56 protein-coding genes, 2 tRNA genes and 1 pseudogene (1 of these 59 cut by a window edge) are annotated in these 54,634 nt (G+C 64.5%); 32 read left to right on the forward strand and 27 right to left on the reverse strand.

Features of this window, described 5'->3' with window-relative positions:
- Nucleotides 1-480, forward strand: partial view of an ABC-F family ATP-binding cassette domain-containing protein gene (locus LB572_RS19815; RefSeq protein WP_224668886.1) — the 3' portion only. The gene continues 1,398 nt to the left of window position 1, outside the view; the window shows 480 of its 1,878 coding nt (coding positions 1,399-1,878); the start codon falls outside the window, past its left edge; its stop codon occupies nucleotides 478-480.
- Nucleotides 481-519: 39 nt separating this feature from the next.
- Here LB572_RS19815 and LB572_RS19820 read toward each other — a convergent pair whose 3' ends face one another.
- A complete protein-coding gene (locus LB572_RS19820) occupies nucleotides 520-1,230 on the reverse strand; it encodes a hypothetical protein (protein ID WP_224668887.1) in 711 nt (236 codons plus the stop codon).
- 206 nt (nucleotides 1,231-1,436) lie between these two features.
- Between LB572_RS19820 and LB572_RS19825 the strand changes: the two genes are divergently transcribed.
- On the forward strand, nucleotides 1,437-3,542 hold the full coding sequence (locus LB572_RS19825; protein ID WP_224668888.1) for a molybdopterin oxidoreductase family protein: 2,106 nt from the start codon (nucleotides 1,437-1,439) through the stop codon (nucleotides 3,540-3,542).
- A 21-nt stretch (nucleotides 3,543-3,563) separates the two neighbouring features.
- Here the strand turns inward: LB572_RS19825 and LB572_RS19830 are convergent, their stop codons facing one another.
- Nucleotides 3,564-3,782 (reverse strand): hypothetical protein, encoded by a 219-nt coding sequence (locus LB572_RS19830; RefSeq protein WP_140805235.1) that lies wholly within the window; start codon nucleotides 3,780-3,782, stop codon nucleotides 3,564-3,566.
- 138 nt (nucleotides 3,783-3,920) lie between these two features.
- Between LB572_RS19830 and LB572_RS19835 the strand changes: the two genes are divergently transcribed.
- Complete coding sequence (locus tag LB572_RS19835) at nucleotides 3,921-5,444, forward strand: winged helix-turn-helix domain-containing tetratricopeptide repeat protein (RefSeq protein ID WP_224668889.1); 1,524 nt, start codon at nucleotides 3,921-3,923, stop codon at nucleotides 5,442-5,444.
- Nucleotides 5,445-5,467: 23 nt separating this feature from the next.
- On the opposite strand, the gene LB572_RS19840 is transcribed toward LB572_RS19835, so the two are convergent.
- Nucleotides 5,468-8,248, reverse strand: a complete 2,781-nt coding sequence (locus tag LB572_RS19840) for a tetratricopeptide repeat protein (protein ID WP_224668890.1) — start codon at nucleotides 8,246-8,248, stop codon at nucleotides 5,468-5,470.
- Between the two features lie 205 nt (nucleotides 8,249-8,453).
- On the opposite strand from LB572_RS19840, the gene speB reads away from it, so the two are divergent.
- The 7 genes from speB to LB572_RS19875 all read left to right on the forward strand — a co-directional run bounded on the left by speB (nucleotide 8,454) and on the right by LB572_RS19875 (nucleotide 13,979).
- Complete coding sequence (gene speB / locus LB572_RS19845; protein WP_140805241.1) at nucleotides 8,454-9,257, forward strand: agmatinase; 804 nt, start codon at nucleotides 8,454-8,456, stop codon at nucleotides 9,255-9,257.
- 75 nt (nucleotides 9,258-9,332) lie between these two features.
- On the forward strand, nucleotides 9,333-10,109 hold the full coding sequence (gene dapB / locus LB572_RS19850; protein ID WP_224668891.1) for a 4-hydroxy-tetrahydrodipicolinate reductase: 777 nt from the start codon (nucleotides 9,333-9,335) through the stop codon (nucleotides 10,107-10,109).
- A 201-nt stretch (nucleotides 10,110-10,310) separates the two neighbouring features.
- Entirely contained in the window at nucleotides 10,311-11,288 is a 978-nt protein-coding gene (locus tag LB572_RS19855; protein WP_224668927.1) for an ABC transporter substrate-binding protein, read from the forward strand.
- A gap of 262 nt (nucleotides 11,289-11,550) precedes the next feature.
- On the forward strand, nucleotides 11,551-12,405 hold the full coding sequence (locus LB572_RS19860) for an ABC transporter ATP-binding protein (RefSeq protein WP_140805247.1): 855 nt from the start codon (nucleotides 11,551-11,553) through the stop codon (nucleotides 12,403-12,405).
- Nucleotides 12,406-12,418: 13 nt separating this feature from the next.
- Nucleotides 12,419-13,294 carry an ABC transporter permease gene (locus tag LB572_RS19865; RefSeq protein WP_140805249.1) on the forward strand — a complete coding sequence of 292 codons (876 nt, stop codon included), beginning with the start codon at nucleotides 12,419-12,421 and terminating at the stop codon, nucleotides 13,292-13,294.
- Nucleotides 13,295-13,390: 96 nt separating this feature from the next.
- A complete protein-coding gene (locus LB572_RS19870; protein ID WP_140805251.1) occupies nucleotides 13,391-13,681 on the forward strand; it encodes a type II toxin-antitoxin system ParD family antitoxin in 291 nt (96 codons plus the stop codon).
- Nucleotides 13,674-13,979, forward strand: a complete 306-nt coding sequence (locus tag LB572_RS19875; RefSeq protein ID WP_224668892.1) for a type II toxin-antitoxin system RelE/ParE family toxin — start codon at nucleotides 13,674-13,676, stop codon at nucleotides 13,977-13,979. Before LB572_RS19870 ends, LB572_RS19875 begins: the two co-directional genes overlap by 8 nt.
- A 20-nt stretch (nucleotides 13,980-13,999) precedes the next feature.
- Here LB572_RS19875 and LB572_RS19880 read toward each other — a convergent pair whose 3' ends face one another.
- Both LB572_RS19880 and LB572_RS19885 read right to left on the reverse strand, forming a co-directional pair.
- Nucleotides 14,000-15,352 (reverse strand): sensor histidine kinase, encoded by a 1,353-nt coding sequence (locus tag LB572_RS19880; RefSeq protein ID WP_224668928.1) that lies wholly within the window; start codon nucleotides 15,350-15,352, stop codon nucleotides 14,000-14,002.
- Nucleotides 15,352-16,029 carry a response regulator gene (locus LB572_RS19885; RefSeq protein ID WP_140805253.1) on the reverse strand — a complete coding sequence of 226 codons (678 nt, stop codon included), beginning with the start codon at nucleotides 16,027-16,029 and terminating at the stop codon, nucleotides 15,352-15,354. The genes LB572_RS19880 and LB572_RS19885 overlap by 1 nt, the downstream gene beginning before the upstream one ends.
- A 483-nt stretch (nucleotides 16,030-16,512) precedes the next feature.
- Between LB572_RS19885 and LB572_RS19890 the strand changes: the two genes are divergently transcribed.
- The 4 genes from LB572_RS19890 (at nucleotide 16,513) to LB572_RS19905 (ending at nucleotide 18,069) form a co-directional block, all read left to right on the forward strand.
- On the forward strand, nucleotides 16,513-16,746 hold the full coding sequence (locus tag LB572_RS19890; protein ID WP_224668893.1) for a DUF680 domain-containing protein: 234 nt from the start codon (nucleotides 16,513-16,515) through the stop codon (nucleotides 16,744-16,746).
- Nucleotides 16,747-16,820: 74 nt separating this feature from the next.
- On the forward strand, nucleotides 16,821-17,027 hold the full coding sequence (locus LB572_RS19895; RefSeq protein ID WP_140805257.1) for a DUF680 domain-containing protein: 207 nt from the start codon (nucleotides 16,821-16,823) through the stop codon (nucleotides 17,025-17,027).
- Nucleotides 17,028-17,339: 312 nt separating this feature from the next.
- Entirely contained in the window at nucleotides 17,340-17,546 is a 207-nt protein-coding gene (locus LB572_RS19900) for a DUF680 domain-containing protein (protein ID WP_224668894.1), read from the forward strand.
- Nucleotides 17,547-17,826: 280 nt separating this feature from the next.
- Nucleotides 17,827-18,069, forward strand: a complete 243-nt coding sequence (locus LB572_RS19905) for a DUF680 domain-containing protein (protein ID WP_224668895.1) — start codon at nucleotides 17,827-17,829, stop codon at nucleotides 18,067-18,069.
- Nucleotides 18,070-18,175: 106 nt separating this feature from the next.
- Here LB572_RS19905 and LB572_RS19910 read toward each other — a convergent pair whose 3' ends face one another.
- The 3 genes from LB572_RS19910 to purM form a co-directional block, all read right to left on the reverse strand.
- Nucleotides 18,176-18,691, reverse strand: a complete 516-nt coding sequence (locus LB572_RS19910; RefSeq protein WP_224668896.1) for a SixA phosphatase family protein — start codon at nucleotides 18,689-18,691, stop codon at nucleotides 18,176-18,178.
- A 542-nt stretch (nucleotides 18,692-19,233) separates the two neighbouring features.
- Entirely contained in the window at nucleotides 19,234-19,941 is a 708-nt protein-coding gene (gene purN, locus LB572_RS19915) for a phosphoribosylglycinamide formyltransferase (protein ID WP_224668897.1), read from the reverse strand.
- A complete protein-coding gene (gene purM / locus LB572_RS19920; protein WP_224668898.1) occupies nucleotides 19,938-21,017 on the reverse strand; it encodes a phosphoribosylformylglycinamidine cyclo-ligase in 1,080 nt (359 codons plus the stop codon). The genes purN and purM overlap by 4 nt, the downstream gene beginning before the upstream one ends.
- 362 nt (nucleotides 21,018-21,379) lie before the next feature.
- Between purM and LB572_RS19925 the strand changes: the two genes are divergently transcribed.
- From LB572_RS19925 to hdaA, 3 genes are read left to right on the forward strand one after another with little or no spacing between them, the layout of a single operon-like run.
- Nucleotides 21,380-21,997 (forward strand): CDP-alcohol phosphatidyltransferase family protein, encoded by a 618-nt coding sequence (locus tag LB572_RS19925; RefSeq protein WP_140803488.1) that lies wholly within the window; start codon nucleotides 21,380-21,382, stop codon nucleotides 21,995-21,997.
- On the forward strand, nucleotides 21,909-23,156 hold the full coding sequence (locus LB572_RS19930) for an AI-2E family transporter (protein WP_263498164.1): 1,248 nt from the start codon (nucleotides 21,909-21,911) through the stop codon (nucleotides 23,154-23,156). The genes LB572_RS19925 and LB572_RS19930 overlap by 89 nt, the downstream gene beginning before the upstream one ends.
- Before the next feature lies 1 nt (nucleotide 23,157).
- Nucleotides 23,158-23,862, forward strand: a complete 705-nt coding sequence (gene hdaA / locus LB572_RS19935; protein WP_224668899.1) for a DnaA regulatory inactivator HdaA — start codon at nucleotides 23,158-23,160, stop codon at nucleotides 23,860-23,862.
- Between the two features lie 31 nt (nucleotides 23,863-23,893).
- Here the strand turns inward: hdaA and LB572_RS19940 are convergent, their stop codons facing one another.
- The gene (locus LB572_RS19940; protein WP_224668900.1) at nucleotides 23,894-24,157 is read right to left on the reverse strand and encodes a hypothetical protein; all 264 of its coding nucleotides are present in this window, start codon (nucleotides 24,155-24,157) and stop codon (nucleotides 23,894-23,896) included.
- Between the two features lie 184 nt (nucleotides 24,158-24,341).
- Here LB572_RS19940 and LB572_RS19945 point away from each other — a divergent pair, with 184 nt between their 5' ends.
- The gene (locus LB572_RS19945; RefSeq protein WP_224668901.1) at nucleotides 24,342-24,596 is read left to right on the forward strand and encodes a FitA-like ribbon-helix-helix domain-containing protein; all 255 of its coding nucleotides are present in this window, start codon (nucleotides 24,342-24,344) and stop codon (nucleotides 24,594-24,596) included.
- Complete coding sequence (locus LB572_RS19950; protein WP_224668902.1) at nucleotides 24,593-25,015, forward strand: type II toxin-antitoxin system VapC family toxin; 423 nt, start codon at nucleotides 24,593-24,595, stop codon at nucleotides 25,013-25,015. The genes LB572_RS19945 and LB572_RS19950 overlap by 4 nt, the downstream gene beginning before the upstream one ends.
- Nucleotides 25,016-25,506: 491 nt before the next feature.
- Here LB572_RS19950 and LB572_RS19960 read toward each other — a convergent pair.
- The 4 genes and pseudogenes from LB572_RS19960 to LB572_RS34740 all read right to left on the reverse strand — a co-directional run.
- Nucleotides 25,507-25,583, reverse strand: a tRNA-Pro gene (locus LB572_RS19960).
- A gap of 223 nt (nucleotides 25,584-25,806) precedes the next feature.
- Entirely contained in the window at nucleotides 25,807-26,982 is a 1,176-nt protein-coding gene (locus LB572_RS19965; RefSeq protein WP_224668929.1) for a flavin-containing monooxygenase, read from the reverse strand.
- 136 nt (nucleotides 26,983-27,118) lie between these two features.
- Nucleotides 27,119-27,553 (reverse strand): YybH family protein, encoded by a 435-nt coding sequence (locus tag LB572_RS34735; protein ID WP_412033576.1) that lies wholly within the window; start codon nucleotides 27,551-27,553, stop codon nucleotides 27,119-27,121.
- A pseudogene (locus tag LB572_RS34740) lies at nucleotides 27,527-28,087 on the reverse strand (NADPH-dependent FMN reductase); the annotation flags it as partial. The pseudogene LB572_RS34740 and the gene LB572_RS34735, both read right to left, overlap by 27 nt.
- A 245-nt stretch (nucleotides 28,088-28,332) precedes the next feature.
- Between LB572_RS34740 and LB572_RS19980 the strand changes: the two are divergent.
- Together LB572_RS19980 and LB572_RS19985 are read left to right on the forward strand one after the other, a co-directional pair.
- A complete protein-coding gene (locus LB572_RS19980) occupies nucleotides 28,333-28,638 on the forward strand; it encodes an ETC complex I subunit (protein WP_140803495.1) in 306 nt (101 codons plus the stop codon).
- Nucleotides 28,639-28,692: 54 nt separating this feature from the next.
- Nucleotides 28,693-28,769, forward strand: a tRNA-Arg gene (locus LB572_RS19985).
- Nucleotides 28,770-28,808: 39 nt separating this feature from the next.
- Here LB572_RS19985 and LB572_RS19990 read toward each other — a convergent pair.
- Nucleotides 28,809-29,714, reverse strand: a complete 906-nt coding sequence (locus tag LB572_RS19990) for a LysR family transcriptional regulator (protein WP_224668903.1) — start codon at nucleotides 29,712-29,714, stop codon at nucleotides 28,809-28,811.
- Nucleotides 29,715-29,868: 154 nt separating this feature from the next.
- Between LB572_RS19990 and LB572_RS19995 the strand changes: the two genes are divergently transcribed.
- Nucleotides 29,869-30,738 (forward strand): NmrA family NAD(P)-binding protein, encoded by an 870-nt coding sequence (locus LB572_RS19995; protein WP_140803496.1) that lies wholly within the window; start codon nucleotides 29,869-29,871, stop codon nucleotides 30,736-30,738.
- 36 nt (nucleotides 30,739-30,774) lie between these two features.
- Here the strand turns inward: LB572_RS19995 and LB572_RS20000 are convergent, their stop codons facing one another.
- Nucleotides 30,775-31,656 (reverse strand): hypothetical protein, encoded by an 882-nt coding sequence (locus LB572_RS20000; RefSeq protein WP_224668904.1) that lies wholly within the window; start codon nucleotides 31,654-31,656, stop codon nucleotides 30,775-30,777.
- A gap of 238 nt (nucleotides 31,657-31,894) precedes the next feature.
- On the opposite strand from LB572_RS20000, the gene LB572_RS34600 reads away from it, so the two are divergent.
- Both LB572_RS34600 and LB572_RS20010 read left to right on the forward strand, forming a co-directional pair.
- On the forward strand, nucleotides 31,895-32,476 hold the full coding sequence (locus tag LB572_RS34600) for a CatB-related O-acetyltransferase (RefSeq protein WP_140803498.1): 582 nt from the start codon (nucleotides 31,895-31,897) through the stop codon (nucleotides 32,474-32,476).
- Nucleotides 32,477-32,497: 21 nt separating this feature from the next.
- Nucleotides 32,498-33,457, forward strand: coding sequence for a glycosyltransferase family 8 protein (locus LB572_RS20010; protein WP_224668905.1), 960 nt, complete (start codon nucleotides 32,498-32,500; stop codon nucleotides 33,455-33,457).
- Nucleotides 33,458-33,741: 284 nt separating this feature from the next.
- Here LB572_RS20010 and LB572_RS20015 read toward each other — a convergent pair whose 3' ends face one another.
- The 3 genes from LB572_RS20015 to LB572_RS20025 all read right to left on the reverse strand — a co-directional run bounded on the left by LB572_RS20015 (nucleotide 33,742) and on the right by LB572_RS20025 (nucleotide 35,110).
- Nucleotides 33,742-33,984: a DUF982 domain-containing protein gene (locus LB572_RS20015; protein WP_140803500.1), complete on the reverse strand. Its 243-nt coding sequence runs from the start codon at nucleotides 33,982-33,984 to the stop codon at nucleotides 33,742-33,744.
- Between the two features lie 578 nt (nucleotides 33,985-34,562).
- Nucleotides 34,563-34,808, reverse strand: a complete 246-nt coding sequence (locus LB572_RS20020) for a DUF982 domain-containing protein (RefSeq protein WP_140803501.1) — start codon at nucleotides 34,806-34,808, stop codon at nucleotides 34,563-34,565.
- A gap of 107 nt (nucleotides 34,809-34,915) precedes the next feature.
- Entirely contained in the window at nucleotides 34,916-35,110 is a 195-nt protein-coding gene (locus LB572_RS20025; protein ID WP_140803502.1) for a hypothetical protein, read from the reverse strand.
- A gap of 410 nt (nucleotides 35,111-35,520) precedes the next feature.
- Here LB572_RS20025 and LB572_RS20030 point away from each other — a divergent pair, with 410 nt between their 5' ends.
- Nucleotides 35,521-35,880: an ArsR/SmtB family transcription factor gene (locus tag LB572_RS20030; RefSeq protein WP_040988334.1), complete on the forward strand. Its 360-nt coding sequence runs from the start codon at nucleotides 35,521-35,523 to the stop codon at nucleotides 35,878-35,880.
- A gap of 553 nt (nucleotides 35,881-36,433) precedes the next feature.
- The gene (locus tag LB572_RS20035; RefSeq protein ID WP_140803503.1) at nucleotides 36,434-37,222 is read left to right on the forward strand and encodes a 2-keto-4-pentenoate hydratase; all 789 of its coding nucleotides are present in this window, start codon (nucleotides 36,434-36,436) and stop codon (nucleotides 37,220-37,222) included.
- Between the two features lie 110 nt (nucleotides 37,223-37,332).
- Here the strand turns inward: LB572_RS20035 and LB572_RS20040 are convergent, their stop codons facing one another.
- The 5 genes from LB572_RS20040 to LB572_RS20060 all read right to left on the reverse strand — a co-directional run bounded on the left by LB572_RS20040 (nucleotide 37,333) and on the right by LB572_RS20060 (nucleotide 42,347).
- Entirely contained in the window at nucleotides 37,333-38,139 is an 807-nt protein-coding gene (locus LB572_RS20040) for an ABC transporter permease (protein WP_224668906.1), read from the reverse strand.
- Between the two features lie 5 nt (nucleotides 38,140-38,144).
- Nucleotides 38,145-38,978: an ABC transporter permease gene (locus LB572_RS20045; protein WP_140803505.1), complete on the reverse strand. Its 834-nt coding sequence runs from the start codon at nucleotides 38,976-38,978 to the stop codon at nucleotides 38,145-38,147.
- Between the two features lie 22 nt (nucleotides 38,979-39,000).
- Nucleotides 39,001-40,113, reverse strand: coding sequence for an ABC transporter substrate-binding protein (locus LB572_RS20050; RefSeq protein ID WP_224668907.1), 1,113 nt, complete (start codon nucleotides 40,111-40,113; stop codon nucleotides 39,001-39,003).
- Between the two features lie 72 nt (nucleotides 40,114-40,185).
- Entirely contained in the window at nucleotides 40,186-41,280 is a 1,095-nt protein-coding gene (locus tag LB572_RS20055; protein ID WP_140803507.1) for an ABC transporter ATP-binding protein, read from the reverse strand.
- Nucleotides 41,281-41,450: 170 nt separating this feature from the next.
- Nucleotides 41,451-42,347 carry a LysR substrate-binding domain-containing protein gene (locus LB572_RS20060; RefSeq protein ID WP_224668908.1) on the reverse strand — a complete coding sequence of 299 codons (897 nt, stop codon included), beginning with the start codon at nucleotides 42,345-42,347 and terminating at the stop codon, nucleotides 41,451-41,453.
- Nucleotides 42,348-42,429: 82 nt separating this feature from the next.
- On the opposite strand from LB572_RS20060, the gene LB572_RS20065 reads away from it, so the two are divergent.
- The 3 genes from LB572_RS20065 (at nucleotide 42,430) to LB572_RS20075 (ending at nucleotide 45,886) form a co-directional block, all read left to right on the forward strand.
- Nucleotides 42,430-44,025: an amidohydrolase gene (locus LB572_RS20065; RefSeq protein WP_224668909.1), complete on the forward strand. Its 1,596-nt coding sequence runs from the start codon at nucleotides 42,430-42,432 to the stop codon at nucleotides 44,023-44,025.
- A 30-nt stretch (nucleotides 44,026-44,055) separates the two neighbouring features.
- Nucleotides 44,056-44,988, forward strand: a complete 933-nt coding sequence (locus tag LB572_RS20070; RefSeq protein ID WP_140803510.1) for a dimethylarginine dimethylaminohydrolase family protein — start codon at nucleotides 44,056-44,058, stop codon at nucleotides 44,986-44,988.
- 172 nt (nucleotides 44,989-45,160) lie between these two features.
- Nucleotides 45,161-45,886, forward strand: coding sequence for a 3-keto-5-aminohexanoate cleavage protein (locus tag LB572_RS20075; protein WP_224668910.1), 726 nt, complete (start codon nucleotides 45,161-45,163; stop codon nucleotides 45,884-45,886).
- Between the two features lie 178 nt (nucleotides 45,887-46,064).
- Here the strand turns inward: LB572_RS20075 and LB572_RS20080 are convergent, their stop codons facing one another.
- Nucleotides 46,065-47,123, reverse strand: a complete 1,059-nt coding sequence (locus LB572_RS20080) for a Gfo/Idh/MocA family protein (RefSeq protein WP_224668911.1) — start codon at nucleotides 47,121-47,123, stop codon at nucleotides 46,065-46,067.
- Nucleotides 47,124-47,226: 103 nt separating this feature from the next.
- Complete coding sequence (locus LB572_RS20085) at nucleotides 47,227-48,012, reverse strand: ThuA domain-containing protein (RefSeq protein ID WP_224668912.1); 786 nt, start codon at nucleotides 48,010-48,012, stop codon at nucleotides 47,227-47,229.
- A 213-nt stretch (nucleotides 48,013-48,225) separates the two neighbouring features.
- On the opposite strand from LB572_RS20085, the gene LB572_RS20090 reads away from it, so the two are divergent.
- Entirely contained in the window at nucleotides 48,226-48,984 is a 759-nt protein-coding gene (locus tag LB572_RS20090; RefSeq protein ID WP_224668913.1) for a DUF4239 domain-containing protein, read from the forward strand.
- 2 nt (nucleotides 48,985-48,986) lie between these two features.
- Here the strand turns inward: LB572_RS20090 and LB572_RS20095 are convergent, their stop codons facing one another.
- A complete protein-coding gene (locus LB572_RS20095; protein WP_224668914.1) occupies nucleotides 48,987-50,312 on the reverse strand; it encodes a glycosyltransferase in 1,326 nt (441 codons plus the stop codon).
- A gap of 162 nt (nucleotides 50,313-50,474) precedes the next feature.
- Nucleotides 50,475-52,004, reverse strand: a complete 1,530-nt coding sequence (locus LB572_RS20100; protein WP_224668915.1) for a tlde1 domain-containing protein — start codon at nucleotides 52,002-52,004, stop codon at nucleotides 50,475-50,477.
- 644 nt (nucleotides 52,005-52,648) lie between these two features.
- On the opposite strand from LB572_RS20100, the gene LB572_RS20105 reads away from it, so the two are divergent.
- Entirely contained in the window at nucleotides 52,649-54,100 is a 1,452-nt protein-coding gene (locus tag LB572_RS20105; protein ID WP_224668916.1) for a multicopper oxidase family protein, read from the forward strand.
- 91 nt (nucleotides 54,101-54,191) lie between these two features.
- Entirely contained in the window at nucleotides 54,192-54,605 is a 414-nt protein-coding gene (locus LB572_RS20110) for a cytochrome c (protein ID WP_224668917.1), read from the forward strand.
- The last annotated feature ends 29 nt before the right edge of the window (nucleotides 54,606-54,634 follow it).

Consider the following 54,634-nt stretch of genomic DNA (forward strand, 5'->3'; position numbering starts at 1 on the left):
TCGCTGATCCATGCGCTCAACGATTTTCCCGGCGCGGTGATCCTGATCTCGCACGACCGGCACCTGCTCGAAGCCACCGCCGACCGGCTCTGGCTGGTCAAGGACGGCGCGGTCAATCCCTATGACGGCGACCTGGAGGATTACAAGACGCTGGTCACCGGCGTGTCCTCCAATCGCCGCGAGCAAAAGGAGGCGGACAAGGCGTCCAAGGCCGACCGCCGCCGCGAAGCCGCCCAGCGCCGCGCCGCGCTCGAGCCTTTGGGCAAGGAGATCCGCGCCACCGAGGCGCTGATGGACCGCATCCGTAAGCGTATCGACCTGATCGAGGACGAGCTCGCCAATCCGGCCGTCTACGAAAAGGACCCCTCGACCGCGACGCGACTGGCCAAGGAACGTTCGCAGCTGGCGCAGACGCTGGCGCAGAATGAGGACAAGTGGCTGACGATGTCGGCGGAATATGAGGAAGGGATCGCGGAGTAAGCATCATGCTCTTCCCGGCGGGGGAGGCACGCGGCCGCTTCAGTCGTTCAGCAGGTTTTCGCGCAGTGTCGTGCCCGGATACTCCGTTCGATGGCGTCCACGCCTTTGCAGTTCGGGAACGACGAGGTCGACGAATTCCTCGAAGCAGCCAGGCGTGTAGGTGGCGATCAGCATGAAGCCGTCGGCGCCGCCATCGTCCATGAACTCCTCCAGCCTGTCGGCAATGTCGACAGGCGTGCCGACCAGCACGGGCATTCCCATGCCCTGCGCGTAGATGATGGCGGCGTCGCGGATCGTTACCGGGGCGCCGTCGCGTGCGTAGAGGATCGATTCGATATTGAAGATCGTCGACATGACCACCGAAGCGCCCTTCAGGTTGATCAGGATCTCCAGGACGATGCCGAAGACCATCGTCAGCGTCACGATGGATGTCGCGACCCCTGACTGCTTGAAGCGGTTCTTGGTGAACTCGGAGATCGTGTAGCCGTTCGGCATCTGCCGGCGCAGGACGCGCGTGAACGGGATCAGCATCATCACCGCCATCGACCAGGTCCAGACGGAGATTACCGAGCCGACGCCGAAGCCAAACCCGATCTTGCGGTCGGAGATGATGAAGTCGTGGGTGTTGCGCACCAGCAGCCGGCGAATGACGATCGCCGCCACGAGGGTGGCCAACCCGAGCCCCACGAGAAGCGAATAGCCCAGAGCCGGGGTAAGTCCCGGTGTCAATTGGAGAGTTGTCTCGTCCATGTCAAAATGTCCCGCTCGTTAGCTGGCTGCAAAACGTTCGTCCCCACTGGGCCAGCGCCGGGCGGAACTTAAACACCGGGTGTGCGGCCGCCGAGAAAGAATTTTATAAGTTGATAGATTTAGTAGATAAAGAGGCTCGCGCAGGGGAGCCTTGACCGTCTATCTGGCCCTACACCTCTCCCGCAAAACCCGCTAAAACACCCTGCATGAACCAGCACGCCAAGCTCAGGATCGGCCATTCCGCTTGTCCGCATGACTGTCCGTCCACCTGCGCGCTCGAGGTCGAGCTGCTCGACGACAACCGCATCGGCCGCGTCCATGGCGCCAAGTCGAACAGCTACACGTCCGGTGTCGTCTGCGCCAAGGTCGCGCGCTACGCCGACCGCGTCCACCATCCCGACCGGCTGCTGAAGCCTCTGGTGCGCGCCGGCGCCAAGGGCGAGGGGAGCTGGAAGGAAGCGAGCTGGGAAGCGGCGCTCGACCTCGTGGCGGAAAAGTTCATCGCCGCCGAGGAAAAATACGGCTCGGAGACAGTCTGGCCCTATTTCTACGCCGGCACGATGGGGCTGGTGCAGCGCGACGGCATCGAGCGGCTGCGGCACGCCAAGAAATACTCCGGCTTCTTCGGCTCGATCTGCACCAATCTCGCCTGGACCGGCTGGATGATGGGGGCAGGCGCGCTGCGTGGCCCCGATCCGCGCGAGATGGCCAAGGCCGACTGCGTGGTGATCTGGGGCACCAATGCCGTGGTGACGCAGGTCAACGTCATGACCCATGCGACGAGGGCACGCAAGGAACGTGGCGCGAAGATCGTCGTCATCGACATCTACGACAACGCCACGATGAAACAGGCCGACCTTGGCCTTGTGCTGAAACCCGGCACCGACGGGGCGCTGGCCTGCGCGGTCATGCATGTGCTGTTCCGCGATGGGCTTGCCGACCGAGCCTATCTCGAGAAATACACCGACGACCCGCGCGGGTTGGAGGAGCATCTGCGCACCCGCACGCCCGAATGGGCGGCAGCCATCACGGGCTTGAGCATCGCCGAGATCGAGGCATTCGCGCAACTCATCGGCACCACGAAGAAGACCTACTTCCGTCTTGGCTACGGCTTCGCGCGCCAGCGCAACGGTTCGGTCAATATGCATGCCGCCTCCTGCATCGCCGCCGTCACTGGCGCCTGGCAGTATGAGGGCGGCGGCGCCTTCCATTCCAATTCCGGCATCTTCAAGCTGAACCAGGACGTGCTCGAAGGCACCGCGATGCGCGACCCGAAGGTGCGCTATCTCGACCATTCGCGCATCGGCCCGGTGCTGACCGGTGCCGAGGATGCGCTCTATGGCGGCCCGCCGGTGACGGCGATGCTGATCCAGAACACCAATCCGGCCAATGTCGCGCCGGAGCAGCGGCTGGTGAGAAAGGGTTTTCTGCGCGAGGACCTGTTCACCTGCGTGCACGAGCAGTTCATGACCGATACGGCCAAGCTCGCCGATGTCGTGCTGCCGGCGACGATGTTTTTGGAGCACGACGACATGTACAAGGGCGGCGGCAACCAGCACATCACGCTCGGCCCCAAGCTGATCGAGCCACCGGAAGGGCCGCGCACCAATCACTTCGTCAATGAGGAGCTCGGCAAGCGGCTCGGCGTCGGCGACCGGCCGGGCTTCGGCCTGACCGAGCGCGAGCATATCGACATCATCCTCGGCAAGCGCGGCCTTGGCAGCTTCGACAGTTTGAAGGAACAGAAGTGGGTCGACCTGCAGCCCGACTTCGACGACGCGCATTTCATCAACGGCTTCGGCCATGCCGACAAGAAATTCCACTTCCGGCCAAACTGGACAGGGCAGTCGGCGCCCAACCGGCCGCCGAAAAGCATGGGCCTGTTCGGCCCGGTCGAACGGCTGCCGGAATTCCCCGACCATGTCGAACTGATCGAGGTCGCGGATGAGGAGCATCCGTTCCGGCTGGCGACCTCGCCGGCGCGCAATTTCCTCAATTCCAGCTTTGCCGAGACGCCGGTGTCGAAGGCCAAGGAAGGCAGGCCGGAGCTGCTCATCCACCGCGAAGATGCAGCAGTGCTCGGCATCGAGGATGGCGGCCGCGTCGAGGTCGGCAACCGGCGCGGCGACGTGGTGCTGCATGCCAGGTTCTTCGACGGCGTGAAGCGCGGCGTGGTGATCGCCGAAGGCATCTGGCCGAACAGCGCGCATGAACGCGGCGAGGGCATCAACGTGCTGACCGGCGCGGACGCCCCGGCGCCCTATGGCGGCGCCGCCGTCCACGACAACAAGGTGTGGCTCAAGGCGCTTTGACCCACTTCGCGTTTTGGTGGCTCACCAAGTGGGATCTCGGCCTTCGAGATCATCGTCGGGGGCGACCTGCGATTGGCGACCAAGACTTGCGTAGGGGGCCACGTAAGCCATCTTGAGCGCGTCGCCCACCAAACCGGATATGGCGCTGAGCGATGCGCCGATTGCAAGCCTCGGAAAGCGTCGCTGCGGCAGTTTAAGGCGTCGGACGATAATCGGGGCTGTGGTGAGGATGTCGGCCATGATGTCCTCCTGTACCGGCGACAATGACACCGCTTCCCACCCAGCTCCTTGGCTTGAACCTGAAGAGTCCTGAACGGCTCTGAAATTGCTTGAAGCGAAGACTCCCGAACGGTCCTGAAGTTCGCCTTCAAGGTCATCTTGGATTATCCTGCCCGCGAGGGTGGTTCTTGGCCAATGGACTTGGAGTTTGGGAACTATCGTTTGAGGCGAGCCGAACGGCAGTTGCTGGGCCCGAAAGGGCCGGTGGAGCTTTCGGCGCGTTCTTTCGACATCCTCGCCATGTTGCTCGACAGGCCCGATGAGGTGATCGGCAAGGCCGAACTTTTCGATGCGGTATGGCCCGGCGTGGTGGTGGAGGACAATACGCTGCAGGTCCACATTTCGGCGCTGCGAAAACTGCTGTCCGCCGAGCTGATCGCAACCGTGCATGGTCGCGGTTATAAATATGCAGGCCCCAGGCCCTTCGCGGTTACGGCAGATGCTACGGCGTCGTCCAGGCCGTCCATCGCCATACTTCCCTTCGACAACATGAGCGGTGACCCGGAGCAAGACTATTTCAGCGACGGGATCACCGAAGACATCATCGCTGAGCTCGGTAAATATAAGGAGTTTCTGGTCATTGCGCGGAACTCCTCTTTCCAGTTTCGCGGCAAGGCGCACGACCCGGCGGAGGTGGCGGGCAAGCTTGGGGTCCAATACGTCGTCGAAGGCAGCGTGCGGAAGATCGGCAACAGGGTGCGGATCGCCGTACAGCTAACCGATGCGTCGTCGATGGCTCATCTCTGGGGCGAGCACTACGACCGGGAACTCTATGACATTTTCGCCATCCAGGACGAAATCACCCGCATGATTGCAGCGCGTCTGGCCCGGCAGGCCAGAACCGCGATCGCGTCGCGCGCCAGGGCCCGGCCGACCAACAACATGTCGGCCTATGAGTCTTACCTGCGAGCGCTGCAACTGGCAGCCGTCTATGACACGGTGCTCGAAGCGGAGCCATTTCTGCGCCAGGCGGTAAAGCTCGATCCGCAGTTCGCTGCCGCCCACGCCATGCTGAGCTTTGTGGAGTCCATCAAGTACTATTGGGACTACAACAATCCCGGTCATTTGCATTCCGGACTGGAGATCGCAAGAACAGCATTGGGCCTTGATCCCGACGAAGCCTATGGGCATCTCGCCACCGGCTTCGCTCACTTGTACCTACGCCAATTCAAGCAAGCTGAAGTGAGCCTTGACCGGGCCGTCGCGCTCAATCCGAACGATCCGTTCATTCTCAGCATCCGTGCTATTTTCCTCAATCACACGGACAGGCCGGAGCAAGGGCTTGTTGAAATAACCGAAGCCCAGCGCCGCGACCCATACGCCGTGGGATGGTACGGCGACTTTCGCGGCGTCCTGCTGACGACGGCTGGGCGATATCGCGAGGCGGCTACCTGCTACGCGAAAATGGCGACTGTGACACCGTGGTCGCTCATTCGTCTTATCATCTGCCATTCCGAACTCGGTGAAATCAGGCAAGCGCAGGACGTGCTGGCAAGGGTGAAGGCACATTACCGCGGACTAAGCCTCGACCAGATCATCGATACTGAAGTGGATTTCTATCAGGATGCCGCCGTATGCAGCCGCTATCGCGCGATCCTCGATCGTGTCGACAAGGCGCAATAGACCCGTTGCGGTTCATAACCTTGCTACTTCGCCGCCTGCGCGTCCAGCGTCTTCATCTGCTCCGCCGCCGCTTTGCGCGCCGACGCATCGGCACCGGACGCGCCCTTCTCCTTGGCGAAGGCAATGAGGGCGGTGCGCGTGTCCTCGTCGCATCCGTCCGAACCCACGCCGTCGACGCCGGCCTTCTTGGCCGCGGCCAGCACGGAGTCGCAGGCATCCGGCGCAAAGGCGAACTGGCCCATGATGGCGCCGAGCGCGAGAGGATCCTGCAGGCGCGGATCGTCGCGGATCGCCTGGATGGTGGCGCCGCCCACCATCTTGGATTTCCGGTCCTGGGCGATCTGCGTCAGATCGAAGATGAACTCGAATTCCGGCTTGTCGACGCCTTCGGGTTTCGACACCAGGATATCCAGCGCATAGCGGGTGATCTCCTCGGGCGTGACGACCGATCGGATGGCCCTTGCCTGATGGTAGTTGCGCACCAGCACCCAGCGCGAGGGGAGATCGCCATAGCGGGCGAGAATGCCGAGCTGCTTGATGGCGGCAAGCTTCTGCTTGTCGGTCTTGGCGGCCTGCGCCTGGGCGAAGACCTTGTCGCGGATGCGGTTGACGACTTCCGCGTCGAGCCCGCCCGGCGCCGGCGCGGTCTGCTGCGTCGCTGTCGCTTGCGAGGCCGGAGCATCGCCAAGCGGACCCTTCGCATCGACCCAGGCGGCCAGCGCCTTGCGTGCGTCCAGGCCGAAATAGCCCTTCGGCTCACCGGCATAGAAACCTTCGCTCTTCAGCGTCGTCTCGATGGCGACGCGGACCTCATCGGGCAGCGTCTTGCCGATGCCGACGAGGTTCTCTTCCGCGAGCCCTGCTGGCGCCTCGCGAAACGCGTCCATCACCGCTGCCGCGATCGCCGCGTTTCCAGCGCTTGCGGCCGGTCCGGAAAAGAGGCCGCTCAGTTCCATGCTGGCGTCGTTACCGCCGAATATGCCGCCGCCCATTCTGCCGATGCCATCATTGTAAAGGGCGATGCGATCGGTGATGCCTTCGCGCAGCGTCATCAGATGGTCGAAACTGTCGAAGGTGAAGGCGTTGGCGAGTTTGCTCTTTGCCTTCAGCGAGCCGAGCCGCGCCGCTTCGCGCCACGCATGCAGGCGCTCACGCGGGTTCTTGTCGATGCCGAGACCGTCGTCATAGGCATCGCCCAGCAGCACCATCGCCTCGACGCTGCCGAGATTGGCGGCGTTGATCAGCATCGCGGTCGCCTTCTGGTCGTCCTGCGGATAGACCACGCCTTTGCGCAGAAGCTTCGCCTGCAGCAGATATGCCTGCTGCTCCTTCTTGGCTTCGCCTTCGTCGATAAGCGCCTTCAATTGATCGTCGCTCAGGCCGTCGTCGCGCCGCGACGGCCGGTAGCTGGTCGAATCGAGATTGGCATATTGCGTCGAGGCGTAGAGCCAGAGCGCCTCGCGGTCGCTGCTATCGGCCAGCGGCTTCAGCATGGCGCGCGCCAAATCCTCGTTCTTGAACTGCTGATTATCCGACAGCTGCAGCCGGGCCAGCGCCAGCGCCGCGCCGGGCTCGCCGGCCTCGGCGCCATCGCTCAGGCGCTCGATCAGCTGATCCGGATTGTCGATCTGAAAGTCCTCATAGTTGGGAAGCAGCTTCGCCAGCTTGATGCCGGCGTCGAGATCCCACGGGGCGTTGAGCAGTTGGATCGCCTCGCGTGGCTGCTTGCCGACGAACTTGCCGTCCAAGAGCAGATCGGCCAGCATCGGCCTAGCGCTGGCGGCAGTCTTGGTGGCGGCGCGCAGCATGGCGATGGCGCGCTTGCCGTCCGCCGGGCCGCCTTCGCTCTTGGCCAGCATATCGGCCAGCATCGGCACGGCATACTGATCGCCGTCGGCGCGCGCCTCCAGCAATTGCCTGGCCTTGGCCGCGTCCTGCTGGGTGCCTCGGCCCAGTCGCAGCGCCTTGATATAGGCAAGCACGGATGACTCGGACCCGTCGGTCCCGGCCTTGGTATCCGCTTCCACGGCTTGGAAAGCCTTTTGCTGTTCCTCGCTGGTGAAACCGTCATTCTCCAGTACCGTCCGCGCAATCAGCAGCGGCATGGCGGCGCGGAACCGGCTGTCCCATTCGCCGGGCGACTGGCCCTGGGTCGGCGCGTCGATGACGCGTTGCGCGGTCTCGATCACCTTGTGCGGGTCGCGGCGCAGCAGCGGCCCTTCGACATACTGACGGAGCAGCGTCTCAAGCGCCGTGAGATGGCTGGCAGCGCCCGCCTTCTGCAGGGCATCGAGCGCCACGTCCCGGGTGACCGGCGGTGGACCGGCATCGGCGCCGTCGTGCCGATGCACCGAATAGACCTCGTAGAGGAGGTAGTTCGCTTCCGGGCTGCCGCCGTCGCCGAGCAGCTTGATCTGCGGCAGGAGAAAGGTAAGTCCCGCCTGGTTGAGCGCGACCTGGACCCGCAGCCATTCAAGCGCCAGCCGCTTTTCCTGCGGCGCGCCGAGCATCGCCGCCTGGCATTTGTCGGCCAGGACCTTGAGTTTGCTGAGGTCGAAGTCCTGCGGGAAGAGCTCGCCATACTGGACAGGCGGCGCCTTGGCTCCAGGATCGAGCGGCACGGAAGCGCCGCGGTCGCAGACGCTGATCGCTTCGGCAAGCGCGGCCTTCTTCGCCGCATCGTCCGCAGCCTTTTTGGCCGCATCGTCGGACTTTTCGGAAGATGCCTGGGCCGCGAAAGCCCCGCCGGCAAGCGGCGTCAGGGCGAGGCAGGAAAGAGCCAGGGCATGCACTGGCCGCAGCATGGGCGTCCCCCCTCGGACACGGTTCGGGCGAAGCCGGACACACAGGCGCTAAATTAGCACATCGAGCGAGTGATGATGAGTGTGGCGCTTCACATTCGCGGGCGGTCCGCCGCCGGCCTTTGGCATCTGGCCCAAGTGGCTCCGGTCGCGCCCGCCAGCTCCGGCGTCTATAGAGGCACCGGTTTCGGATCAGTGGGAGGATGTCGTGGCAAAAATCTCGCTTCTGGGCATTCCGCATGACGAGAATTCGTCCTATCTGCGGGGGCCTGCCGAGGCGCCGGCGTTGATCCGGCGCGAGCTCGCCAGCGACGCCTACACCTCATGGTCGGAAACAGGCTTCGACCTGACGGATCGCTTCGTCGATCACGGCGACATCGATTTCACGCAAGGTGGCGACCCGTGGCAGCGGATCGAGGCCGAGGTGGGCCGCGCGCTCGACGCCGGCCATCCGCTGATCTCGCTCGGCGGCGACCATGCGATCTCCTGGCCGGTGCTGCGCGCGGTGCGCCGCCGCCACCGGAGCCTCACGATCGTCCACATCGATGCGCACCCGGACATTTATCATTCCTATGACGACAATCCGCGCTCGCACACCTCGCCCTTTGCCCGCATCATGGAGGAGAAGCTGGCCGACCGGCTGATCCAGATCGGCCTGCGCACCGTCAACGATCACCATCGCGACCAGTTCAAGCGCTTCGGTGTCGAGGTGGTGGAGATGCGGCATTTCAGGGAAGGCCTGCAGCTCGACCTCCGGACGCCCGTCTATATCTCGATGGACATCGACGCTCTCGATCCGGCCTTCGCCCCCGGCATCTCCCACCGCGAACCGGGCGGCTTCAGCACCCGGCAGGTCATCGGCCTGATCCAGGCAATAGACCAGCCTATCGTCGCGGCCGACGTGGTCGAATACAATCCGCGCCAGGACCTCTCCAACGTGACGGCCCTGGTCGCCGCCAAGCTGGTCAAGGAGATCGCCGGCATGATGCTGAAGACCAACGCCGCCGCCTGAATCAACGCTTGAATCACTTTGCCAGGGCGGCGTGCTAGAGGATTGTTCCGACTCAAGCTTTCGACAAGGACCGGTATGCCGCAGCCGCTCAGGATAGCCATCGCCGGCGCGCTCGGCCGCATGGGCCGGCAGATGGCCCAGACGATCGCGGCGGACCCAAGGCTGGAACTGATCGCCCGCTTCCATCGACCGGGCAGCACGGGCGAAGGGCTGGTCGAGCGCGACGAGGCGCTGGCGCTTGCCGACGTCGTCATCGATTTCACCACGCCCGCGGCTTCCGCCGAATTGGCCAAGGCCTGCGCCGCGCTTGGCGGCCCGGCGCTGGTGATCGGCTCGACAGGTTTCGACCGCACTGAACTGGAGGCGATTGCCGAGGCGGCAAAGAAGATCGCCATCGTGCGCTCCGGAAGCTATTCGCTGGGGCTCAACATGCTGACCGGGCTGGTCGAGCGGGCGGCGAGGGCGCTTGGAGCCGACGATTGCGACATCGAAGTCTTCGAGGCGCATCACCGCATGAAGATCGACGCGCCCTCGGGCACGGCGCTGATGCTGGGCGAAGCGGCCGCGCGAGGACGCGGCGTCGAGCTGAACGATGTGGCGAAGCGCGCCCGCGACGGCCTCGTCGGGGCGCGCCCAACCGGCGAGATCGGCTTTGCCGTGGTCCGCGGTGGGAGCATCGTCGGCGAGCATAGCGTCAGCTTCCTCACCAAGGGCGAGACGCTTACGCTCTCCCATGCCGCCGGCGACCGCTCGATGTTCGCGCGTGGCGCCATCGCGGCTGCACTCTGGATCGCCGGCCGACCGCCTGGCGAATACGAGATGCGCGATGTGCTGGGCTTCATTGCCTCGTGACCGGGAACGGCGCCGGATTCCATTCCACCGCCGCCAAAACGGCTGAAAGCCAGCTGAAAGCTTGGCCATGCCATGACGGTTTTGTGGCGTTCGCCATATCTGCGGCTGGGAGTGGCCGCGAGGAGGAAGTGCGGCGCTCTGCGTCGCCCCAGTGGAGGAAGTTACGTGACTGGTTTCATCTCTATACGCGCCTTGCGTTCAATGGCGCTGACGCTTGCCATGGTTGGCGCTGGCGTATCGGCGGCCTCGGCTGCAGACAAGATCACCATCATCGTCGGCGGCATGGAAAAGCAGATCTATCTGCCCGCTGTCCTCACCGAGAAGCTCGGCTACTTCAAGGATGAAGGGCTGGACGTAGAGTTGGTGAACTCCCGTGCGGGCGTCGAGGCCGAGAACGAATTGCTGGCCGGCGCCGTGCAGGGTGTCGTCGGCTTCTACGATCACACCGTCGACCTGCAGTCGAAGGGCAAATACATCCAGTCGATCGTGCAGTTCAGCCAGGCGCCCGGCGAGGTCGAGCTGGTCTCGGCCAAGCATCCGGAGATCAAGTCGCCCGCCGACTTCAAGGGCGCGACGCTCGGCGTCACCGGCCTCGGCTCGTCGACCGATTTCCTGACGCAGTATCTCGCGGTCCGCAACGGGCTGAAGCCGGGCGACTACACGCTGCTTCCGGTCGGCGCCGGCAACACCTTCATCGCCGCCGTCAAGCAGGACCAGATCCAGGCCGGCATGACCACCGAGCCGACCATCGCCAAGCTGCTCCAGACCGGCGAGGCCAAGGTGTTGGTTGACATGCGCACGCCGGAAAAGACCAAGGCAGCACTTGGCGGGGACTATCCGGCGGCCTCGTTCTATGTGCAGTCGAGCTGGATCGAGGGCCACAAGGACGAGGCGCAGAAGCTCGCCAACGCCTTTGTCAAGACGATGAAGTTCATCGCCAGCCATTCGGCCGAAGAGATCGCCGACAAGATGCCGAAAGACTATTACGCCGGAAACAAGGACCTCTATGTGCAGGGCCTGGCCGGCGGCAAGGCGCAGTTCACGCCGGACGGCCGCATGCCGGCCGATGGTCCCGAGACGGTGCTCAAGGTTCTGTCGACCTTCTCCAAGAGCCTGCAGGGCAAGCAGATCGACCTGTCGAAGACCTACACGACCGAGTTCGTCGACGCGGCGAAGTAAGCGCGCCGGCAGGCGAGGGCGGGCCGTTCGGTCCGCCTCGGAGCAATTCCAGGAAAAGTGTGAAACGGTTTTCCGTCCGGAATTGCGTCAAGCAAAGAGATAGAGCGGTTTGGCATGAAACGGCGACCCGCTCTTGAAAAACAGGAACTTGCGCCGGCCGGCTGAATCAATTCGCCAGCGGCGCCTTTCGGGATGCCGAGCCGCGTCAGGCCCGTGAGCTTGAGCCGCCGGCATCCTTGCGCCACCACAACAGGAGTGTGCCATGCAATCGCAGACCATGGCGGCGGAGAAATTGTCTCCCGCCGCGCCGCCGGCCGACGCCGCGATCGCCATCGAAGATGTGACGCTGCGGTTCGTCACACCGGACGGCCACATGATGACGGCGATCCGCGACTTCACCATGACGGTGGCGCGCGGCGAATTCGCTTGTGTCGTGGGGCCGACCGGCTGCGGCAAGTCGACGACGCTCAATCTCGTCACCGGGCTACTGCGGCCCACCACCGGCAATGTCCGCGTCATGGGCAATCCGGTCACCGACATCAGCCGCGATATCGGTTTCGTCTTCCAGGCCGACGCGCTGTTTCCCTGGCGCAGCGTCATCGACAATGTCGCCGCCGGTCCGCTCTTCCGTGGCACACCCAAGAAGGAAGCCTATGACAAGGCGCGCGACTGGATCGGCCGCGTCGGCCTTTCGCGTTTCGAAAAGCATTACCCGCACCAGCTGTCGGGCGGCATGCGCAAGCGTGTCGCGCTTGCCCAGACCTTCATCAATCAGCCCAAGATACTGCTGATGGACGAGCCCTTCAGCGCGCTCGACATGCAGACGCGCACCGCGATGCAGGACGAACTGCTCGGCTTGTGGTCAGGGCTGAAATCCTCCGTCGTCTTCGTCACGCACGACCTCGAGGAAGCGGTGGCGCTGGCCGACAAGGTCTATGTGCTCACCGCTGGTCCGGGCACGGTGAAGAGCGTCTACCGCATCGACCTGCCGCGCCCACGCGTCATGGCCGACATCCGCTACGATCCGAAATTCATCGAGATCGCCAAGGTGATCTGGAACGATCTGCGCGAGGAAGTGCAGCTCGGCCAGAGCCGCGGCCTCCAGGCAAGCCATTGAGGGGAGACCTATCATGACCGCAATCTCTCCGACCGACCAGGCCGCCGCTCGCGCCACTTCGATCGTCGCCGCCGAAGCGCAGGCAAGGGCACGGCTGCGCAAGCGCCATGCCCTGGTCATCGGGCTGCGTCTCGCGATCCTCGTCATCTTCCTTGGCCTTTGGGAGCTCTGTGCCGACTACAACATCATCGACCCGTTCTTCTTCTCCAGCCCGTCCGGCATCTGGGAGCAGATCTGGTCCTGGGTCACCGAGGGCACCTCGCAAGGGCCGCTCTGGCTGCAGATCTATGTGACGCTGGAGGAAACCTTCCTCGGCTTTGTCATCGGCGCTGTTGGCGGTATCGTTGCGGGCATCATCCTCGGCCGCAACAAGCTGCTGGCGGATGTCTTTTCGATCTACATCAAGATCGCTAATTCCGTGCCGCGCGTGGTGCTCGGCTCGGTGTTCATCATTGCGCTCGGACTGGGCATGGCGTCCAAGGTGGCGCTGGCCGTGGTGATGGTGTTCTTCGTCGTCTTCGCCAACGCCTTCCAGGGCGTGCGCGAGGCCGACAGGGCGATGATCGCCAACGCGCAGATCCTCGGCGCCTCGCCGTTCCAGATCACCACCGCGGTCATCATCCCCTCGGCGATGAGCTGGATCCTCGCCAGCCTGCATGTCAGCTTCGGCTTCGCGCTGGTAGGCGCCGTGGTCGGCGAGTTCCTCGGCGCCAAGCAGGGCATGGGTCTGCTGATCTCGACCGCGCAAGGCGCCTTCAATGCCAACGGCGTCTTCGCCGCCATGATCATCCTGGCGGTGATGGCGCTGGTGGTGGAGTTCCTGATCACCCGCTTCGAGAATTACGTGGTGAAGTGGCGCCCGGCGCCGTTCAACGAGCAGGGGGCCTGAGTGGGCGCCGCACATCATATTGGTGTGCGGCTTCGCCAAGGTGTATGACAAAGTCATGCGCCGGTGCTATCTTAAGGGGCATCAAGGAGACGAGTCATGCGAAACTCTCAGCCCCTGACGATTACGCTACCGCTCGAAATGGCGCGGATGGTGAAAGACAAGGTTGCCTCGGGCGAATACGCCACCGAGAGCGAGGTCATCCGTGATGGCTTGCGCACACTTGCGGCGCGTGATGCGGCGGTTGAACGCTGGTTGCGCGAGGAGGTCGTGCCGACGATGGAGGATGCACGCGCCAATCCTGAGAAGCTGTTGACGGCCGAGCAGGTGCGCCGCAATCTCTCCGGGCACATCAACGCGATCACCGCCAAACCGCGCTCCGGTGCATGAAATACCAAGTCAGTTCCACGCTGCCGCCGAGCGAGACATTGCCGAACTGCTGGGCGAACTCGCGCCGAAGGCTGGCGTGGAAACCGACTTGCGCTTCGTCGGGCGCATTGTCGATTATTGCCTCGACTTTGAGACTTTTCCGGAACGCGGCACGCGCCATGATGAAATCGCTCCGGGTTTGCGCACGGTAGGATGGCGCCGACGCGCGACGATCGCGTTTGAAGTCGCCGGTGACAAAGCGATCATCTTGCGAATTCTCTATGCCGGCCGGACGCTCGAATTGCCGGGCGAAGTGTAAAGGGCCGCCACTGGACCCGATCACGCCAGCGGCAACCGCACCTCGACCTTAAGCCCGCCCGCGGCGGCGTCGCTGAGCGTGACGCTGCCGCCGGCGTTCTCGACCACCTCGCGCACGATGGCGAGGCCGAGACCGCTGCCTTCCTCGGCCGAGCCGGCGAGGCGGTAGAAGCGCTCGAAGACGTGCTCCCGCTCTTCCGGCGGGATTCCCGGACCGGCATCGCTGACCGTGAGCTCGGCCTCGCCACCCGACGTTGCCAGTCTCACCGTGACGCTGCCGCCCGGTTTGGAATAGCGCAGCGCGTTGTCGACCAGGTTGACGATCATCTCGCGCAGCATCGTGCCGTCGCCGACCACCGTCACCGGTCCGTTCTCCTCGAGGCCGAGGTCGATGTCGCGGTTGATCGCCGCCGGCGCTTGCGCTTCCAGCACGTGGCGGGCGGCTTCGGTGAGATCGATCAAGTCGGCGCGCGGCCGCCGGCTGCCGGGTTCCGCCCTCGACAGGGTAAGCAGCTGTTCGGCCAGCCGCGCCAATTTGCCGGAGCTCGTCTGCAAGGCGACCAGCGCCTCTTGGCGCCGGTCGGCAGCGGTTTCGCGCAAGGCATAGCTGGCCTGCGTCGACAACAGCGCCAGCGGCGTGCGCAACTGATGCGCGGCGTTGGCGATGAAACGCCGCTGCGCCGCCATCTGTGCCCGCACGCGCTCCATATAGGCGTTGAGCGCCTCGATCAGCGGCCGGATCTCGCTCTGCGCGCCTGAGACCGCGACCGGCTCGAGGTCGCTGCGGCTGCGCGAGCGCACCGCGTCGCGCAGCCGGATGAGCGGCGCCAGCCCGCGGCGCAAGCCAAGCAGCACGAACACGCCGGCAATAGCCACCAAGGCAAGCTGCTGGGCGAAGGCGCCGAGCCACAGCCGCTTCGCCATTGCACCATGGCCGGCCAGCGTGACGCCGACCGTGACCTTGATCGGCGAATCCGGGCCGGCGCCGATCACGACATGGCTGAGCGTCGCCAGGCGCAGCGGGTGATCGCGATAGGCAGCCTCGATGCTGCCGTGCTCCGGCGCCACGGGCAGGTCGGGATAGCCGGTCAGCAGCCGTCCGCCGGCAGTCTCGACGCGATAATAGACGCTGTCCCGGTCGCCGGTGTCGAACATCTCGATCGCCGCCGGCGGCACGGTCGCGTCGAGCGCGCCGTCGGCCATCGCCACCTGCTCGGCGATGGCGCGCGCCGAGCCAACCAGCATGCGGTCGGTGACGAGGTCCGCCGTCGCCAGCGCGTTGCGCTGGCTGGTCCACAGATTGATGGCGGCGAGCCCGGCAAGCGGCAGCACCACCCAGGCCAGCAATTGCAGGCGAAGGCTGCCGATCCTCATCATGGCGCCGGATCGTCGTGGCGCAACAGGTAGCCGAGGCCGCGCAAGGTGGCGATCTGGACGCGCGATCCCTCTAGCTTCTTGCGCAGCCGGTGCACGTAGATCTCGATGGCGCTGGGGTCGGCGTCGGTTTCGAAGTCGTAGATCGCGGTCGACAGCGCTGCCTTGCTAACCGTGCGGCCGGCCTTGACGACGAGCTGTTCCAGTACCGCGTGCTCGCGCGGCGTCAGCGACAGCGTCGCGCCGGCAAGCGAGAACAGGCGTGTGTTGGTGTCGAAGACGAGGTCGCCGCAGGCAATGACCGGCGCGGTGCGGTCGTTGGCGCGGCGCAGCTGCACGCGGATGCGCGCTTCCAGCTCCTCGATCTGGAAGGGTTTCGCCAGATAGTCGTCGGCGCCTTCGTTGAGGCCCTTGACCCGGCCGTCGAGGCTGGCATTGGCGGTGAGCACGATCACCGGCACCCGGTTGCCGCGCGCCCGCAGCCTTTTCAGCACCTCCATGCCGCCCATGCGGGGCAGGGCAAGGTCGAGGATGATCAAGGCGTGATCGCCGGCGGCCAAGGCATGCTCGACATCCTCGCCGTCATGCACGACGTCGACGACATAGCTCGCCTGGCGCAGCGTCTTGCTCAGCCAATCGGCCAGTTCGCGATTGTCCTCGACAAGCAGCAGCCGCATCGTTTGTCGCTGTTTCCTCCCAACGTCGCCGACCTTCGCCAAAGGGCGGCAGGCGGCGTCCAAATTGGTTCCCGAGGCAACCGATAGTATCGATCCGGGCGCAAGGCAAACGCGGTTTGCCGGTGGCCGCCATCCCGGTCGTCGCACCTGCCGAGCCACTTGCTCGGCGCGCAAGGTGATAAAACCGAACCGTTCGGTTCAATTAATGTTGACGGTTCGTGTAACCAGGGTGAACACCGGCAGCCCATATCAGGGTGCCATATCGCGCGACGATCATCGTAACCACTTGATATTAAACGATAAGAATGTGGCCGCAGCGTCGTTCACATGATTTCAAGATCGAACCGAACGGTTCGGTTCACAACTTTTCGTGATTGGAAATGGCAACAGGACCGACCCATTTCGGGGTGGTCCGAGCGACGCGAATTTCCATTACGGCACGCCACTAGACGGACACGACTTTTGAAATCTGGAGTACCTAAAATGAACAAGATTGCTTTTGCCGCCGCTGCTCTCCTCATTGCCACGGGCAGCGCTTTCGCCGGCAGCGACCATTACAACCCCAACGATGCCAGCCAGTCGGCCGTGACGGCCCCTGCGGGCAACGTCGATCGCACCGTCACCGGCTCGATCAGCAAGTTCGAACAGCGCTTCATCAAGAGTGCGCCCAACTCGAACCAGCAGGAATCCGGCCAGGGCCTCTGGGGCAACCACTAAGCTGGTTCCAGTCCTGACCAAAATCTGACCATCAACTCAATCTGACCATCAACTTTGAATTTGGAGTAACTCAAATGACCAAGATCGCTCTTACCGCCGCCGCCCTGCTTGTCGCCACTGGCGCCGCTTTCGCTGGGTCCGACCACTACAACCCCAACGAAGCCAATCGCTCGGCCGCCTCGGTCGACACCTCGGTCACCGCTTCGATCAAGAAGTCGGACGCGAATGTCCAGAAGCCGGCGGCTCAGGCTCCTGCCCGGGATCTGTTCGGCAACCGCTGAACGGCCTGGTCTCCCAAGACTTCAAAGCGGCGGGCTTGTCCCGCCGCTCTGTTTTTCTACAGCCGGCTACCCTTGGGCCGGCGGATTGATCAAGCATTCATCACGAAGCGGTGATGCCTGTAACGATGCCCCTGGGGCTGTCGAAATGAGAGCAAGGGCCGATAGACGGGGCCGATGCCAGGAAATTCAAGTGTGTCGAACGAGCGGGCAGCACCCGGGCGATGCCCGAAGCTGTCCCATGCCGACCCACTGGGTCTTCGGATCGTCAATCGCCTGATCAAACAGCGCAACCCGAAACCAGGAGTATTTGAAATGACCAAGATCGCTCTTACCGCCGCCGCCCTGCTTGTCGCCACTGGCGCCGCCTTCGCTGGGTCGGACCACTACAACCCCAACGAAGCCAACCGGCCGGCTGCTTCGGTCGACACCTCGTTCACCGCTTCGATCAAGAATTCGAACGCGAATGTCCAGAAGCCGGCGGCCCAGGCCGAGACCCAGGGTCTTTTCGGCAATCGCTGAACGGCCTGGTCCTCCAAGACCTCGAGCGGCGGGCTTGTCCCGCCGCTCTGTTTTTCTACAGCCGGCTACCGGCAACATGAATCAGTTCACAAGTATTTGTATCACAAGCATTTGTAATCGTTTGCCTTTCTCCGGGCGAAGTCGAAGCCGACGCTGCTGTGGCTGCTGAAAATAGCGACGCGCCGGGAATAAATCCCGGCCGCCACGGGTCTTGTCGGCAGCGGGGCCATCCTCCCAAGGCCGCCGCCCCGACGAAACCGAACGAACAAGGAAAACTGAAATGACCAGGATCGCTCTCACCACCGCCGCAATGCTTCTCGCGATGGGCTCCGCCTTCGCCGCCAGCGACCACTATGACCCCAACGATACCAACCGGCCGACTGTCGGCGTCGATAGCAGCCGCACTGCTTCGATCCGCAAGCATGAAGTTGCCAAGCAGGGCGATGTCGACACCTCGATGACGACCGGCTCGGCCGGCTCCAAGGCTTGGCCGGAGCCGGGCCAGGGCATCTGGGGCAACTGATTTTTTACGCCTCGGAATCTCAAAGGCGGCGGGCTTGCTCCGCCGCCTTTTGTTTTACGCGGCGAACAGCGCCAATCCCCGTGCGGAGGAGATCGGCAGTTTCACTCTAGGCCAAATCCTTTGGCCGAACGCAGTGCGTCAACCGCGCGCCGCGAAAGTCGAGATCCACCCAATCTTCGTCCAGCGTGAACCGCGCGAGCGCCGCCGTCGGGAACTTCGCTTCGATTTCCTTGAACACGCTCTCGTCCGATCCGGCGCCCGCCAGCCGCAGCGCAAAATGCTGCAGGCCGGGATTGTGGCCGATCACCAGCAGGCTCGTTGCATTGGCCTGTCGCACGCGCGCCAGGATGGCGCCGGCGGCCGCCTCGTAGAGCTCCTCGGCAAATTGCGCCGGCACATGCCTGGGAAGTTCGGCCGCGACCATCTGCCAGGTCTCGCGTGTGCGCAGCGCCGGCGAGACCAAGGCGAGGTCGGGCAGCCAGTCGCGCCGGGCAAGCTCCCGCCCCATCAGCGGCGCCGTTTTTTGCCCGCGCGGGGCTAGCGGCCGGTCGAAATCGGGGAGGGAGGAATCGTCCCAGCTCGACTTGGCGTGGCGCAAGATGAGCAACTGTCTCACGGGCATCTGTTTAGCTCAAGGCGACGAAAGAGCGGGCGCGATATACTCGCTATCGGGGATCGGAAGCCGACCGTCGGTTTCAACGGTAGCTGCCCATATCCGCAAATTCACAGTGGCAGTGCATCCGACGGACGCCTGCCCACGATACGGTGCGCCGAGCGAGCAATTTGCCCCAGCGATCTTGGTTATGAATTCGGCGTCGCTGCCGGCTTTGCCGAACGCAACGCCATCCACATCGACAAGGGTCTTGTATCCTTGCCATAGTCGAGCCGTTGCCTGCTTCCCGCGAAATGTGAGCCAGTTTCGACCGTCCGAAAACCGGAAGGTGACCGTGCCGTCGGCATTCCTGGTCTGTGTCACTTCGCCGGTGCAGGCGTCGGTCAGTTTCTCGTTTCTGACAATGAGCCTTTGGCTTGCCGGTAACTGTCCACGTACCGGGCTGGTCCGCAGCCGCCGCGCCTGGCGCTGTGGCGACCAGGATAGATATGACGAGCAAGTTTGCTACGACTGGTTTGTCGCGCATATCGCCTCCGATTTCGAAACAGCTTCTACGGCGTGATCCGCGCCAGCTGTTCGAGGTCGGTCTCCTCGCGCAGCGGGTCCGGCGCCATCACCACCGAGGTGGCGTTGTCGGCGTCGTCGGCGAAATGGGCGAACACCGTATGGCCCTTTTCCATGCACGCCTTGCCTTCGGCGACGAGGCCCAGCGCCAGCGGGTAAAGCCGGTGCTCCACCTTCAGCACCCGCGCTGCTAAAGTGTCCTCATTGTCGCCGACCATCACCGGCACGGCGGCCTGCGCGATGATCGGGCCGTCGTCCATCTCGGGCGTGACGAAATGCACCGAGCAGCCATGGATGCGCACGCCCGCGCGGATCGCGCGCGCATGGGTGTCCAGGCCCTTGAAGGCCGGCAGCAGGGCAGGGTGGATGTTGACCATGCGCCCCTGCCATTTCTCGACAAGGCCGCGGCCGAGGATCCGCATATAGCCGGCCAGCGCCACGATGTCGGCGCCGAAGCCGGTGAGCGCGGCATCGATCGCGGCGTCATAGGCATCTTTGCTCGGATGGTCGGCGCGCTGGACGACCTTGGTGGCGATGCCGCGCGACTGGGCGATGCCGAGGCCGGCGGCATTCGCGCGGTCGGAAATGACGCCGACGATTTCGGCGGGATAGCTCGGATCGGCGGCTGCGGCGATCAGCGCCGTCATGTTGGAGCCGCGTCCCGAGATCAGGACGACCGTGCGTTTCCTGCTCATAGGCCGATCGAGCCCCTGTAGATGACGCCCGCATCGCGCCGTGGCACGATGCGGCCGATCGGCGTCACCGTCTCGCCGGCTTCCTGCAGCACCGCCGCCACCTGCGCCGCCTGGCCGGAGGCGACGGCGAGGATCATGCCGATGCCGCAATTGAAGGTGCGCATCATTTCTTCCGGCGCGACGCCGCCGGTCTTGGCGAGCCACGAGAACACCGGCGGCACGTCGATCGCCTCGAGGTCGAGCTCGGCGGAAAAATCCTGCGGCAGCACGCGCGGGATGTTTTCCGGGAAACCGCCGCCGGTGATGTGGGCCAGCGCCTTGATGCCATGCGTGTTGCGGATGGCCTTCAGGATCGACTTCACATAGATGCGCGTCGGCTCCAGCAGCGCCTCGGCGAGGCTGAGCTCCTCGTTGAACGGCGCCGGATCGCTCCAGCCAAGCCCGCTGGCTGCCACGATGCGGCGTACCAGTGAGAAGCCGTTGGAGTGCAGGCCGGACGAGGCAAGGCCAAGCAGCACATCGCCCTCGACGATGTCGTCGGTCGGCAGCAACTGGCCACGTTCGGCCGCGCCCACGGCAAAGCCGGCAAGGTCGTAGTCCTTGTCGTGATACATGCCGGGCATCTCGGCTGTCTCGCCGCCGATCAGCGCGCAGCCGGCCTGCCGGCACCCTTGCGCGATGCCGCCGACGATCGAAGCGCCCTGATCCGGATCAAGCTTGCCGGTGGCGAAATAGTCGAGAAAGAACAGCGGCTCGGCGCCCTGGACGACGATGTCGTTGACGCACATGGCGACGAGGTCGATGCCGATCGTGTCGTGTTTCCCCGCGTCGATGGCGATCTTGAGCTTGGTGCCGACGCCGTCATTGGCCGCAACCAGCACCGGATCGGTGAAGCCGGCTGCCTTGAGGTCGAACAGCCCGCCGAAGCCGCCGATCTCGCCATCGGCGCCCGGCCGGCGCGTGGCGCGCACCAGCGGCTTGATCTTCTCGACCATCAGATTGCCGGCATCGATATCGACGCCCGCCTCGGCATAGGTGAGCCCGTTCTTGCGCTTGGCCGGATCGCCCTTGCTCATCTTCGGCTCGTCCCTGTTTCCATTGCGGGCTCTTCGCATGAATGGTTTCGGGGAGCAAGGATGACGCGCGGGTGAGGGAGTTTGTTCCCGAGGAAAGTGGGCGAAGCGTCGAAACTGCCAATCTCCCCCCTTGTGGGGGAGATGTCCGGCAGGACGGAGAGGGGTGTGAAGGATCGCGACCGTCGAGCGGTCAGCTTTCGAGTGTCCGTGAGCAACGGCCAATAAGCCGGCGGGACAGCACCCCCTCTGCCTTGCCAGGCATCTCCCCCGCAAGGGGCGATTGGCAGCTTCGTCGCCCCGCTCTTGCGCCCGCCTCCCATCTCCCTCATCTTTTTCTCTACAAGAACACGACGGGACATCACGTGACCCTTCCCAACATGATCACGATCATGCGGCTGCTGCTCGTGCCCGCCGTGGTGCTGGCCATGCTCCAGTCGCTTTGGGGTTGGGCCTTCGCCGGATTCCTCGTCGCCGGCATTTCCGATGGCGTCGACGGCTTCATCGCGCGCCGCTGGAACCAGTCGTCCCGCCTCGGCGCCTATCTCGATCCGATCGCCGACAAGCTCTTGCTGGTCTCGGTTTTCGTCGTCATGGGCTTTGCCGGCGAACTGCCGCTCTGGCTGGTGGTGACCATGGTCTCGCGCGACGGGCTGATCGTCTGCGCCGTGCTTTTGTCCAGCGTGATGAGCCATCCGGTCGAGGTGAAGCCTCTCTTCGTGTCGAAGGCCAACACCGCCGCTCAGATCGTGCTGGCGGCGCTTGTGCTGGGCGAACTTGCCTTTTCCGTGCACCTAGGCCCGCTGCGGACCGCGCTCATATTGCTGACCGGGGTCTTGACCGTGGCTTCGGCCGCGGCCTATCTCGTGGCTTGGCTAAGGCATATGAGCGGCTATGGCGAAGGCTCCCGGACGAGCAACTCCCAGATCGTCAACACCAAGTCGGGCATCGGCAAGTCGGGCGGCTCCAGCACGGACGCCTGACGATGACGGCGCGGTGATCGCTGCTGACGACGGCTCGGGCGGGCTTCGCCGCCAGGTCTTCTTCTGGCTGGCGACGGCCGTCCTGCTGGCGCTCTTCCTCTATTTGTTCTCGGGCATCCTCTTGCCCTTCGTCGCCGGCATGGTGCTGGCCTACTTCCTCGATCCGGTGGCCGACTGGCTGCAGCGGCTCGGCCTCTCGCGCCTGATGGCGACGGTGGTGATCCTGATCGCCTTCATCGTCGTGGTCGTGCTGGCCTTCGTCATCCTGGTGCCGGTGCTGGCCACCCAGATGGCCGATTTCGCCCGCAAGCTGCCGGAATATCTCACCCGCCTGCAGTCGCTGATCACCAGCTTCGATCCGAAATGGCTGGAGCAGCGTTTTGGCGTCAACGCCGCCGGCCTGCGCGACGGGCTGAATTCGCTCTTGACCTCGGGCTTCAGCCTGCTCACCACCGTCTTCACCTCGATCTGGAGCTCGGGCGTCGCGCTGGTCTCGGTGGTGAGCCTGTTCGTCGTCACCCCGGTCGTCGCCTTCTACATGCTGCTCGACTGGGACCGCATGGTGGCCGAGGTCGACGGCTGGGTGCCTCGCGACCATGTCGAGACGGTGCGCGCGCTTGCCCGCGACATCAACACCGCCACCGCCGGCTTCGTGCGTGGGCAGGGTACGCTCTGCCTTGTGCTCGGCGCCATGTATGCCACCGGACTGACGCTGACCGGCTTGAACTTCGCCATCCTCATCGGCTTCTTCGCCGGGCTGATCTCCTTCATCCCCTATGTCGGCTCCCTGACCGGGTTGGTGCTCGCCGTCGGCGTCGCCTTCGTCCAGTTCTGGCCGGACTGGACCATGGTGGTCGCGGTGGCCTGCGTGTTCTTCGTCGGCCAGTTCATCGAGGGCAACATCCTGCAGCCGAGGCTGGTCGGGAAGAGCGTCGGCCTGCATCCGGTGTGGCTGATGTTCGCGCTCTTTGCCTTCGGCGCGCTGTTCGGCTTCGTCGGTCTTTTGATCGCTGTGCCGGCCTCGGCGGCGATTGCCGTGCTGGTGCGCTTCGCCATCGGCCGCTATCTTGAATCGCCGCTTTATAAGGGCCACGCCACCGAACCCGCGCCGCCATTGCCGGCAGATCGCGGCGGCGGCCACCGCTCGAAGCGGGGCTGAAATGGCTGCTCAGCCAGCAGATAAGCCACGCCAGCTGCCGCTCGATCTCGGCCACGGCACCGGCTATTCGCGTGACGAACTCGTCGTCTCGGGCACCAATGCGCAAGCGGCATCGCTGGTCGACCGCTGGCCCGACTGGCCGTCGCCGGTCGTGGTGCTGGCTGGGCCGCCCGGCTCCGGTAAGACGCATCTCGCCCGGATCTGGCAGGAGCGCGCGCACGCCGTCGCCATCGATCCCGGCCGGATCGGCGAGCACATTGCCGGGCTCGGTGTCGGGTCGGCGCTTATCGACGACGTCGACAAGGCGGCGATCGACGAGCAGGCCCTGTTCCACCTGATCAATGCCGTGCGCGCCGCCGGCTCGACGCTGCTCTTGACGGCGCGGCGGTTCCCCTCCGCCTGGCGCGTCGCGCTGCCCGACCTCATCTCGCGGCTGAAAGCGGCGGCGACGGTGGAGATCCACGAGCCCGACGACCTTTTGCTCGCCGGCGTCATCACCAAGCTGTTCGCCGACCGCCAGATCGAGGTCGAGCCGCATGTGGTGCAATATCTGGTGCGCCGCATCGAGCGTTCGCTCGGCACCGCCATGCGTATCGTCGAGCGCCTCGACAGCGCAGCCCTCGAGCGCAAGACGCCGATCACCCGCGTCTTGGCCGCCGAGACCGTCAGCGCCATGGACGAAGGGCAGGGTGAGTTCGATATCTAGTCTGCTTCCCTTCTCCCGGGGAGAAGCGCCCTTACGCCCATAGCCGGGCCAGATGCCGGGCCAGCAGATAGACTCCCATATGCGCGGCCACATAGCAGGCGGCGACAAGGATGAAGAACATCAGGCTGGCGGACCGCGACCGGACCACACCGCCATTTCTCTTGCTGGGACGGTTGTTCCAAACCCACAGGGCGGCGCACAGAATTGCCCAAGAGACTGCGACCGGAACTGTAAAGCCGTAATAGGCCAGATAGGCCGGGCCGATCAGCGACAGCAACGCCTCGATGGCAGGCATCGAAAATCCCCCTGGGTTCGAAGTGTAGACCGGTGACAGGTTGGAAGCGAGGGATTGTCGTGCCGCGTCCCGGCAGAAACAGATTCGCATGGCCAGACGTGATTGTAAGCGGGCTGATCGGCCGGCGCGTGACATCGAAACGACGACGTGATATATTGATATCAATGCAATCGGCATGATATCAATGAGTGCTGTTACGATCAGAAACCTTCCGGAGGAAACGCATCGTGCGTTGCGGGTGCGCGCGGCCATCAATGGACGCAGCACGGAGGCGGAAATCCGCGCCATTCTTGAAGACGCGGTTCGACCGGAGGACCGAGTCAAGCTGGGCTCGCTATTGTCCGCCATTGCTCGCCGGTCGGGCGTGACGGACGAGGACGTTGAAGCACTCGAACAAGCCCGTGAGAAAAGCCCGGCCGAGCCGCTGAAATTCGAATGATCCTCTTGGACACCAACGTCGTTTCGGAGGTGATGAGACCGCAACCTAATCCCGCGGTCCTGGCCTGGCTGGACAAGCAGGTTGCCCAGACACTCTATCTGTCCAGCATCACGCTGGCGGAGGTGCTGTTCGGCATCGAAGCCATGCCAGCCGGTCGGCGCAAAGATGCGCTGGCCGAAACCTTTGCCGGGATATGCGCAATCTTCGATCGGCGCATCCTGGTCTTCGACGAGGAGGCGGCACGCCGCTATGCCGGTCTCGCCGTAAAGGCCAGAACCGCCGGAAGGGGATTTCCCGTGCCTGACGGGTACATCGCGGCCCTCGCCGCCGCGAAAGGCTTTCAGGTCGCGTCGCGGGACACGGCGCCGTTTCATGCGGCCGGCGTTTCCGTGATCAACCCATGGGAGCCTGTGGCGTAGATGTCCCATTCCGGAACAGTCTTTCGGCATCGCTCTTGCAATGCAGACAATGCCGGCTGATCCCGGTCCCGGTCGCGTTCCAGATCGGGTTGTAGGCTCGCCGGGCTCGAGGTGTTGGGGTTCTCGCCCGGCGGGTTTACCGTTCCAGCGGAGCTCGTCTCACGCCGTAGGACTCAACTTCGGGGACTGTTTCGCTATGAAGCAGCGAAAACTCGCAGCTGCCCGCCGCTTTATGTCGGCGACGATTTCTCCAAGACCGACATGGAACGCGATCTGAACGGCCGAGGTGGCTAGAGCAATTCTAGGAAAAGTGTGAGCGGTTTTCAGTCTGGAATTGCGTCAAAACAAGGAGATAGAACGGTTCGCCGTTTCCGTGAAACGGTGAACGCTCTCGGTCCGCTCCCCCTTGAGCCTGTCCCACAGCCGGCGCAATTGTCTCCGGCCAGGAGTCCCGACAACGCGGCCGGTCTGATTATTTCCGAGAGAAGCGATGGTCGGAGTGGCAGGATTCGAACCTGCGACCCCCTGATCCCAAATCAGGTGCGCTACCAGGCTGCGCTACACTCCGACGTCCCGCGGCGTATAGGGGGCGCGCGCCCGGAAGGCAACACAAAAACGGAGGCCCTTCGATCCGGGCCGATGCCGCTGTATTGAGGAGTGCCAGCCCTCGATTTCAATAACGGTGTCCGGATAGCCGCGGGGGCCCGCAAGGGGTGGCTGCAAGCGGCGCTTGAAAACCTTGCCGCCTCCGCCGATGCCTTCGCGGCCTTCATGCAAAGTGATCGGTCAGCTCAGCGCTTCTGGCCGGCGATCTTCCTGGCGATCGCCGTACCCTGGATCCTTGCGTTGGAAAAGCAGCCGCGAATGCTCGGCCGCATGCCGGTGAACCAGAGTCCGGGCAGCTTCGGGTCGTTGGCGGCGCCGTTGAACAGCGGCACGCCCTTGGCGTCGAGCACGCCGAGCTTGCCCAGCATCGCCTCCAGCCCGGTGCGATAGCCGGTAGCGGCAATGATGATGTCGGGCGCGATCGTCTGGCCATTGTCCAGCACGACGCCGTCGCGCCTGAATTCGCGCAGTTGCGGCACCACGATGATGCGCCCGGCCTTGATGGCATTGACCGCGCCGTCGTCGGCGGCGATCGCGGTATAGTCGGAGCCGAGCCGGCTGGCGCCGCCCGCCGGGGCAGGGGGCAGGCCGTATTTCGTCAGATCCCCGAACACCAGGCGCTGCGTTGCCGCCATGGCTGCGTCCGCGAGCCATGTGGGTAGGTTGGCCATGAGCGGCGATATGCGGTGCACCGCGATCTGGCCGATGCGCTTGGGCAGCAGCGAAGGTCCGTTGCGGGCCGAAAGCCACATCTGGCCCGTCTCGACGCGGGAAAGATGGTTGAGCGCGTCGAAGCCGGAATTGCCGGCGCCGACCACCAACACCTTCTTGCCGGCATAGTCGCTCGCCTTGCCGAAATCGGCCGAGTGGATGATCGATCCGGGAAAATCCGCCATGCCTTTCCAGGCCGGGATGAAGGGTTGCCGGTCGCGCCCGGTGGCGATCACCACATATCGCGCCGCCTTCAAGCCGGCGCTCGTCCGCAACAGCCAGTGGTCGCCGCGAAATTCGGTCTCGTCGACCTTGATGCCGAAAACGATCGGCAGCTGATGCGTCTCGGCGAAATCGTTGAGATGGCGGATGACGGCGCTCCGGTGCGGGAAGGCCGGCGTTCCTGCCGGAAAGGATACGCCCGGCAACGAGGAGAGGTCGCGATGCGTGTTGAGGTGCAGGTTGTCGTGGCGGCGATGCCAGGGCTCGGCCAGCCGTTGCTCGCGTTCCAGGACCTGCGTCGTCACGCCGGCCTTGGCCAGCGCATGCGCGGCGGCAAGCCCCGCGGCGCCCGCGCCGATGACAATCGCGCCTTCCAGTATCGTTGGCTCGCCGACCCCCGACGGCAAGACTTTCGCTTCCGCGCCCATGCGTGTCTTTATCGTCGTCATCATGCCTTCAACTGGCACGACCATGTATCTGACATATGCCGCCCACGGGCCAAAAGGAATAGGTCGATGTTGCAAAGACCTTTGGCATTGTGTCGCGGATTTTTACAAGCGCTGGCTAATGAACCGGGTCGGCATGGCGATGCACCAGCTTGAAGGCGCCGTCCTCCAGCCGGAACACTTCCGTCACCCGCAAGGTCATCTCGGTCGCCTCGCCGTTCTTGCCCATGCGCGCCTTGGCATGCTGCAGGCCGCTCCAGAAGGCCAGATCGCCGCTTGCCGAAGCCTGCAGCACCTCGAGGTCGGTGCTGCCGCCCTTGCCGAAGCTCGCCGCATCGCGTTCGTAGCGGCCGGCAACCGCCTCGGCGCCTTCGAGATGGTCGCCGCGCGGCGAAAAGAACGTCGCCGGCCCGGCATGGGTGACGATCGCCTTCAGCGAGGTGGCGTCGCCATTGACATAGTCCTCGGCGATCTTCCCGCGCTGCTTCATGAAGGCATCGAAGGACGAGCCGCCGGGATGCACCGTCCTGATCCAGGTTTCCATCGCCGCCATGAATTTCTCGAGAAACGCCGCGGTGTCGCTATTGGTCACCGCGCCTTTGTCGTCCAGCAGTTCCGCGACATTGCCGATATAGGCCTCCGGCTGCTGCATCACCGGCATGTCGAGGAAGACGAAGGTCTGCCGTAGCGCGTGGTTGGCCCCGAATGCGCCGAGCTTATAGGGCGTGACGCTGACCACGCCGGCGGGCAGGCCTTTGAACACGCTCTTGCCGGACGGCCGCGAGCCGACATCGAGCGCATTCTTCAGGCAGCCCGGGATCGAACGGTTGTATTCCGGTGTGACGAACAGCACCGCGTCGCATTCGCGTATCGCCGCGCGGAAGGCCGACCACGGCGCCGGCGGGTCGTCGCCGTCCATATCCTCGTTGTAGAGCGGCAACTGGCCGATCTCGATGAAGCGGCAGCGCACCGAATCCGGCGCGCGGGCGGCCAGCGCCTTGGCGATCTTTCGGCTGAAGGACTGGGCGCGCAGGCTGCCGACAAGCACGGCGAGCTGCAGGACGGCGTGTTCGATTGCATCGGTCATGGCGAAACGTCCGTTTTGGCGGTGGCTCACGGGAGGGTCGGCCCCGGCAAGGCCGCCCGACATTTCGATAATGTCGCCGGCGCGGCGAGGTTCCCCGCGCCGTGGGGGTGCAGGGGTGCTTGCGCCCTTGCCGCCGCGGCCATTGCACAGTAATGACGGATTGGCGCGAGATTTCAGGCTCCCGACAGGACCCGGAAATGGCGCTGAACAAGGGTGCCCGGGCTTCGGGCGGCAAAGAGGTGGTCATGTCCGCGCGTATTTTCAGTCCAGCCAAAACCGCGATGCAGTCCGGCAAGGCCAAGACCGGACATTGGGTGCTGGAATTCGACCCCGCCCAGCGCAAGAAGATCGACCCGCTGATGGGCTACACCACCTCGGGCGACATGCTGAGCCAGGTGAAGCTCACCTTCGACACGAAGGAAGAGGCGGTAGCTTATGCCGAGAAGGAAAAGATCGCCTATCGCCTCGAAGAGCCGAAGGAAGCCAAGCGCCGGCAGATTTCCTATTCGGACAATTTCCGCTATGACCGCAGGACGCCCTGGACGCACTGACTTTCGAGTCTCGCGTCGCTTGGCATGACAGACCAGCCGGCTCGGCCGGCCGACGGTCCCGTAGCTCAGCTGGATAGAGCACCGGCCTTCTAAGCCGATGGTCACAGGTTCGAATCCTGTCGGGATCGCCAATTAATTCAATGGCTTATGGAGTCTGGCTGACTCTCGATCTAAACCTGCGCCAGCAACTCTGTCACGAAATCCACGAACACACGCACCTTCGCGGTGCGGTATTGCCGCGAGGGGTAGATCGCGTGGAGCGGGAAGAGCTCGTCCCGCCAGTCGGGGAACAGCTCGATCAGCCGCCCGTCACGGACCTGCTCGCGCGTGGCGAATTCCAGGACCTGCGCGATGCCGGCGCCGGCAAGGCAGGCGCTGAGCATGGTCGGCGCGTCGGAGGTCGTCAGCCTGGTCTGGACGCTGACCGGCAGCATCTCGTTGCCGCGGCGCAGTTCCCACTCATAGGCACTGCCGTGCGCGGCGTCCCAGAAGTCGATGGCGTCATGGTCGGGCAGGTCGGAAGGGTGCTGCGGCCGCCCCCGGCGCTGAATATAGGTGGGGGCCGCGACGGTCAGCACGCGCGTCTCGAACAGTTTGCGCGCGGTGAATGAGCCGGCCGGCGGATCGCCGAATCGCAAGGCGAGGTCGAACCCATCGGCCACCAGATCGCCGACCGCGTCGCGCATGATGAGTTCGAGGCGAAGGTGCGGATAGAGCGCCAGGAACCGACCGGCATGCCCCGCCAGCACCAGCTGCGAGAAGAACGGGTCGACATTGACGCGCAGCCTGCCGCGAACCACCGAGGTGGCTCCGGTGGCCTCGACCGCCGCTTCCTCGATGCCGTCGAGGTGAGGGCCGACCCGCTCGTGGAAGCGACGCCCTTCGTCGGTCAGGTGCATGGTGCGCGTCGTGCGGTCGAGCAGCCGCACGCCGATACGGGCCTCCAGCCGCTGGATCGCGCGACCGACGCCTGAGGCGGTCATGCCGAGCGTGTGCGCTGCCCGCGCCATCGAGCCGGCTTCGACCACCGCCATCAGCACCGTCACGCCGGACAGCAATCTTCCGTCGTAGGGCATCAACCATTCCCAACCTGAAGTCCGGGTTATGATGACATATCGGCGTTGGGATCAGCAAGCAAAGGGTGTGACAAGGCCGGCCACCGACCTTCCGCGAGCCTGCTTTCTTTTCGCCGGCCGCGATCCCGATCCACACGATCCGAAAGGCATGATCATGTTCGCCGTTACAGCAATCACCGGCCGCGTCGGCGGCGCCGTAGCCGAAACGCTGCTCAAATCGGGACACAAGGTTCGCGCGGTTCTGCGCGACCAAGCCAGGGGCGCGCCGTGGCTCGCCAAGGGCTGCGAGGCCGCCATCGCCGACCTCGGCGACGCCGGGCCGCTTGCCTCGGCACTTGCGGGCGTCGAGGGCGCGTTCATCCTGTTGCCGCCGGTCTACGATGCCGAGCCCGGCTTTCCGGACGTGCTGCCGAAGATTGCCGTCATTCGCGAGGCGCTTGGTCGCGCGCTGCCGGCCAAGGTGGTCGTGCTGTCGACGATCGGCGCGGATGCGGCGTCGCCCAATCTGCTCAATGTCTTGCGCCTGCTGGAAGAAACGCTCGCCGACTTGCCCGTGCCCGTCACGTTCCTGCGCGCCGCATGGTTCATGGAAAATGCCCAGTGGGATCTCGCCTCGGCGCGCGACGCGGGCGTCATCGACAGCTATCTCCAGCCACTCGACCGTCCGGTTGCCATGATCGCAGCCGCCGATGTCGGCAGGACGGCGGCCGAATTGCTGCTGGAACAATCCAGCGGCCACCGGGTGATCGAACTGGAAGCGCAACACAGGGTCTCGCCGAACCAGATCGCCGCTGCCTTCGGCAATGCCCTCGGTCGCAAGGTCGCGGCGCGTGCCGTCCCGCGCGAGCGCTGGGAGACGATCTTCCGCGACCAGGGCATGCGCCATCCCGAAATGCGCATGCGCATGCTCGACGGCTTCAACGAAGGCTGGATCGATTTTCGCGATCCGAACGCCCAAAGGCGCAAGGGCAGGATCGGGATAGACCAAGCGATTGCGAAGATCGTCGGCCAGGCCGGACAGTGAGTCGACGTTTTCGGGCAGGCAGACCCGAAGACCCGGTCAGAAGTCGCTCACCGTCTGTCCCGCCGGGCCGCCCAGATAAGTGTTCCACACATAGTCGCGAAGCATCTCCCGATGTTCCGTCGATCGGTGGTGGTAACCCGGTCTTTCGGGGTATGACACGCCGGCGAGGTGAAAGAAGGCGCCGTCGATGAACTCGTGGTGCCCGACCGCGCCCGCCATCGTCATCGGCCGCTGTTCCACGGCTGCGACGGCGACATCCGCCTCGTCGAGCTTCGAATAGAGGATCGCCCAGTTTGCGGCGCCGGTGTCGAGGCCGAGATTTATGCGGGGTTCGAAGTTCAGTTTGCGATCGGCCACCGCTGAGAACCGGTAGAAGCAGTAGCCTGCCCACAGGTTCCAGTGCCGGTCCTGCGGCTTGGCCTTGTAGACATGATTTTCGTTGCCGTATGCCCTGCGGCCATACACGGCTTTGCCGTCCAGCTTGGACGGGATGTCGAACGGCGCGACCGGGAAGCAGTCGTGGTCGATGAAGCCGAAAAGCTCGGGCTTCAGGTGGCGGACGATGTTGTGGAAGGCCCAGGTGATGGCGGTTCCGTGCGATCTCGACAGGTGCTTTTCGACCCGCATCGGCAGGGCAAGGTAAGGCACGCCGCGCACTTTGCAGATGCGTGCGATGGTTTCTCTCGCCTGGGCCTTGGTCGAGTTGTCGACGACGACCAGCGTCATCCCTGGCGAATGCATCTCCCACGCTTTCGTCAAGGCGTCGATCACCCAGGGCACGTTGAATGCGATCGTAACGCAGACGCGCGACACTCCGGCGTCCTGCAATTCTTTCGCAAGAAGGCGCCCGGATGCGCGCCCCCGATATTCGAAGGCCTTGTAGACGAACTGGTTGCGGAGCGCCTTTACCCGTATCACGACAGGGTTTCTGCTCACTCCATCAACTATTGCTTTATACGCCAACGCTGCTTCTCACAAGCGGCACCCCCCGGTGGTCTCTTTGCTCGCGGCGACTAAAAAATCAAGCAGCTTGAAGCTTCGCCCGTTGGGTTCAACGGCGCAGTTCCGGCTCAAAGCGCGCAGCATCGGGACCTCTGGGTTGCTGGTCGGCTGTTCTGCGGCTATGTCGCCGCAGGGCTGCCGCTGAGGTTTGCAAATGTCGACGATTTCCAGATGGCTCAAGGACGCACGCTCCAAGCTGCCGGAGCATGTAACGGTCGGCCGTCACACCTACGGCGTGACATGGCGCAAGGTCCTGTTCCCGTTGAAGGATGCTCCGCTGCAAGTCGGGGCCTTCTGCTCGGTTGCCGGTCAAGTGCTTTTCATTTGCTCTGGCCAGCACCCAACCGAGAGTGCAACCTCGTTTCCGATCTACAGCCGGTTGCTGAAGCAGCCCGAGCCGACCGCAAATGGCGGCAAGCCTGCCGGCATTACCGTCGGCAATGATGTCTGGATCGGCAACGGCGCGATGATCTTGCCGGGGATCAAGATCGGCGACGGCGCGATCGTCGGGGCGGGATCCGTGGTTACGAAGGATGTTCCACCCTATGCAATCGTCGGCGGAGCCCCGGCCCGGCTGATCAGATATCGATTCTCCGAGGAGATCGTAGCGAAGCTGCTGGCGATCCAGTGGTGGCGTTGGGACGATGAGAAGGTCAAGGCCGAGGCGGCCATCCTCACCGGTCCCATAGAGGCTTTCGTCGAGAGGCATTCTGTGGCAGGCACCGCCACGAAATGACGGGCAGCGGTTAGCGGAACGATGAGGTCGTGTTTCTTCCTGGCGACGGATGCCAACTACCTTCCATATGCCTGCCTCACGGCGCGCCGGATTCTGGACGTCTCCACGCCGGTCGACGGCTTTCTGCTCTACACCGGTGCGAGCGAACCGGACCTTGAAGTCGCCCGCCATTTGCTGGAAGGCAAGGTCGAGCTGGTCGACGTCACGGACTTCATGACGAATTTCGGCTTCCGCTTCGGAACCTACAGCATTGCCGCTTACGTTCGGCTTTTTGCCGACCAATTTCCGTTTTTCGCGCCGTATGATCGCATCGCATACACAGATTGCGACGTTCTCTTCAACAGAAACATCAACGACTTGGCTGGCCAGCAGCTGCGCGCCCCGCTGCTCGCCGCGCATGACGACTACATGTATTTCAGGCCTTCTTACCGGCAAAAGCTCAAGCTGGCGCCCGGTGCGCCATACTTCAATTCCGGTGTGGTCGTCTTCGACATGAACGCCGTCCGCGAAAATGCCCTGCTGGAGCAAACGCGAAAGACCGCCGTCGAGGGGCGGATGAACGACCAGAATGCCCTGAACGTCGCCTTCGAGGGCAAATGGCAGACGATGCATCCGAACTGGAATTTGCAATCGCTTGGAACGAGAGAATTTCGCTTCTCGCAAGCCTGGGCCAGGCACTTCGCCGGCGGCAAGCCTTGGGGCAATCAGGTTGGGGTCGAACTCGAGGCGCTGAAAATCTGGCGCGATCTGGCCAGGAACACGCCCTGGGGCAAGCCCTTCGAGCAGCGCATTCCCTTCGAGCGCGGCGTGATGAAGCGCTTCATCCGCCGCTTCGACGCTGCTGCCGGTCTTTTCGGCAAGGACGTGCAACGCCGCCGGGCCAGGTATGACGGCACGAAGATGCATCGGATTTATGCCCGTCAGGCGGATGAAGGAGCGATGGCGGTCCAGTTTCCGGAAGTGCTCGGCGGATTTGGCTGATCCGGCTGCGCAAACCTGGTTTTGCCCTCCGCGGCTGTGGATAGTAACCGCGCGTTTACCACGCTCGGGCGCTTGCGTTGCGGCCTGGCGCCCGACTCGTCGAAATGGAAGTGCCTGAACCCGTCAGGCGACCCAGAAGCCTAGCGGCCGGCGTTTTCATGTACCCCACCGAGATGCGTGCTCGAACGCGTTTCGGAGTATGCGTCGGCCGTCGCTTCGCCCTCACCGAAACAAAAGCCCGCCGCGGTAATGGGGAACCGCGACGGGCGTGCGGGAAATCGAAGCTAGGCCAGCAGGCCGGCGACCTTGGCCGCCTTGCGCAGCGTCTTGCGCGCATCCACCGGGCTGCGGAGACCGTCGAGCGCGTCGCGGCAGACGCGGTTGGCCGAGCGCCAGGCGCGGTCGCGCGACTGTCCCGGCCAGCGCTGGTCGAGGCACTCCATCGCCTCGAAGCAACTTGACACCTTGTGCTGGCCGTTTGGCTGGAAATCGATCACGACCGGTTCGGAAAACCAGACATCGTTCATCACTTTCTCCGTTCTTGTAATTGTCTTTGGGCGAGCAACGACACCGGACGGCGTCGATCCAGGCCGAGGGCGATTGCCGACCCGCGCGTTAACCAACCACCACGCATTAGGTTCCGAAGAATTTTCATGGCTGCGATGGGCGCCTCATCGGTCGACGGATCCGCGATTCGGATGGCTGAAAATCACGTGACCAAAGTCACTGCCGCGCCCTCGCGGGCGGCGCTAATGAATCAGCCAGGCTGATGAAATGCGGGAAGACCTCTCATGCTTATCGCCGTGCTCGCATCCACCATGACCGTCGCCACCTTGATGGCGACCGCTTTCGGGTTCTACGAGGAAGCGCGGCGGAGCCGTGCTCACGCTGAAACGGACCGCTTGCGCGCGTTTCGAACGGCGCGTCGGTTTTCCGTCAAGTCGCGCGATCGATAGGCCCGACACCGCCGCGCATGTTCACTCCGCTTCAGCTGGCCATGTGCATCTTTCGCGCTGGAATCCTGCTTTCGCCGGCGGTGTTCGCGGTGCTGGTGCTTTTATGGCTCTACTATCGGTAGGCGGGCCGGTCGGACGCCCGGTCGGCTCTATTCCACCAGCACATGCGCCTCGCGCGCGGCGACGATGAAGGCCTCCCTGGCGTTGTCCGCCGCGACGTCGCCGCGGATCGCCCGGCGGCAGGCGCGCAGCGCATCGCCGTGCGGCGCACTGCCGGCATCGCGCCACTGGCCCGTCAGCAGCTCGATGGCCTGCTCGGCGTTGGATATGTGGCGGATCGAGCCGGAAAGCCCGACGGCGACTTCGACCGGCCTCGAAAACCATCCCTGGATCATCGCTAAACCTCCGAAAATATGTCGTAACACGATATATTTTACCGTAGAGTCGCGTGGCGAAACGTCAACTTAACGTGAAGCCATCTCACGAAGGCGACTTAAGCTGCTCATCGTCCAAGCGGCCTCCGCGAAAGCTCGATCAGTTCGGCCTCGTCGGTGATGCCCGCCATGTAATTGGCGATGATGCGCGAGGCGCGCGCTTCCTTCTGCTCGGCGGTCTCGCCTTCGAAATTGCCGTTTTCGTAGACACGGCCAAGCATGGCCGTCTCGTCGGGAGTGAATGTGTTGCGCACAACGGACATGGCTTCCTCCTTCAGCCTGGCCCTCTTTTTACCCGGCTAATATTAGCATGTTTCGAGGTTGGGGGTGAGTCTCGGCGACATTGGGGCGAGGGTTGGCGTGCTTCTTCGCCTGCGGCTGACGGCTGCTTTGCCGGCCTCGTTATATTCTTGCCGAACGAGCGCTACGCTGATACGCATTAGCAGCGCGGAATTTTTCTGAGTCTGCATTGACTTGAGCCCAGAAAAGCGCCGCGCATTCTGTCCGAGACCAGCAACCCCGACGTGGTGGCAACCGGGTTACGAAGGGGTTCTGGTCGAAAAAGAAGCAGGGCAGGTCCCGCGTCCAAACCGGGGCAGGCTCATCAACGCTCTGGAACTCTGAAGCCATTGCCCCCATGGCCTTCGGAAGAGCATGAACCATGGGGAAATCGATGGTTACGAAGAAACTTACCGCCAACGCAGAAAGCGCGGCAGCCTTTCTTGCGGTGATGGGCAACGAGAAGCGTCTGCTCATCATGAACTACCTCGCCGAGGGCGAACTCTCCGTCGGCGTGCTCGCCGACAAGGTCGAACTCAGCCAGTCAGCGCTGTCGCAACACCTGGCCAAACTGCGCAGGTTTGGCCTGGTCGAAACCCGCCGCGATCGTCAAATGGTCTATTATTCCTGCAAGTCTTCGGCAGCGCGCGAGCTTCTTGCGCTGCTCGATGGCCTGCTGGCCATGGACAAGCCGCTTGCCGGACCGGCAAGGCAGGCTTTCGTCGAGAGAATGCGGCGGCCGCAGGCCGCCTGAACTGACTGCTACGCACGGACGAGGCCGGGGGGCCTTCGTCTGGCGCGGCGCCACTATGGCGCAGGGCCGCATCGCGACGCCACCCACATTTCCTTGAACCGCTCCTGCCATGCCGCTCGCTGGGCGGTTCATCACGTTTCTTTGAGAGGCGAAGCTTCGAAACCCGATCTTCGCTGCAAGCGGCTGACAATAAAGGGTTTTCTTGTGCGGGCGGGTGCTTGGCTCTGACGAAGATTACAGATTTGTAAGTCGCCTCGCGGGCCTCCGCTGGTTAACCTTCGAGTCGATCCACACCCCCGGATCATGACGGTGCCGAGCTTCCACTTCGGCTCCGTAAAAGGCCCGCCGCTCCCGGCGGGCCTTTTCGTTTTGCGGTCACGCGCCTTGCCGCGTTCACCAAGGGCGATCATCGCTTGGTGTCGTCGGGAAGCTCCCGTCCGGCAATCTGGACTCTCGATTTCCCGTCACCTATCACATTGCGCAATGGTTCGTGCCGGGCTCCCGATCCGCGAAGCGGCGGGCAGCGTGGCATTCTTGGCCTTCGGTGCTGACGATGTTCGATACGCAAAAAGCCAAGGCCGCTTCGCGGCTACTGGTGACCCACTGGGACAATGGCACCCGTCTCGATGCGATACCCGAGACGGTTCGGCCGCGAACGCGCTCGGAAGGCTATGCCGTCCAGTCGCATGTGATGGACCGCTCGGCGGCTCCGCTTTTCGGCTGGAAGATCGCCGCAACCAGCCTTGCCGGGCAACGGCACATCAACGTCGACGGTCCGATGGCCGGCCGTCTGCTTGCGGAGAAGGCGATCGAGGTCGGCGGAACTGCCCCGCTGGCGACGAGCAGGATGCGTGTGGCCGAGATCGAATTCGCCTTTCGCTTCGGCCGCGAATTGCAGCCGCGCGCCGAGCCCTATGAGATCGCCGAAGTGATGGACGCGGTGGCGGCATTGCACCCGGCAATCGAGATACCGGACTCGCGATACGACGATTTCTGTGCGGTCGGCGCGGCGCAGCTCATCGCGGACAATGCCTGCGCCAATCTGTTTGTCATCGGCGAGGCCGTCGAAGACGATTGGCGCGATGTGGATCTGGCGAGGCACCCGGTGGTCGGGTTCGTCACCGGGAGGTCGCGCCATGACGGATCGGGAGCGGCCGTGCTGGGCGATCCCCGGATTGCCCTTCAATGGATTGTCAACGAATTGTCGGGCCTCGGCATCGCGCTCGAGCCGGGGCAGGTGGTGATAACCGGCACCTGCGTCAAGCCGATAGAAGTCGAGCCCGGCGATGAAGTCACGGGCGATCTGGGCAGGTTCGGCCGCGTCTCGGTCAGGTTTGTCTGATCGGACCGTTTAGAGCAATTCCAGGAAAAGTGTGGGCGGTTTTCCGCCCGGAATTGCGTCAAAACAAAGAGATAGAGCGGTTCGCCGTTTCCGTGAAACGATGAAACGGTCTAGCGTGCGGCGGGCTGCCTCGTGACGACGCTGCGCACCGCGAGCACCAGCACGGTGATGATGATCAGGATCACCGAAAGTGCCGCGATCGCCGGATCGATGTTGTCGCGCAGGCCCATCCACATTAGGCGCGGCAGCGTGATGGCGTTCACCGAGGTGATGAACAAAGTCACGCCGATCTCTTCCCAGGAAAGCACGAAGGAGAGCAGGGCGGCGGTGACGATGCCGAACTTGATGTTGGGCATGATGACGCGCGTCGCGCGCTCCCACACGCTTGCGCCGAGGCCGCGCGCGGCAAGGTCGATGCGCCGGTCGAGCTGGCTAAGCGACACCAGGATCAGCACCGTGGCGAAAGGCACCGTCATCACCGAATGCGCCATCGCCACACCAAGCCAGGTGTCGTAGCCGAAGAACGAGGTGAGGCCGGAGACCGAGGTGAGCAGGAAATAGAGCGTCACCGCCGAGACCACCGGCGGCACCACCATCGGCAGCAGCACGAAGCCGACAAGGGCGGCGGTGAAGCGCGGCTGGAACATCCACACGCCGAGGCTGAAGGTGAGCGCCAGCGCCGTCGAGAGGACGCTGCTGACGATGCCGATCCTGAGCGAAAGCAGGATCGAATCCAGCCAGCGCGGATCCTCGATCAGCGAGCGGTAATGGCGCAGCGACAGTTCGCCCGTTGGCATGGTCAGCATGCGGCTCGGCGTCAGCGACACCGGGATGACGGCAAGCAGCGGCATCAAAAGGAACAGCGCCACCAGCACGGCGAGGACGAGCGAGACGGGACCGGGGCGATAAGTCGGCATCTTGGCTACACCAATTGCTTCGGTTTGACGTAGCGGAACAGAAGCGCCATCAGCGCGCCGACGAACACCACCAGCACGACGCTGATCGCCGCGCCCAGTCCCCAGTCCGGGCTCTGGAAGATGCGCAGATAAATCAGCTCCGCGATCATCACGCTGCGCCCGCCGCCGAGGATTGCCGGCGTGACGAAAAAGCCCAGCGAGAACACGAAGGTGATCAGCGCCGAGCCGATGATGCCGGACCGGGTCATCGGCACGAACACCGTCCAGAAGGTGCGCATGCGGCTGGAGCCCAGGCCGCGTGCCGCAAGCAGCACGCGCTCGTCCAGGCTGCGCATGGCGGACGCCAGCGGAAACACCGCGAAGGGGATGAGGAAATGCGACATGCCGACGATGACGCCGAACTCGTTGCGCACCAGGGTCAACGGCTCCGAGATGAAGCCGATCGATTGCAGCCAGGTGTTGATCAGGCCGCGGTTGGAAAGCAGCGCCACCCAGCCGAAAGCGCGCGTCAGCACCGAGATCCAGAACGGCACCAGGATGCAGAATTCGGCGAGCACCCGCTGCGCCGGGCTGCCGCGCACCCAGACCACGGTGATGGCATAGGCCGCCGTGACCGAGACGCCGGTGACGATCGCCGCGATGCGCAGCGTGCGGATGAACACCGATTGCACCAGGTCGTCGGTGAGCAAGGCGTGGTACTGGCCGAGCCCGGGGGTGGGGAGCGTAAAACTCCACTTCACCACGCCCAGGAACGGCCATGCATAGGCAAGGATCAGGAACAGGAGCAGCGGCGCCATCAACAGCGCCGCGCCCATCCTGTCGGAGAGGGTGCCTCTCATCGCCAAGTGGCTCTCGGCCCGATCAGGCCGAGATGATCTTGGTGTATTCGTCGAGCGCGGCGCCGTAATTCTTGGCGTACCACTCCATGTCGAGCGGGATCTGCTTCGCCATGTTCGCCGGATCGACCGGGTTGATGCCCTTCTTGTCGGCCGGGATCAGCGCATCCGCCGCCGGGTTGGCCGGGCCCTGGCCGAGCTTGTCGAACATCACCAGTTCCTTCTGTGGATCCTGGGTGCTGGCGATGAACTTCATCGCCGCGTCCTTGCCGCCGGGGTTGTTCTTCAGCACCGCGAGCGCGCCGGGCGAGATCAGGCCCTGGTCCCAGATGAACTTGATCTGGCCGCCCGAGTCCTGCTCGATCAGCGAGGCGCGGGTCGACCACACGATCGCCATAGAGGCTTCGCCGTTGAGCAGCACGCTCTGGCTCTCGGCGCCGCCGCCCCAGTAGGAGACGACGTTCTCCTTGAAGGCGGCGATCTTGTCATGCGCGCGCTTGAGGTCGAGCGGATAGAGCGAGGCGGGCGCGACGCCGTCGGCGAGAAGAGCCGCTTCCCAGCTCGACACGCCCCACTTGTAGAGCGAGCGCTTGCCCGGGAATTTCTTTACGTCGAAGAAGTCGGCCATGCCGGTCGGCGCGTTGGAGCCGAACTTCTGCGAGTCATAGGCGATCACATAGGAGAAGAAGTAGGTCGAGGCGGCATATTCCCAGCCGAAGCCCGGCCGCATCTTGCTCTTGTCGACGATCTTGTAGTCGATCGGCTCGAGCATGCCCTGGCCGCCGAGCGTGATGGCCGAGAACGGATCGACGTCGACCAGATCCCAGGTCGGCGCGCCGCTCTTATACTGCGCGGCGATCGCGCCTTCGGTCGGGCCCGAGCCGTCCATCTTGACCGGGATGCCGGTGTCCTTGGTGAAGGCCTGGCCATAGGCGGCGTCATAGGCCGTGATGGCGTCGCCGCCCCAGTTGACCAGCACCAGCCCCTTGGTCTCGGCGAAAGCGCCGGTCGAGCGCAACAGCATCGGCGTGCCGGCGAGCACGAGGCCCGCGAGCTGCGCGAATTGCCGGCGCGAGATCTCGCCGCGCTTGGTCCGTTCGGCGAGGGATTCGATCGTTTGTTTCTTGGTATCGCTCATGTCAGTTCCCCTTGTTGTCGTTGATTTGAACCGGAAGCCGGTGCGGCGATTTCAGGCCGCGGCGGCGAGTGCTTACTGTCCTCCGTCCGGAAGAAGGAAACCCTTTTCGGCCGGCCAGGTCAGCCAGACGGAATTGCCTTTGCTCAAGGCCGCGGCCGCCACTTCGTTCGGTACCGAGACGGTGACCTTGGCGCCCTGGCGGGTGGTGAGGTCGAGCTTGGTTGCGGCGCCGAGATAGGTCGAGGCGACAGCCGTTGCGGCGATGCCGTTCTCGTCGACCGACGCTTCCGGCGCGATCGACATGTCCTCGGGACGGATGGCGAGGATGGCGTCGCCTTTGATCGCTTCCGCCTTGCAGCGCATGTTGACCGCGCGGTCCTCGCAGAGACCGGTGGCGCCATTGTCGGCGGGGCGCACGCCCTTCACCGGCAGCATGTTGATCTCGCCCAGGAACTCGGCGACGAAGCGGTTGGCAGGCCGGTCATAGACCTCGTCGGGCCTGCCGACCTGCAAGAGCTTGCCATGGTTGAATATGGCGACGCGCGACGACAGCGCCAGCGCCTCGCTCTGGTCGTGGGTGACGAAGACGAAGGTGGTGCCGGTCTCCTGGTGCAGCCGCTTCATCTCGGCCTGCATCTGGCCGCGCAGGCTCTTGTCCAGCGCCGAGAACGGCTCGTCGAGAAGCAGCACGCCCGGCTCGAACACCAGCGCGCGCGCCAGCGCCACGCGCTGCTGCTGGCCGCCGGAAAGCTGCGCCGGCAGTTTCTTCTCATGGCCCTTGAGCCCGACGCGCTCGATCATCTCGCCGACGCGCTGTTTGATCTCGGAAGCGGACTTCTTGCGCACCCTGAGCGGGAAGGCGATGTTCTGCTCCACGCTCATATGCGGGAACAGCGCGTAGCCCTGAAACACCATGCCGGCGGCGCGCTGTTCGGCCGGCCGGTTGGTGATGTCGACGCCGTCGCTGAAAAGCTTGCCTTCGCTCGGCTGCACGAAGCCGGCCAGGATCATCAGGAAGGTGGTCTTGCCGGAGCCGGAGGGCCCAAGCAGCGTCAGGAACTCGCCGCGGCCGATATCGAGCGACAGATTGTCGAGCGCCCGGAACGAGCCGAAGCTCTTGCCGATCCCGTTAGCTTTGATTTCTGCGGCCCGGCCGGGTTGCTGCATCCTGGCTCTTTCCTCAGTTCCCAATGAAATCGTAGGCATGGCTGCGCCTCACCGCAACCGAATAGTTTTCGCCTGATCGGCAAATTTGATTCACGGGTGGTGGGCTTGGTGGGTGGCCGGAACTGCTGATCTCCCCTTGCGGGGGAGATTGGCACTCCATCGCCCCGCCCTCAATACTTCGCCAGCCTGTTCTCCGACAGCTTCGCCCTAAGCCAGTCGCTGAAGGCGTTGAGCACCGGGTGCCCTGCCTTGGCGTGCTCGAACACTAGGTAGTACGACCGCGGCGAAGGGACCGAGGCTTCGAACGGCTTGACCAGCCGGCCCTCGCTCAGCGCCCTGCGGCCGGTCAACTCGTCGCCCATGGCAATCCCCTGGCCGGCGATGGCGGCCGAGAAGACGAGGTTCATGTCGGAAAAGAAGATGCCGCCTTCGGTATCGGGATTTTCCACCTTGGACAGTGCCAGCCAGCGCGCCCAGTCCTCGGTGTCGGAGAGATGCAGGAGATTGGCGCGCAACACGTCGGCGGGTTTGGAAAAGCCGCCCACCTTGTTGAGCAATGTCGGGCTGCAGAGCGGCGTGAAGTGGACCTCGCAAAGCAGCTCCACCGCCCGGTTCGGCCAGTTGCCGACGCCGAAGGCGATGAAGGCGTCGGCCTCCGGGTTGGAGACGTCGTCGAGCCGACGCGGCGTCAGCACGGAGAGCGCCACGTCCGGATACATCTGCTGGAACTCGCCGATATGCGTGCACAGGAACATCGAGGCGAAGCCCGGCGGGCAGGAGATGCCGAAGGAGCCGCCGACGCCGGCGCCGCTGTTTTGCGTTCCGGCGTCGCCGAGCACGGTCAGCGCCTTCCTAACATCGGCCGCGTAGCGCTGGCCGCGCGGGGTGAGGGCCACGCCCTTGCCGATGCGCTGCAACAGATCGAAGCCGAGATCGCGCTCGAGCAGCCTGAGCTGATGCGAGACGGCGCTTCGCGTGAGATAAAGCTCGTCTGCGGCGCGCCACACGCTGCCATGACGGGCAAAGCTGTCGAGGGCGCGCAGCGCCTGCGTGGAAGGTATGCGCAAGGGGCCTCAGGTGAACCGAATTTGCACGAACCGGGAAAACATATCACTTTTTGACGAGCCGCTTCACTGCTTTCTTTGAACCATGGACAAACCGGTGACGAGTTCCGCGCAGGAAACCGCGCTTGCCACGATCGACAGCATCCAGCCGCTGCTGTCGGCCTGGACGCGCACCATCTTCGATTTCGGCGAAACCGCTTGGCGCGAGTACCAGTCGGCCGCCTGGTATGTGGATCGGCTGAAGCGCGAGGGCTTTTCGGTCGAGGAAGGCTCGGGCGGCATGCCGACGGCTTTCTGCGCCCACTGGACGAACGGCGACGGCCCGGTGATCGGCATGTATGGCGAGTACGACGCCGTACCCGGCAACTGCCAGGATGCCGTGACGGTGAAGCGCGCGCGGCCGGGTCTCGGTGTCGAGGCCGGCGGCCACACCGATCCGCATTCGGGTCTCGGCATCGGCAGCCTTGGCGGGCTTTTGGCCACTAAGGCTGCGATGCTGGAGCACGGCATCAAGGGCACGCTGCGCTTCACCGGCGAGCCGGCGGAGAAGGTGAGGGGCTCGAAGCCGATCCATGCGGCAAAAGGCTATTATGACGGCCTCGCCGGCATGATCTCCTTCCATCCCTTCTACATGCTGCCGCTCTGCAACACCGCGCGCTGGGACACGCATTGCGGCGCGGCTTACGCGATGATCTACCGCTTCATCTGCGACGAGCCCGAAAATTGGGGCCGCGCCGCAAGCGACGCAGCGCCGATCCCGCAGGCCCATTCAGCGGTCCGTGCGCCCGGCGCCAATGACGCGCTGATGATGATGTACATGGCCTCCAAGGCGCTGCGCGATTCCATGCTGACGCATCAGGGCGGCTGGTCGATCAGCGAGGCGATCCTGACGGCAGGCCAGGCGACCGCCGACAACCTGCCGGCGGGGCTCGCCGAGATCCAGTACATGATCCGCGTGCCGACCATTGCCATGGCCGAGCAGGTGACCGCCGTGCTCGACCGCAACGCGGACGCCGCGGCCAGGATGAGCGGCTGCCGCTATGAGCGTCGCTGGGTGTCGAAGTCGCGGCCGGGGCTCGCCAACCACGCCATGGCCGACATCACCTATCAGGCACTCTCGACCGTCGGCGCGGCGCGCTGGGACGAGGCGGCCAAGGCCATCGCCCGCGAGGTCCAGGTCAATGCCGGCGGCCAGGCGACCGAGAACCCGTTCATCGACGAGCTGGAGCGGCTGATTTCGCCGCGGGATGCCGAAGCGATCCTGCGCCGCGACCTGCCGCCCTCGCAGGTGAACTCCACCTCGGACGACTATACCGACATGAGCTGGCACGCGCCGACATCGCGTTTCTATGTCGCCCGCCCGGCGCTGCGCGCGACGAACGGCCATGTCTATCCGTCCTGGGCGATGAATGCGCTGGGCGGCATTCCGGCAACCATCGATCCGATGGTGACCTGCGCCGCTAAGACGGTCGCGCTGACGGCGCTGCGCCTGCTGGAAGATAAGGCCGCGCGCGATGCCGCCATGGACGAGTTCGTCAAGCGAACCGGCGGCGGCGTTGGCGGCTCGAACTGGATCGCGCCGCTTTGCGATTACGAACCGCCGATCAATTTCCGCTGGCCGGAATATGTCACCACGCCGCGCGGGCGCGACTGGTGGATCCCGGCCGCTTCCACCGCATGACACGAAACAAACCATCCCGAGGAGAACACCATGACCGTCCATGACCGCATCGTCGCCGAGCCGTTCTCGCTGCAGCGCCGCAATCCCAATGGCGGCACCAAGCCGCTGACCGCCTGGGGCTTCGCCAACGAGACCGATGTGCTGACCGACGTGCTGCTCGGCTCGCCCAACTTCCTGCGCCACCTGTCGACCAGTTCGCTGTCGAGGAAGCACTTGCGCGAGGCACCTTGCAACGTCCAGATCGCGCAGGCGCAGCACAAGGACCTCGTCGCCGCCTATGAGCATTTCGGCGTCAAGATCCACTGGCACGAGCCGACGCCCGAACTGCCGATGCAGGTCTATTCGCGCGACTCCAGCGTCATGACGCCTTACGGCGCCTTCATCACCGCCATGGCCAACTGGTGGCGGCGCGGCGAGAATTACGCCGCCATCCGCACCTATGAAAAGCTCGGCATCCCGATCTACGACATGGTGACGGCCGGTACCTTCGAGGGCGGCGACTTCAACGTCATCGAGGACGGTGTGGTGCTGATCGGCTGCGGCGGCGCCCGCACGCAGGAGGAGGGCGCGCGCCAGGTGCAGGCCTGGTTCGAGAAGGAGGGCTGGGAGACGCGGCTTGCCTTCATCGACGAGTACTACGTCCATATCGACCTGATGGTGGTGCCGATCGCCGAAAAGCTCACCGCCGTCTGCCTCGCCTGCACCGAGCCCGGCATCGTCGACTGGTTGAAGGGCAAGGGCCACGAGATCATCGACGTGCCCTTCCAGGACACGATGGCGCTCGGCTGCAACTTCATGTCTCTCGGCAAGGACAGGGTGATCGCGCCGACCGCCTCGAAGACGCTCATCGAAAAGCTGAAGGCGCGCGGCTTCGAGGTCGCGGCCATCGACATGAGCGAGATCTCCAAGACCGGCGGCGGCATCCACTGCATGGCGCAGGCGCTGAAGCGCGTCCCGGCGTAAGGGCCTTCGAAGTTAGCGCTCGCGCTCGATGAAAGCTTATCCCTCTGGTCGATAGACCAGGGGGATATTGCGTGCTTATCGCCTCGGCCTGTCAGGAGATTGCATCGCTCCGGTTCCGCCCAATCCGATCCTGCGCTAGGCTCCCGTCAGCCGAAACAGGATTGCCGAAAAGATGATCGTCCAGGCCTGCATCAACGGCGCCCGTCCTGCCGACTTCCACCCTGCATTGCCGCTCGACGCCGAGGCGATGGCGCGCGATGCGGTGGCCTCGATCGCGGCGGGTGCGGCCGAGCTGCATGTCCATGCGCGCGGCGCCGACCGGCAGGAAAGCCTGGCGCCCGACGCGATGGACAGGACGATCGCAGCACTCCGCTGCGCCTGTCCGGGCACGCTGATCGGCGTCTCCACCGGCGCCTGGATCGAGAAGGACGATTTGCGCACGCTTGTCGCCATCTCCAGCTGGCGCGAGCTGCCCGACTATGCCTCGGTCAATCTCAGCGAGACGGCAGCACCCGTCGTTATGGAAAGCCTGCGCCAGCGCGGCATCGGCATCGAGGCCGGCCTGGCGTCCATCGCCGACGCCGAGCGGCTGGTCGGCCTCGACCATGGCGGCCGGGTGCTGCGCGTGCTGATCGAGATTTCCGAGCAGACGATTGATCAGGCCTTCGCCGTCGCCGACGGCATCGAGAAGGTGCTGCAGCGCGCCGGCATTCGTCGCTCCCTCCTGCTGCATGGCGAGAACGCCACGGTGTGGCAGTTCGTGGAAAGGGCTGCGGCAAGGCAGTTGTCGACGCGGGTCGGCCTGGAGGACGGCAAGGAATTGCCGGACGGTAGTGTGGCCGCGGGCAATGCCGCGCTGGTGGCGGCGGCGGTGGGGATTTATCGCAGGGTGTGGTGACAGCCAATCTCCCCCCTTGCGGGGGAGATGTCCGGCAGGACAGAGGGCGGTGTGAAGGAACGCCAGCGTGGGCGACCTTCCACTAGTGATCCTAGGACGACGCGGCTGCGAACGACTGACAGGCCGGCGGGGCAGCACCCCGGGCATCTCCCCAGGGGGGAGATCAGCAGTTTCGGCCTCACTGCGTATCCGCGTTGGCTCTCAACTCCGCGCGTTTCTCGTCCGACACCACGGCAAGGTCCAGCACCTTCTGCAGGCCCGCCGCGTGGCGGAAGGTCGGCTCGGTCTGCATGCCGCTCTTCACCGCATCGACGAAGCGCTGGTAATTGGTCGGCACGGAGCCCGCGTCCAGCTCCTCCCATTTGGCGCTCTCGATATTGTCGCCGACACAGGCCTTCAGAGCCGAACCTTCGAGATTGTGCACCACCTCGATGCCGCCCTTGTCGCCATAAATGCGCAGGCGCAATTCGTTCATGTGGCCGGTGGCCCAGCGGCTGGCATGCACCACGCCGAAGGCGCCGTTGGCGAAGTCGAGCGTCATGGCGAAACTGTCATTGGCGTCGAGCTGGTATTCGCCGATGCGGTTGCCCGGCGCCTTGTCGAAGGCGCGCAGCCGGCAGAAGACATGATCGATGTCGAGCGCGGCACCATAGCTGGCGAAATCGAGGATGTGGATGCCGACATCGCCGAGCACGCCGTTCGAGCCGTGGCCGCGCGACAGCCGCCACAGCCATTTCGGATCGGTACGCCAGTCGCCCCAGAATTTCGACACCAGCCAGCTCTGCAGATAGGACGCCTCGACATGGCGCACCATGCCGATCTCTCCCGCCTGCACCATCCGGCGCGCCTTCTGCAGCGCGGCCACGTTGCGATAGGTGAGGTTGACCATGTTGACGACGCCTGCGGCTTCCGCGGCATCGGCCATTTCGCTCGCCTTGCCGAAATTTTCCGCCAGCGGCTTTTCGCACAGCACCGGCTTGCCGGCGGCGACCAGCGCCATGGTGGTCGGGTGGTGGATGCGGTCGGGCGTGACATTGGCGACCGCGTCGAAATCGCTCCAGTCGAGCGCCGCCTCCAGCGAGGTGAAGCGTTTCGGGATCTTGTAGGCGTCTGCATACTCAGCGACGCGGGTCGCATCGAGGTCGACCGCGCCGACGATATCGACGCCCTCGATGGCGCCGAAGCGGCGGGCATGTTCCTGCGCCATCCAGCCGGTACCCAGTATCAAAAGCCGCATTTTCTGCTCCTCCGAGCGATTTGGTTCGATTCAATCATGTGAAGCGAATGTGACCCAGGCGCTGTTTTCACGCAATCCCAAGCGAAGCAGGGAAGGGGCTTTTTTAGCGGAAACCGGCCTCGCCATGCGAATGCAGTTTGGGCCCGCGCTCCTCGATCGGCTCCAGCGCCTTCTCGACCGGCACGTTCGGCGCATCCAGGATGGCGGGCTTCGACCCTTGCGGGTTGTGCGCCCACTTCACCGCGTTGCGCAGCACTTTCTGGACGGTCGCATCGTGATAGGTCGGATAGGTCTCGTGTCCGGGCCGGAAGTAGAAGACATTGCCGGCGCCGCGTCGGTAGGTCAGGCCCGAGCGGAACACCTCGCCGCCCTGGAACCAGGAGATGAAGACGGTTTCCAGCGGCTCGGGCACGGCGAACTGCTCGCCATACATCTCTTCGTTCTCCAGCTCGAAGAATTCGCCGACGCCTTCGGTGATCGGATGGCTGGGGCTCGTCACCCAGAGCCGCTCGCGCTCGCCGGCCTCGCGCCATTTCAGCGTGCAGGGCGTGCCCATCAGCCGCTTGAAGATCTTCGAGAAATGGCCGGAATGGAGCACGATCAGCCCCATGCCCTCCCAGACTCGCTTCGCAACACGCTCGACCACCTCGTCGACCACCGCGCCATGGTCCTTATGGCCCCACCAGACCAGCACGTCGGTCTCGGTGAGGCGCGATTCTGGCAGGCCGTGCTCGGGTTGCTCCAGCGTGGCCGTCGAGGCGGAGATCGCCTTGTCCGCATTCAGCGCCTTGGCGATGGTCGCGTGCATGCCTTCAGGATAGAGGCCGGCGACCACCTCGTTGGTCCGCTCATGGATGTTCTCGCCCCAGACGACAGCGCGAATTGTCATGGATTGCCTCGTGAGTGATTGGGAGCCGCCCCGCGCCATAGATAGCGCCTTCGCCCGGTATTGAAAGCGGTTTTCGACTGTCGCTTGGCTGTGAACGGAGCCCGGCGCGAAAGTCTCCTTACCGGCCAACAATATACGTCCATATGCTTCGGCGTTGATTCAACCGCCGCACAGCCAATTGGCAAGCGCTCCGCCTCGGCTACAATGTCAGCCATGAGCGAAGTGCTTATAGGAGCAGCGATCTTTGCTTGCCTGGCTGGAACCTCGCTGGCCAGCCTGATGGTGCACGAGCGCTTCCCGTCTCACCACCTTGGGGACGACACCAGCGCGGTGGTGCGGCTTGCCGCGAACCTTTTCGTGGTGATGTCCTCGCTTATGCTCGGCCTGATGATCAACTCGGCCAAGAACACATTCGAGTCCATCAACGGCAACGTACACACCTTCGCCACCGAGATCATTCTGCTCGATCGAACGCTCCGGCATTACGGGCCGGAGGCGGACAGCGGCAGGCAGTCGCTCGCCGCCTATGTTCAGCGCGTCGTCGAGACCTCCACGGCCGACAGCGACACGACCGTCGTCCCGAACAGGCTGTCGGAATTGCTGCTCTATCAGGTCGGAGACATCCTGGCGGGATTGGCGCCCGCGGATGCCAAGCAGGCCGCCGCGCAACAGGCCGCGACGCAGCAGCTCCAGAAGCTGATCGAGCAGCGCTGGATACTGGCCGAGCAGTCCGAGGGCGCTATCCCCGCGCCGGTGATCATCCTGCTCGTCGCCTGGCTGACACTGATCTTCGCCAGCTTCGGTTTCAGGGCGCCGCGTAATGGGACTGTCGTCTTCACATGCCTCATTTCCGCAGCGCTGGTGGCCGCGGCGATCTATCTGATCATCGACATGGACTCGCCCTTTTCAGGCCCGATCCAGATCTCGCCGGCGCCCCTGCAGAGGGCGCTGGCGGAACTAACGACGCAATGAGTTCACCGGCTGGATTCGCCCAGCGATTTAATCAGCAACCTTGCCGCCACCTCGGCGCCGTCGGCGCGGATCTTGCCAGCCAATGCCGCCGCGTGAACCCGGGTCTTCCGAGCCAGCGCCACCTCCAGCGCCGCCGATAACGACTTCACCGTTGGCACTGGACCGTCATGCGCGGCGCCGATGCCGAGTTCAGCCACCCGCCGCGCCCAATAGGGCTGGTCGCCGATCTGCGGCACGATCACCTGCGCCGCTCCCGCCCGCGCGGCGGCGACGGTCGTGCCCGCGCCGCCATGATGGATGACGGCCGCGACGCGACCGAACAGGGCCTGCTGGTTGACCTCGCCGACCGCAAAGCAGTCGTCGCGATCATCGATTGGGCCGAGCCCGGCCCAGCCCTGCGCGATGACCGTGCGGAGGCCCCTGGCGCGGATCGCTTCGATGGCGGCGTGTCCGGCTTCGCTCGCGACCGATATCGAGCCGAAGCCGACATAGACCCGCGGCGGCCCGGCATCGAGGAAGGCTTTGAGCGCGCCGGGAAGGGGCCGTTCATCCGGCTGGATGAAGGCGCCGGCCTGCACGGCGTCGATCAGGTCCGAGCCCGGCCACGGCCCCAGCGTCGGATCGCAGGCGAGCAGAACCCTTTTGCCGTAGACATAGTCCCGGACATTTTGCACCGGGGGCAGTCCCAGCGACGCGCGCTGGCCGTTGATCGCCTCGCCGAAGAGCGCGTTCTTGGTCCGGATATCCATCTCCCACAGCAGCCGGTTGTCGGTCACGCCGGCCGGCAGCGGATGGCTTGGATATTCATGCGGCCGGTTGTGCGGCGACGGCAGCCAGATGGGGCAGAATGTACCGAGCATGTAGCGCATGCCACGTTGTTCCGCGACCATCCGCGCGGCGGCGCAGGACGGGAAGAGGCCGAACGCCACCACTGCGTCGCAGCCTTCGGCGGCCAAACTCAGCGCCTCATATTGCCTGGCGACGATCTCGGTCGCCTGGCCGGCAATGAGCCTGGCCCGGTCCTCGGGCGACGCCGATCGCGACCGGTTGATCATTTCTTTCGCCCATTCGCGCACCGGCGCGAAGGCCGGGGCCAGCGGCACGCCGGCGCGGGCGAGAAGCGCGGCAAACTCCGCATCGCCCGGCGCGCTTACCCTGGCCTCGACGCCATGCGCTGCAAGGCCGCGCCCAGCGCCGCCAAAGGCTCGACATCGCCGCGCGAGCCGTAAGTCGATAACAAGATCCGCATTCCATGCTCCGTTGTCGTTTTTCGGAGCAGCGTTGATACGCCATGGCCAGGGGCTTGCCGCAAGCCCGGGCTGCGCCATATCTATATCTTGGGAAGGGTCGTTATCGCTTCCTCAGGTGAGGTGACGATCGTAGCCACGGCTGGAAGCCACGGCAAACCCGGCGCGTGTTGGCGCCAGGCCCTTCGGATCAGCAAGTGGGGATCGATAGCAGCCGGCGACCAGTCGCCGGGCTGGTAGGATTCAACCCTGGCGGCCTTCCTGGGCGACCTGGGTAGGAGATCTTGTGAGGCGCGGAACCACGACAAGGCGCTTGATCTTGCCCTTTTTGTAGGCGGCAAGGAAGCGGTGATAGTCCTTGAAGACGACGCAGCCATTGGACTCGGCGCGGCCGCCGCGCAGCATATAGGTGTGCGCGAGCAGGCCGTTGCGGCCGTATTTGTTGCTGCCGCTGGCTGGCGTGAGCCTGATTGCCTCGACGCCGTGAAAGCGCGATTCGCGCATCGACAGATTGTAGGTGTCCGGCGGCGTCGGGCCGACATTCTTGCGGTTGACGAAGCGAGGCTGGTCGACCATCGAACCCAATCCCGAATGCGCCTCGAGCCTAGAGCCGTCCGGCATATAAACCGTCTTGGCCGAGATATCGTACACGGCCACGCCATTGCCGGTCGAAGGCCCGTTGAACAGGTTGCGGAAGGCGTTGCCGAGGCCGCCGCGCTCAGGCGTGTCGGGCTTTGCATAGGCAAGCATCTCGGACGCCTGCGCCTTGCGCTTGCCGGGCTTGGTGTCGGCCGCGAGCGGCTTCGAGCCCGCTACGCCCGGCAGGGCCTGGTCGCCGCTCCTCGGCGAGACGGTCGTCGGCGTGCTCTGCGCGGTGTCGGCAGCGGACGGCTGTGGCTTGGCCTTGGCCGTCTGCGGCTTCGCGGTCTCCGGCTTCTGCGGCTTGGCCGCGTTCTGCTCGGGCGCCTGGGTGGCGCGCTCGAGCGTGGTGCGCGGGCGAAGGCCGGGCACGGCAATCGCGTCCGGCAGATCGTCCTGCGGCGGCAGCGAGGCGACCTGATATTCGCCGTTCTGGCCGCTGTCCGATTTGTCGGCGACATTTGGCGCGTCGCTGTTTTTGAGCGCGACGGCGGTCGGAACGTCGGCCGTATCCTCCGGCGATACGTTGGCGAGCGCGAGTGCCAACTCTGAAGCGCCAGCGATTTCGGCTGGCTGCGAACCGAACCGGGCTTCCGCCGGGGCGCCCGGCAGCGCGCCGCCGAAACGGCTCGCCGAAGGCAGGCTGGCCAGCAGATACGGCGCGTTCTCGGCGCGGGCAAAGGCATCGGCAAGCTTTTGCGGCGAAAGCGCCGCGCGTTTCACCACACCGTCGAACCGGTCGGCGGCGCCGGCGGCCGAAGCCACCACCACGACTTTTTCCTGCGCGACGCTGTTCGGCGCCGGCAGCTTGAGGCGCGCCATCTTGCCGTCATGGCCATTATTCTTCAGTTTTTCAGGAGCTTGGCCGTCATGACTGAAGCTTGTCGCAAGGCTGAAGCAGCCAGCGTCGCAGCCACCGGTGAGCGAGCCTGCCCTGTAGCCGCCATTGGCGGCAAGGCGCGGCGCCCAGGCATTGGCGATCTGTCGGCGCTGGTCGCCAAGCGCGATGCTGCGCGGCGAAAGCAGGCCTTGCGGCAATCCGTTGGAAGCTGCGGTCAGCGAGGTGCTTACCGAATAGAGCCCCGCCAAAGTGGCGACGGACCATAGGGCAAGGGCGGCGCCGACAGCAGGCACCACGACCCAACGATGACCAGACTTTTTCGAAGTTACCTCCCCATGAGGAGCGTCACCCCGGTTTTTCAAACGCAAAAACGCCATACGACCACTCTCAATCGGCATGCCGGTTTGCGGACCTGGCACCCGTCACGATCACAGTTCGCTGGTGCCCCCTGCACCTACTCGCGTCTGTTGCCGATTGATTCAAAAGATGGACAAAGTTGGTTAACCAATCCCTCCACCAATCGCCATTTTGGCGACGGTCCATACGAAAAAAGAGCCCTCCATGGTCTCCGCCACGGTAGAAATGCTCTCCCTCACCCGCTTTGCTGCCTGTTTTTCCAGCCTGTGTCAAGAAAACGTGAGGGCTGGAACCGCAACGCTTCAGCCGGCTAGAGGCCGATTGAGATTAAAAAACGGCAAGGCGGCAGGCCGCCCGGCTGCCCGGCATTTTCTTTTTGGGCCAGGCGGAATCAGGCGCGGGCCTGTGCCGACCTGCTCGATTCCCGCTTGACCTTCCAGTTACTGGAACCCGTAGCGTGTTGAAAGGTCGTCCCCGCGGCGGCCTTCCCAACCACGGTCGAGGAGATGCACCGCGCGGCTTTCTGGTGGCGGGCCTGGCAACGGCTCTGTCGGGGTCTCGCGCACTGGCGCAGATGAAGATGGACGACATGCCGGGCATGGAACCCATGCCGAGCATGGACATGAGCGATCATGCCGGCCATGACATGGGCGCCATGGCGCAAGCGCCAGCGGCGCTGCCCGAGGGCGAGGCGTTGCGCGACCTGCCGCTGCTTGCCAACGAGGCCGGCCGGTCCGGACTGTTCAAGGCCAGGCTGACAGCTGCGCCGGCCACAGCGCGCTTTGTCGAGGGCCAGGACACGCCGATCCTCGCTTATAACGGCATGAGTCCGGGGCCGCTGATCGAGGCCTGTGAGGGCGACCGCGTCGAAATCACCTTCGCCAACCGGATCGCGGGCGAGCAAAGCACCATCCACTGGCACGGCATGCCGGTTCCGGCCGACCAGGACGGCAATCCGATGGACCCGGTGGCGGCGGGCGCCGACCGCGTCTATGCCTTCGAGCTGCCCGAAGGCTCGGCCGGCTCCTACTGGTATCACCCGCATCCACATGGCCGGGCGGCCGAGCAGGTTTATCGCGGCCTTGCCGGCGCCTTCATCGTCAAGGCCAAAGCCGATCCGATCCCGGTCGCTTATGGCGACACCTCGCTCATGTTCACCGACCTTCGGCTTGCCGCCGCCGGCTCGATGCCCGACACCACCATGACCGACCTGATGAACGGCCGCGTAGGCGACCATGTGCTGGTCAACGGGCAGAAGAACCCGAAGCTGACGATGGCGAGCGGCGCGAAGCGGCGCCTGCGGCTCTACAACGCCACCAATGCGCGGTTCCTCAGGCTCGCCTTCGCCAACGCCGCGATGACCTTGATCGGCAGCGACGGCGGTCTCCTGGAGGCGCCGGTTGCGGCCGAGGAGATATTGCTCAGCCCGGCCGAACGCGTCGAACTGGTCGTCGCCTTCGACCAGCCGGGCTCTGCCACCCTCACCACGCTGGACTATGACCGCGGCTGGATGGGGCCTGGCCGGCCGGCGGATGCCGGGCTGACGCTGCTGACGGTCGATGTCTCCGGCGCGCCGGCCGAGACGATGCCGCCGCTGCCCGGGCGGCTGAGGCCGATCGCGCCTTTCGGGCAGCCCACGATCAGTCGCCGTCTGGTCTTCACCGAGACCGTGGCGATGAACGCCACCGGCATGGAGATGGGCTTCCTGATCAACGGCAAGGCATTCGACATGGGGCGCGTCGACATCGTCGCCAGGGCCGGCGAGACCGAGCTGTGGGAAATCGCCAACCAGGCCGACATGGACCACCCATTCCATGTCCACGGCACGCAGTTCCAGGTGATCGAGCTCGTGCGCGACGGCAAGGTCGCCAAACCGGCTTATCTGGCGTGGAAGGACACGGTCAACGTGGCGCGCGGCGAGACGGTGCGGCTCGTCATCCGCCAGGAGCAGCCGGGCGCGCGCATGTATCACTGCCACATCCTCGAGCATGAGCAGCTCGGCATGATGGGCATCGTCGACGTGCGGGCGTGAGGTTCCGCGACGCTCTCCGGGCGGGGGGCTTGCGCTCGCCGGCCCTCTGGTCCTTGCCCCAACGCTGGCAGCGGGTCCGGGCGATCCCATCGTGGCGGCGCGCCAGGCCTCGATGAAGGAGATGGCGGCCGCCGCCAAGGCGATCGCGGAAATGTTCGGCGGCAAGCGCGTCTATGAGCCGGTAGCCTTCAAGGCAGCCGCGGACACGCTCAGCGCCCGTACCGGCGCTGCCCTGATTGCCGAATTCCCGCGAGGCACGCTTGGTGCGCCGTCTGGCGCCAGGCCGGAAATCGATGAGGCCCGGCCGGAGTTCGAGGCACTCGCCCGCCATATCGGCCGGCTCGCGGACGCGCTCGCCGACAAGGCCGGGAACGCGCCGCCCGAAATCACTGCCGATATGCGGATGACCGGCCCGCCCATGGACGGCGGCAGCCTGCTTGGCAAGCGCCCGGCGCCGTCGAGGCCGATCCAGCCAAAATGCCGGCCGAACACCTCCTGCACCTGATCCTGCAGGACTGCGCGATCTGCCATTCG

The organism is Mesorhizobium sp. BH1-1-5 (genome assembly GCF_020165615.1).
Classification (GTDB): Bacteria; Pseudomonadota; Alphaproteobacteria; order Rhizobiales; family Rhizobiaceae; genus Mesorhizobium.

Bases quoted from the DNA above. Each gene is read 5' to 3' on its own strand.
- LB572_RS34600 (WP_140803498.1), top strand. From the start codon at position 31,895: ATGTCGACGATTTCCAGATGGCTCAAGGACGCACGCTCCAAGCTGCCG.
- LB572_RS19980 (WP_140803495.1), top strand. From the start codon at position 28,333: ATGTCCGCGCGTATTTTCAGTCCAGCCAAAACCGCGATGCAGTCCGGC.
- LB572_RS19830 (WP_140805235.1), bottom strand. From the start codon at position 3,782: ATGGCCGACATCCTCACCACAGCCCCGATTATCGTCCGACGCCTTAAA.
- LB572_RS20105 (WP_224668916.1), top strand. From the start codon at position 52,649: ATGGACGACATGCCGGGCATGGAACCCATGCCGAGCATGGACATGAGC.
- LB572_RS20025 (WP_140803502.1), bottom strand. From the start codon at position 35,110: ATGTCCGTTGTGCGCAACACATTCACTCCCGACGAGACGGCCATGCTT.
- LB572_RS19940 (WP_224668900.1), bottom strand. From the start codon at position 24,157: ATGCCTGCCATCGAGGCGTTGCTGTCGCTGATCGGCCCGGCCTATCTG.
- LB572_RS19905 (WP_224668895.1), top strand. From the start codon at position 17,827: ATGACCAGGATCGCTCTCACCACCGCCGCAATGCTTCTCGCGATGGGC.
- LB572_RS19870 (WP_140805251.1), top strand. From the start codon at position 13,391: ATGCGAAACTCTCAGCCCCTGACGATTACGCTACCGCTCGAAATGGCG.
- LB572_RS20075 (WP_224668910.1), top strand. From the start codon at position 45,161: ATGATCGTCCAGGCCTGCATCAACGGCGCCCGTCCTGCCGACTTCCAC.
- LB572_RS20050 (WP_224668907.1), bottom strand. From the start codon at position 40,113: ATGAGCGATACCAAGAAACAAACGATCGAATCCCTCGCCGAACGGACC.
- LB572_RS19910 (WP_224668896.1), bottom strand. From the start codon at position 18,691: ATGCCCGTGAGACAGTTGCTCATCTTGCGCCACGCCAAGTCGAGCTGG.
- LB572_RS20035 (WP_140803503.1), top strand. From the start codon at position 36,434: ATGTTCGATACGCAAAAAGCCAAGGCCGCTTCGCGGCTACTGGTGACC.
- purM (WP_224668898.1), bottom strand. From the start codon at position 21,017: ATGAGCAAGGGCGATCCGGCCAAGCGCAAGAACGGGCTCACCTATGCC.
- LB572_RS19995 (WP_140803496.1), top strand. From the start codon at position 29,869: ATGTTCGCCGTTACAGCAATCACCGGCCGCGTCGGCGGCGCCGTAGCC.
- purN (WP_224668897.1), bottom strand. From the start codon at position 19,941: ATGAGCAGGAAACGCACGGTCGTCCTGATCTCGGGACGCGGCTCCAAC.
- LB572_RS19965 (WP_224668929.1), bottom strand. From the start codon at position 26,982: ATGGGCGCGGAAGCGAAAGTCTTGCCGTCGGGGGTCGGCGAGCCAACG.
- LB572_RS19890 (WP_224668893.1), top strand. From the start codon at position 16,513: ATGAACAAGATTGCTTTTGCCGCCGCTGCTCTCCTCATTGCCACGGGC.
- LB572_RS19900 (WP_224668894.1), top strand. From the start codon at position 17,340: ATGACCAAGATCGCTCTTACCGCCGCCGCCCTGCTTGTCGCCACTGGC.
- LB572_RS20010 (WP_224668905.1), top strand. From the start codon at position 32,498: ATGAGGTCGTGTTTCTTCCTGGCGACGGATGCCAACTACCTTCCATAT.
- LB572_RS20030 (WP_040988334.1), top strand. From the start codon at position 35,521: ATGGTTACGAAGAAACTTACCGCCAACGCAGAAAGCGCGGCAGCCTTT.
- LB572_RS20045 (WP_140803505.1), bottom strand. From the start codon at position 38,978: ATGAGAGGCACCCTCTCCGACAGGATGGGCGCGGCGCTGTTGATGGCG.
- LB572_RS20015 (WP_140803500.1), bottom strand. From the start codon at position 33,984: ATGAACGATGTCTGGTTTTCCGAACCGGTCGTGATCGATTTCCAGCCA.
- hdaA (WP_224668899.1), top strand. From the start codon at position 23,158: ATGGCTGCTCAGCCAGCAGATAAGCCACGCCAGCTGCCGCTCGATCTC.
- LB572_RS19990 (WP_224668903.1), bottom strand. From the start codon at position 29,714: ATGCCCTACGACGGAAGATTGCTGTCCGGCGTGACGGTGCTGATGGCG.
- LB572_RS19840 (WP_224668890.1), bottom strand. From the start codon at position 8,248: ATGCTGCGGCCAGTGCATGCCCTGGCTCTTTCCTGCCTCGCCCTGACG.
- LB572_RS19930 (WP_263498164.1), top strand. From the start codon at position 21,909: ATGGCGAAGGCTCCCGGACGAGCAACTCCCAGATCGTCAACACCAAGT.
- LB572_RS34735 (WP_412033576.1), bottom strand. From the start codon at position 27,553: ATGGCGGCGATGGAAACCTGGATCAGGACGGTGCATCCCGGCGGCTCG.
- LB572_RS20085 (WP_224668912.1), bottom strand. From the start codon at position 48,012: ATGACAATTCGCGCTGTCGTCTGGGGCGAGAACATCCATGAGCGGACC.
- LB572_RS20095 (WP_224668914.1), bottom strand. From the start codon at position 50,312: ATGGCGCAGCCCGGGCTTGCGGCAAGCCCCTGGCCATGGCGTATCAAC.
- LB572_RS20080 (WP_224668911.1), bottom strand. From the start codon at position 47,123: ATGCGGCTTTTGATACTGGGTACCGGCTGGATGGCGCAGGAACATGCC.
- LB572_RS20070 (WP_140803510.1), top strand. From the start codon at position 44,056: ATGACCGTCCATGACCGCATCGTCGCCGAGCCGTTCTCGCTGCAGCGC.
- LB572_RS20090 (WP_224668913.1), top strand. From the start codon at position 48,226: ATGAGCGAAGTGCTTATAGGAGCAGCGATCTTTGCTTGCCTGGCTGGA.
- LB572_RS19820 (WP_224668887.1), bottom strand. From the start codon at position 1,230: ATGGACGAGACAACTCTCCAATTGACACCGGGACTTACCCCGGCTCTG.
- LB572_RS19855 (WP_224668927.1), top strand. From the start codon at position 10,311: ATGGCGCTGACGCTTGCCATGGTTGGCGCTGGCGTATCGGCGGCCTCG.
- LB572_RS19950 (WP_224668902.1), top strand. From the start codon at position 24,593: ATGATCCTCTTGGACACCAACGTCGTTTCGGAGGTGATGAGACCGCAA.
- LB572_RS19945 (WP_224668901.1), top strand. From the start codon at position 24,342: ATGAGTGCTGTTACGATCAGAAACCTTCCGGAGGAAACGCATCGTGCG.
- LB572_RS19860 (WP_140805247.1), top strand. From the start codon at position 11,551: ATGCAATCGCAGACCATGGCGGCGGAGAAATTGTCTCCCGCCGCGCCG.
- LB572_RS20065 (WP_224668909.1), top strand. From the start codon at position 42,430: ATGGACAAACCGGTGACGAGTTCCGCGCAGGAAACCGCGCTTGCCACG.
- LB572_RS19825 (WP_224668888.1), top strand. From the start codon at position 1,437: ATGAACCAGCACGCCAAGCTCAGGATCGGCCATTCCGCTTGTCCGCAT.
- LB572_RS19880 (WP_224668928.1), bottom strand. From the start codon at position 15,352: ATGAGGATCGGCAGCCTTCGCCTGCAATTGCTGGCCTGGGTGGTGCTG.
- dapB (WP_224668891.1), top strand. From the start codon at position 9,333: ATGCCGCAGCCGCTCAGGATAGCCATCGCCGGCGCGCTCGGCCGCATG.
- LB572_RS20020 (WP_140803501.1), bottom strand. From the start codon at position 34,808: ATGATCCAGGGATGGTTTTCGAGGCCGGTCGAAGTCGCCGTCGGGCTT.
- LB572_RS19885 (WP_140805253.1), bottom strand. From the start codon at position 16,029: ATGCGGCTGCTGCTTGTCGAGGACAATCGCGAACTGGCCGATTGGCTG.
- LB572_RS19865 (WP_140805249.1), top strand. From the start codon at position 12,419: ATGACCGCAATCTCTCCGACCGACCAGGCCGCCGCTCGCGCCACTTCG.
- LB572_RS19895 (WP_140805257.1), top strand. From the start codon at position 16,821: ATGACCAAGATCGCTCTTACCGCCGCCGCCCTGCTTGTCGCCACTGGC.
- LB572_RS20055 (WP_140803507.1), bottom strand. From the start codon at position 41,280: ATGCAGCAACCCGGCCGGGCCGCAGAAATCAAAGCTAACGGGATCGGC.
- LB572_RS20040 (WP_224668906.1), bottom strand. From the start codon at position 38,139: ATGCCGACTTATCGCCCCGGTCCCGTCTCGCTCGTCCTCGCCGTGCTG.